The 57,671-nt window shown below is 62.2% G+C and carries 49 protein-coding genes and 1 other annotated feature (2 of these 50 cut by a window edge); of the genes, 35 read left to right on the top strand and 14 right to left on the bottom strand.

Annotated elements, in window-relative coordinates:
• The 7 genes from A7W11_RS18615 to A7W11_RS18585 form a co-directional block, all read left to right on the top strand.
• Positions 1–796: the 3' portion of a DegT/DnrJ/EryC1/StrS family aminotransferase gene (locus tag A7W11_RS18615; protein WP_066416941.1), read on the top strand. 347 nt of this gene lie to the left of the window's left edge; the window shows 796 of its 1,143 coding nt (coding positions 348–1,143); the start codon falls outside the window, past its left edge; its stop codon occupies positions 794–796.
• Between the two features lie 2 nt (positions 797–798).
• Positions 799–1,647 (top strand): hypothetical protein, encoded by an 849-nt coding sequence (locus A7W11_RS18610; protein WP_156523156.1) that lies wholly within the window; start codon positions 799–801, stop codon positions 1,645–1,647.
• Positions 1,644–3,020, top strand: coding sequence for a P-loop NTPase family protein (locus A7W11_RS18605; protein ID WP_066416925.1), 1,377 nt, complete (start codon positions 1,644–1,646; stop codon positions 3,018–3,020). The genes A7W11_RS18610 and A7W11_RS18605 overlap by 4 nt, the downstream gene beginning before the upstream one ends.
• Positions 3,017–3,817: a hypothetical protein gene (locus A7W11_RS18600; protein WP_156523155.1), complete on the top strand. Its 801-nt coding sequence runs from the start codon at positions 3,017–3,019 to the stop codon at positions 3,815–3,817. The genes A7W11_RS18605 and A7W11_RS18600 overlap by 4 nt, the downstream gene beginning before the upstream one ends.
• A 136-nt stretch (positions 3,818–3,953) precedes the next feature.
• The gene (locus A7W11_RS18595; protein WP_162270290.1) at positions 3,954–4,898 is read left to right on the top strand and encodes a GNAT family N-acetyltransferase; all 945 of its coding nucleotides are present in this window, start codon (positions 3,954–3,956) and stop codon (positions 4,896–4,898) included.
• Between the two features lie 9 nt (positions 4,899–4,907).
• Entirely contained in the window at positions 4,908–6,086 is a 1,179-nt protein-coding gene (locus tag A7W11_RS18590) for a hypothetical protein (protein ID WP_066416898.1), read from the top strand.
• A gap of 14 nt (positions 6,087–6,100) precedes the next feature.
• Entirely contained in the window at positions 6,101–6,613 is a 513-nt protein-coding gene (locus A7W11_RS18585; RefSeq protein ID WP_156523154.1) for a nucleoside 2-deoxyribosyltransferase, read from the top strand.
• Position 6,614: 1 nt separating this feature from the next.
• Here the strand turns inward: A7W11_RS18585 and A7W11_RS18580 are convergent, their stop codons facing one another.
• The 5 genes from A7W11_RS18580 to A7W11_RS27570 form a co-directional block, all read right to left on the bottom strand.
• On the bottom strand, positions 6,615–7,181 hold the full coding sequence (locus A7W11_RS18580; RefSeq protein WP_066416896.1) for a GNAT family N-acetyltransferase: 567 nt from the start codon (positions 7,179–7,181) through the stop codon (positions 6,615–6,617).
• 97 nt (positions 7,182–7,278) lie between these two features.
• Positions 7,279–7,593 carry a hypothetical protein gene (locus A7W11_RS18575; RefSeq protein WP_066416894.1) on the bottom strand — a complete coding sequence of 105 codons (315 nt, stop codon included), beginning with the start codon at positions 7,591–7,593 and terminating at the stop codon, positions 7,279–7,281.
• Between the two features lie 82 nt (positions 7,594–7,675).
• Positions 7,676–7,999 carry a hypothetical protein gene (locus A7W11_RS28080; RefSeq protein WP_156523153.1) on the bottom strand — a complete coding sequence of 108 codons (324 nt, stop codon included), beginning with the start codon at positions 7,997–7,999 and terminating at the stop codon, positions 7,676–7,678.
• Positions 8,000–8,110: 111 nt separating this feature from the next.
• A complete protein-coding gene (locus A7W11_RS18570; RefSeq protein ID WP_156523152.1) occupies positions 8,111–8,773 on the bottom strand; it encodes a hypothetical protein in 663 nt (220 codons plus the stop codon).
• A gap of 727 nt (positions 8,774–9,500) precedes the next feature.
• Positions 9,501–9,866 (bottom strand): H-NS histone family protein, encoded by a 366-nt coding sequence (locus A7W11_RS27570; protein WP_082887356.1) that lies wholly within the window; start codon positions 9,864–9,866, stop codon positions 9,501–9,503.
• 851 nt (positions 9,867–10,717) lie between these two features.
• Between A7W11_RS27570 and A7W11_RS18565 the strand changes: the two genes are divergently transcribed.
• The 4 genes from A7W11_RS18565 (at position 10,718) to A7W11_RS18550 (ending at position 13,988) form a co-directional block, all read left to right on the top strand.
• Entirely contained in the window at positions 10,718–11,551 is an 834-nt protein-coding gene (locus tag A7W11_RS18565) for a DUF932 domain-containing protein (RefSeq protein ID WP_066416878.1), read from the top strand.
• A 63-nt stretch (positions 11,552–11,614) separates the two neighbouring features.
• A complete protein-coding gene (locus A7W11_RS18560; RefSeq protein WP_066416875.1) occupies positions 11,615–12,016 on the top strand; it encodes a hypothetical protein in 402 nt (133 codons plus the stop codon).
• Positions 12,017–12,121: 105 nt separating this feature from the next.
• Entirely contained in the window at positions 12,122–12,574 is a 453-nt protein-coding gene (locus A7W11_RS18555) for a hypothetical protein (protein ID WP_066416864.1), read from the top strand.
• Between the two features lie 385 nt (positions 12,575–12,959).
• Positions 12,960–13,988 (top strand): hypothetical protein, encoded by a 1,029-nt coding sequence (locus A7W11_RS18550; RefSeq protein ID WP_066416849.1) that lies wholly within the window; start codon positions 12,960–12,962, stop codon positions 13,986–13,988.
• Between the two features lie 19 nt (positions 13,989–14,007).
• Here the strand turns inward: A7W11_RS18550 and A7W11_RS18545 are convergent, their stop codons facing one another.
• The gene (locus A7W11_RS18545; RefSeq protein ID WP_066416844.1) at positions 14,008–14,370 is read right to left on the bottom strand and encodes a hypothetical protein; all 363 of its coding nucleotides are present in this window, start codon (positions 14,368–14,370) and stop codon (positions 14,008–14,010) included.
• Between the two features lie 219 nt (positions 14,371–14,589).
• Here A7W11_RS18545 and A7W11_RS18540 point away from each other — a divergent pair, with 219 nt between their 5' ends.
• The 3 genes from A7W11_RS18540 (at position 14,590) to A7W11_RS18530 (ending at position 16,415) form a co-directional block, all read left to right on the top strand.
• Complete coding sequence (locus A7W11_RS18540) at positions 14,590–15,081, top strand: tlde1 domain-containing protein (RefSeq protein WP_066416831.1); 492 nt, start codon at positions 14,590–14,592, stop codon at positions 15,079–15,081.
• Complete coding sequence (locus A7W11_RS18535; RefSeq protein ID WP_066416827.1) at positions 15,078–15,320, top strand: hypothetical protein; 243 nt, start codon at positions 15,078–15,080, stop codon at positions 15,318–15,320. Before A7W11_RS18540 ends, A7W11_RS18535 begins: the two co-directional genes overlap by 4 nt.
• 72 nt (positions 15,321–15,392) lie before the next feature.
• Entirely contained in the window at positions 15,393–16,415 is a 1,023-nt protein-coding gene (locus A7W11_RS18530) for an endonuclease/exonuclease/phosphatase family protein (protein ID WP_066416822.1), read from the top strand.
• Here the strand turns inward: A7W11_RS18530 and A7W11_RS27565 are convergent.
• Both A7W11_RS27565 and A7W11_RS18525 read right to left on the bottom strand, forming a co-directional pair.
• Positions 16,372–16,911: a ProQ/FinO family protein gene (locus tag A7W11_RS27565; protein WP_162270289.1), complete on the bottom strand. Its 540-nt coding sequence runs from the start codon at positions 16,909–16,911 to the stop codon at positions 16,372–16,374. The two genes, A7W11_RS18530 and A7W11_RS27565, sit on opposite strands and share 44 nt — an antisense overlap.
• Positions 16,912–17,020: 109 nt before the next feature.
• Positions 17,021–18,487 (bottom strand): MFS transporter, encoded by a 1,467-nt coding sequence (locus A7W11_RS18525; protein WP_066416811.1) that lies wholly within the window; start codon positions 18,485–18,487, stop codon positions 17,021–17,023.
• 97 nt (positions 18,488–18,584) lie between these two features.
• Here A7W11_RS18525 and A7W11_RS18520 point away from each other — a divergent pair, with 97 nt between their 5' ends.
• A complete protein-coding gene (locus A7W11_RS18520; protein ID WP_066419203.1) occupies positions 18,585–19,367 on the top strand; it encodes a helix-turn-helix transcriptional regulator in 783 nt (260 codons plus the stop codon).
• 116 nt (positions 19,368–19,483) lie between these two features.
• Here the strand turns inward: A7W11_RS18520 and A7W11_RS18515 are convergent, their stop codons facing one another.
• Complete coding sequence (locus A7W11_RS18515; protein WP_156523151.1) at positions 19,484–23,353, bottom strand: PIN domain-containing protein; 3,870 nt, start codon at positions 23,351–23,353, stop codon at positions 19,484–19,486.
• 361 nt (positions 23,354–23,714) lie between these two features.
• Between A7W11_RS18515 and A7W11_RS18505 the strand changes: the two genes are divergently transcribed.
• Together A7W11_RS18505 and A7W11_RS18500 are read left to right on the top strand one after the other, a co-directional pair.
• Positions 23,715–24,062 (top strand): DUF2958 domain-containing protein, encoded by a 348-nt coding sequence (locus A7W11_RS18505; protein WP_066416802.1) that lies wholly within the window; start codon positions 23,715–23,717, stop codon positions 24,060–24,062.
• Between the two features lie 314 nt (positions 24,063–24,376).
• Positions 24,377–24,916 carry a JAB domain-containing protein gene (locus tag A7W11_RS18500; protein WP_066416793.1) on the top strand — a complete coding sequence of 180 codons (540 nt, stop codon included), beginning with the start codon at positions 24,377–24,379 and terminating at the stop codon, positions 24,914–24,916.
• A 217-nt stretch (positions 24,917–25,133) separates the two neighbouring features.
• On the opposite strand, the gene A7W11_RS18495 is transcribed toward A7W11_RS18500, so the two are convergent.
• Positions 25,134–26,359 (bottom strand): IS3 family transposase gene (locus A7W11_RS18495; protein ID WP_109842673.1). Its coding sequence is split into 2 segments (ribosomal slippage): positions 25,134–26,074 and positions 26,074–26,359, totalling 1,227 coding nucleotides; the frame shifts between segments, so codons are not numbered across the junction.
• Positions 25,965–26,081, bottom strand: a sequence feature (AL1L pseudoknot). Its footprint overlaps the gene before it by 117 nt.
• 470 nt (positions 26,360–26,829) lie before the next feature.
• On the opposite strand from A7W11_RS18495, the gene A7W11_RS18485 reads away from it, so the two are divergent.
• The gene (locus A7W11_RS18485) at positions 26,830–27,657 is read left to right on the top strand and encodes a restriction endonuclease (RefSeq protein ID WP_066416788.1); all 828 of its coding nucleotides are present in this window, start codon (positions 26,830–26,832) and stop codon (positions 27,655–27,657) included.
• Between the two features lie 447 nt (positions 27,658–28,104).
• Here the strand turns inward: A7W11_RS18485 and A7W11_RS18480 are convergent, their stop codons facing one another.
• The 3 genes from A7W11_RS18480 to A7W11_RS18475 all read right to left on the bottom strand — a co-directional run bounded on the left by A7W11_RS18480 (position 28,105) and on the right by A7W11_RS18475 (position 31,002).
• Positions 28,105–29,406, bottom strand: coding sequence for a hypothetical protein (locus A7W11_RS18480; protein WP_066416783.1), 1,302 nt, complete (start codon positions 29,404–29,406; stop codon positions 28,105–28,107).
• Entirely contained in the window at positions 29,403–29,945 is a 543-nt protein-coding gene (locus tag A7W11_RS28075) for a hypothetical protein (RefSeq protein ID WP_156523150.1), read from the bottom strand. Before A7W11_RS28075 ends, A7W11_RS18480 begins: the two co-directional genes overlap by 4 nt.
• Positions 29,946–30,231: 286 nt before the next feature.
• Positions 30,232–31,002 (bottom strand): maleate cis-trans isomerase family protein, encoded by a 771-nt coding sequence (locus A7W11_RS18475; protein ID WP_066416779.1) that lies wholly within the window; start codon positions 31,000–31,002, stop codon positions 30,232–30,234.
• A gap of 784 nt (positions 31,003–31,786) precedes the next feature.
• On the opposite strand from A7W11_RS18475, the gene ssb reads away from it, so the two are divergent.
• The 16 genes from ssb to A7W11_RS18400 all read left to right on the top strand — a co-directional run bounded on the left by ssb (position 31,787) and on the right by A7W11_RS18400 (position 55,803).
• On the top strand, positions 31,787–32,326 hold the full coding sequence (gene ssb, locus A7W11_RS18470) for a single-stranded DNA-binding protein (protein ID WP_066416772.1): 540 nt from the start codon (positions 31,787–31,789) through the stop codon (positions 32,324–32,326).
• Positions 32,327–32,384: 58 nt separating this feature from the next.
• A complete protein-coding gene (locus A7W11_RS18465; RefSeq protein ID WP_066416769.1) occupies positions 32,385–32,798 on the top strand; it encodes a thioredoxin domain-containing protein in 414 nt (137 codons plus the stop codon).
• A gap of 22 nt (positions 32,799–32,820) precedes the next feature.
• Positions 32,821–34,917, top strand: coding sequence for a ParB/RepB/Spo0J family partition protein (locus tag A7W11_RS18460; protein ID WP_066416766.1), 2,097 nt, complete (start codon positions 32,821–32,823; stop codon positions 34,915–34,917).
• Positions 34,918–35,001: 84 nt separating this feature from the next.
• Complete coding sequence (locus A7W11_RS18455; RefSeq protein ID WP_066416762.1) at positions 35,002–36,306, top strand: DUF3560 domain-containing protein; 1,305 nt, start codon at positions 35,002–35,004, stop codon at positions 36,304–36,306.
• A 118-nt stretch (positions 36,307–36,424) separates the two neighbouring features.
• A complete protein-coding gene (locus A7W11_RS18450; RefSeq protein ID WP_066416759.1) occupies positions 36,425–37,291 on the top strand; it encodes a hypothetical protein in 867 nt (288 codons plus the stop codon).
• Positions 37,292–37,313: 22 nt separating this feature from the next.
• Entirely contained in the window at positions 37,314–37,508 is a 195-nt protein-coding gene (locus tag A7W11_RS18445; protein WP_066416756.1) for an antitoxin VbhA family protein, read from the top strand.
• Complete coding sequence (locus A7W11_RS18440) at positions 37,489–38,406, top strand: Fic/DOC family protein (RefSeq protein ID WP_066416752.1); 918 nt, start codon at positions 37,489–37,491, stop codon at positions 38,404–38,406. Before A7W11_RS18445 ends, A7W11_RS18440 begins: the two co-directional genes overlap by 20 nt.
• A 197-nt stretch (positions 38,407–38,603) precedes the next feature.
• Complete coding sequence (locus A7W11_RS18435; RefSeq protein WP_066416751.1) at positions 38,604–38,831, top strand: hypothetical protein; 228 nt, start codon at positions 38,604–38,606, stop codon at positions 38,829–38,831.
• A 380-nt stretch (positions 38,832–39,211) separates the two neighbouring features.
• Positions 39,212–39,850 (top strand): DNA methyltransferase, encoded by a 639-nt coding sequence (locus A7W11_RS18430; RefSeq protein ID WP_066416747.1) that lies wholly within the window; start codon positions 39,212–39,214, stop codon positions 39,848–39,850.
• A gap of 2 nt (positions 39,851–39,852) precedes the next feature.
• Positions 39,853–40,290 carry a hypothetical protein gene (locus A7W11_RS28460; protein WP_082887354.1) on the top strand — a complete coding sequence of 146 codons (438 nt, stop codon included), beginning with the start codon at positions 39,853–39,855 and terminating at the stop codon, positions 40,288–40,290.
• Between the two features lie 354 nt (positions 40,291–40,644).
• On the top strand, positions 40,645–40,962 hold the full coding sequence (locus A7W11_RS18420) for a hypothetical protein (RefSeq protein ID WP_066416738.1): 318 nt from the start codon (positions 40,645–40,647) through the stop codon (positions 40,960–40,962).
• Between the two features lie 838 nt (positions 40,963–41,800).
• The gene (locus A7W11_RS28065; RefSeq protein WP_156523149.1) at positions 41,801–42,277 is read left to right on the top strand and encodes a hypothetical protein; all 477 of its coding nucleotides are present in this window, start codon (positions 41,801–41,803) and stop codon (positions 42,275–42,277) included.
• 1,020 nt (positions 42,278–43,297) lie between these two features.
• Entirely contained in the window at positions 43,298–50,707 is a 7,410-nt protein-coding gene (locus tag A7W11_RS18415; protein WP_162270288.1) for a S8 family serine peptidase, read from the top strand.
• A 21-nt stretch (positions 50,708–50,728) separates the two neighbouring features.
• Complete coding sequence (locus A7W11_RS18410) at positions 50,729–52,918, top strand: type I secretion system permease/ATPase (protein ID WP_082887352.1); 2,190 nt, start codon at positions 50,729–50,731, stop codon at positions 52,916–52,918.
• A 39-nt stretch (positions 52,919–52,957) separates the two neighbouring features.
• Complete coding sequence (locus tag A7W11_RS18405) at positions 52,958–54,346, top strand: HlyD family type I secretion periplasmic adaptor subunit (RefSeq protein ID WP_235816915.1); 1,389 nt, start codon at positions 52,958–52,960, stop codon at positions 54,344–54,346.
• Positions 54,347–54,402: 56 nt separating this feature from the next.
• Complete coding sequence (locus A7W11_RS18400; RefSeq protein WP_066416721.1) at positions 54,403–55,803, top strand: TolC family outer membrane protein; 1,401 nt, start codon at positions 54,403–54,405, stop codon at positions 55,801–55,803.
• 379 nt (positions 55,804–56,182) lie between these two features.
• On the opposite strand, the gene A7W11_RS27550 is transcribed toward A7W11_RS18400, so the two are convergent.
• Positions 56,183–57,061: a LysR substrate-binding domain-containing protein gene (locus A7W11_RS27550; RefSeq protein WP_082887351.1), complete on the bottom strand. Its 879-nt coding sequence runs from the start codon at positions 57,059–57,061 to the stop codon at positions 56,183–56,185.
• Positions 57,062–57,188: 127 nt separating this feature from the next.
• On the opposite strand from A7W11_RS27550, the gene A7W11_RS18390 reads away from it, so the two are divergent.
• Positions 57,189–57,671, top strand: the 5' portion of a protein-coding gene (locus A7W11_RS18390) for a 2OG-Fe dioxygenase family protein (RefSeq protein ID WP_066416713.1). Its footprint extends 303 nt past the window's final position; 483 of the gene's 786 nt are visible here — the first part of the coding sequence; the start codon lies at positions 57,189–57,191; the stop codon falls past the right edge of the window.

Genomic DNA, 57,671 nt, shown 5'->3' with positions numbered 1-57,671 from the left:
GGCCCTTGCGAAGGCGATTGATCTGACACCGGGCAGGCCGCTGGCGGCCATCGCGGTGCATCTGGAGGGTGCGAGCGCACAATTGCCCGCGATACTGGAGGTTTGCCAACGCGCAGGGCTCCATCTGGTAGAAGACTGCGCTCAAGGAATGGGCACCACCTACGAGGGCAGGTCAGTCGGCAGCTTCGGCGCGTTCGGGTGTTTCAGCTTCCAGGCCAACAAGCTGCTGAGCAGCGGGGAAGGCGGACTGCTGGTGTCGACCGATTCGACGCTGTTCCGTCGTGCCAGCATGCTGGTCGATCACGGGGCCGAGCGCACCGCCCAGGGCTATCCTGACTGGAGCCAAAGCATCGGCTTCGGCGATAACGGCAAGTTCAACGAAATCCAGGCTGCGCTGCTGATCGCGCAGTTTCAGGGTTTGACACAACTGTGTGCCGACTTGGGAGCACACTACACCGAGTTGCGCGACCTTTTTCCCGACGACGCGATCGTACAACGCCCCGCAGGATCCGTGCCCGTGTCGGTTTGGCTCAAGCGTAGTCAGCTTGCCCCGAGCCTGCGCGATCTGCCGTGGCTCTACGACTGGCGCGCTTGGGACATGCCGGCTCATCCCATCTTGGGCTCGCGGCTGTCTCCCTATGCGGATGGCTTTCCGTGGCGGTTGCTAGAACAGCCGTTGCCGGACGCTCAACTGAACCGCCACAGACCATTTTTGGACGAGCGCGTTTGCCTGCCCGTCCCCGCCGACGACGCGCTTTTCTGTGTGGTGCGTGCAGAAGTGGCAAAGCGGGTGTGAGCATGATCCTCTCTCCCACGTTCTTCGAGCCCATTGGTTCGCTACCGGATCCCGTTCGAGCGGTTCTTGGTGGACCTTGTATCTGCTACGCGAAAGGCAATCCGGCCCGCCTCTCGATCCAGGATCTGATCGACTCGCTGGTGCCGGCGGTGATCGCGGCTCGGCATGGTTGCCCAGTCTGCCTGTACTTCCAATCAGCAGAAGCCGTTTTGATGGCCAGCACACTGCATTTCGATCCGTCGAAGGCCGACCACGAAACGATGCTGCGTTGGCTCGAGGACGGCCTGTGCCTGGCGCTGGAGGCGCTCGGCGTGGACACGCCGCCAATCTACTGGATCGACACGGCTGCGCCTGCCTTCGAACGTTTGGTGGACGATCTGGTACTCGGCATCAAGGCGGTACTGGCGCCCACCGACCTGTGGGGGCTCTATGCCAAAGTACCAGGTGTGACTTATCCCTGCGGCCAGCCTGAAGAAGCGGTCATGGTAGAGGTCTACTACCGCAACATCGCGCTGTACAGCCCTTCATTCCTGACCCGTGCATTTAACCTGGCTCCCGATCGTGTCTTGTTTGTCGAGAACACGACGCAACGCAAGGCCATCGATATTCTCCACAGGAAAGCCGGATTGGCGCGGCCCGCCATGCTGCTTTACCCGCCTGCGCCGAACACGCAGGGCAAGGAGATGTGTCAGGGCAACCGCAACCACACTATCGAACTTCGGCATACCGACCAGCAGCTTGCGCATCGTGCTACGCAGCTCGGCCACGAAAGCTATTACCGCCAGGTTCTTGGTCAACTCGATGTGGCCGATGTGATGCAGCGCTGGAAAGCGCATGTGAGCGTGTCATGACGCAGACCATCGTTCTCGTCGTGCGCGGCGCGCCAGGCAGCGGGAAGTCCACGATCAGCCAGCTCGTCAGAGACGAGATGATCAGGCGCGGCCGTCTCGTCAGCTGGCTGCCTTGGGATACCTTCCACCACTTTATCGAGCCTCGTGCGACGCTGACCAAGCAGACGATCCTGAACGACACCCAGCGCCTGCTTCGGGCGGCCGTGGACTGCATGCATGCCGCCACGCAGATCATCATCATCGACGGCGTCTTTCTCTACCCCGAGGAGAACGACGCGATAAGAGGATGCTTTCCTGTCGGCGCAGCCACGCTGTTGCGTTACCGCCTCGTCGTATCGACGGACAACCTGCTACGCCGCAATGTGATGCGTTGCGCGCAAGACCACCTGCCCAGCGCGCGCATCCGCGAGGTGGATCAGGACCCGCTATGGAACAAGGGGCTGGCTGGCGAGCACGTGCTCGCCAATGATGGTAACGATCCACACCCGGTCGCTGCCGTTTTGTGCGAACACATCGAGCAGCATTTGGGTCGCGCCAGCGGGTCGTTCAATCCCACACGGCTTGACGCATGGCGCATGGGCAGTCGTCTGCGCTGCCCGGCTCTGCATCGCTTTCGGGATTTTGATCTCCTGGCCTCGCCTGCAAGTAACACCTGGGTGGCAAATGCCTGTTTTGACTTTGGCTTGGATCCCGCCGAGGAGCAGCGCCTGACTGCGTTGATCACGCAACAGCCCGCTGCGTTCAATTATCTGAATGCGGACTCGCGCATCATAGGGGATCTACGAGCACTGGCTCAGCGTCACGGCTTGCAGTGCGAACAGGCTGATCAATGGCAAGCGCCAGCCCTGCGTATTGCTGTAAACGCCGAGGTCAGACAGAGCTTGGGCAAGGACTCGGCTCGGTTTCGCCGCACGTTGGCAAAGATGGATTCGGCGCTGTGTGTGCGCTTCGGGCCAACCACCGACCGCCTTCAGCTTTGGCAGGATGCGCTGTGGGTAGACAGGCACAGTTGGAAGGCGGATGCGGGAAGCGATATGCACAGCCTTGACCGCGAGGACCTGCAGTATCTGCCTGGTGTGCTCGAGGACCCCTGGCGCTTTCATCTGGCCGTCGCCTACCACGTGGACGGCACGCCGGGTGCCTGGTCGTTGATGCTGAGCGCGGGGGAAGAGCGCTGGTATGCCGCGAAGTGGGGGGCTACGCCTGCGGGCAGGCAGTTGCAGATGGGTCTCGAGTGTTTCGTCTGCCACTTGGAACAGTTGTACGTGCCGGAGCGTGGCATGTACGTAGACCTCTGGGGACGACGCAGCGAGTTCTACGAGCAGATCGCGACCACGCACGTCCCTCGTGTCCACCTGAGGGTCCACACATGAACACGCCATTGCCTGTTTACGGCCCCTCGGTGCGAGGGTTCTTCGAGCAGGATCTCAAGCGGATTTCCAGGCACGGCGTCTGCCTGCTGCCCGAATGGATCTGCGAGAGCATGGTGCAAGCCGCGCGCGCAGCGCACTGGCAGCCGGCCTTCTACGCGGTCCTCCCTCCAGGCCGGGCCGAGGTTGCGCTGCAAATGGATCTCGACGATCTGCAGCAGCGCTACGCAGCGGTAGCGGGGCCCAAAGCCGTGCTGCTTGCCCACCCCATGGGGTACGTCGACCCACACTGCGCTGCCTTCGCGAACGGCGGCGCGCCAAGTTGCCCGTGCTTTATCGATTGGTCGCAAAGCTATGGCTCGATTCCACTGCAACCGTCCCTGTCACGGTGTTGCGCAGCCTACGTCTCGTTCAACGGCAACAAGCTGATCGGCGACGGTGGCGCCGTGCGCCTGACCGTCGCACACCCTGGCGTGGACCTCGGGCTGCATTTCGCACGGGTTGCGCGGCTGAAACGGGACTGGCTGCAAGCGTACCTGCAGGACAACGAACTCACCGGTGCGATTCAAGACGCAAGCTGGGGTGCCCAGCACCATTCGAGCCCTATGCGCACAGTCCTGCAGTGGCATCGATTGCCCGCGGCTGTTCAGGGGCGTCTTCGCCGCCTCGGCATGGTTCAGCCGCTGCTGGAGAATCCCCGCGCCGATCACGTCTCGCCGAGCCACGCCTACCAACGGTGGCATGCACAGATCATGCTGATGTTTTCCTCGCCGCGTGCGGGTTGGATCGAACATGCTTGACGTCGCTTCCATAACGCCGCAATGCGGACTTTGGTCGGACTTCGTTGCGCTATACCGCGACTCCGTCCAACGCCGTTTGTCAGCCACGCGCGTTCGTGCGAGGTTGGATGCGTGTGATCGCGACCAGGAGCGCATCTTGGTCGAACGTCTGGAGCACGGCCAACGCGGCTTGTTCCTGCTGCGCGACGGCGGTGCGGCCCTGGGCCTCGCGGAGGCGTGGCTGGAGTCCGGCCCAGTTCGCACCTTGCATGTCTGCGACTTCTACATCGCCGCGGCACATCAGCGCAAGGGTCTGGGGCAGGCGCTTTGGTACGCCGTGGTCCAGTGGGGCCGCTGCGCGGGCGCACGCCGCATCCGTGTTCAGATCGAAGTCGATGAGCCCGCGAGCGTGTTCTGGCAGAAGCTGGGCTTGCAGGCTCTGTCCATCGCAGACCGTCGCATTGAGTACGGCATGGGCATGCCGGATCTGCGCCTGAGCTGGATACGGCACGGAGAGATTGCGCCGCTCGACCATTTGGAAGTCTGCCCGACGGATGAGGAAATATCGCTCGCGCAGTCGGCTGCGGACCTTGCTACCAGCCTTGGTACGCGGCTGCTGGGTCCGCCGGAGGGGCAACAGATCTTCTCTTCTCCCCAACGGCGCGCCAGAGAGACGGCCCAGGCGCTTTCAAGCCACAGCGCGCGCTACGTCATCGCTCACGATTCTGCTCTGTGCGAGTTCTTCCCGGTAGAGCTTATTGGCATGCGGCTAGACGACATCGAAGCGCGGTATGGCGCCGACTATGAGCACCGCCTGATCCACACTCCACTCGACATGCCGTTCGCGGCCTCCGAAAGCGCGCATGCGGCCGTTCGACGTGTTTCGCAGTTCATGGAACACGTGGGAAGCGCGTCCATTACCTGTGCGCTCCCGGTGATCGTGTCGCATCAGAACCTGCACAACCTGTTCGTTGCGCACGTGCTGGGCGCCAACCTGAATCAGTCGGGCCGCCTGCATTTGCAGAATCTGCACGCCACCACTTTCATCTATGACCCGTACACGAAAAGGTTCGAGATCGAGAGCTTGAATGTGCCGCTATGAGGAAGAGCCATGTCCGCGCCAACCATTGTCTTTGATGCCGACCCATTTTGCTTCGGTCCAATTTCGACCACCCTGAACATCGTCGAGGACCTGCGGTTACGAGGCAATCTGCCGGATAGAACCCGTTTCGTGCTGCTCGGGACGCTAACCAGTAGCCAGTTGGGCCGCAGATCGGGTTTGTTCGACAGCATCTACGAATGCAACACGACCGACCCGAAGGATCTGGATGCGCGCGCGACGCTGCTCACCAATGCCGCGTTGTTCGTCAGTAACACAAACCCGGCCTCGATCTCGGCTGCAGCACGGCTGGGCATTCAATCGGTCTATGTCGACACCTTGTTCTGGATGTGGAACGATCTTCCTGCTGATCTGGCCTTGGCAGACAAGGTGTTCATCCAGCATTTTCATGGCATTGAGGAAAACATCGAGCGCCTGCGTGCAGTGGTCTCCGACCCGCAGGTCGTCGCTCCGATTCTGTCACCCACGCTGCCTGATCCCACCGACGATACTGATGGCCTGCTAATTACGCTGGGCGGCATCGACACGGTCTATGCCGACACCGGGCGGTTCTGGTTCGAGTTCCTGAAAGATCTGCTGGCGCTGCCGAGCGTACAGTCCGAGGCCTTTGTCACTATCGCCGGCGGCGGCCATACGATCGGACGCCTCGCCCAAGCGCTGGCCGGCTCCCATCCCAACCTCGAGATCGGGTGCTTTAACAAGCAGGATTTTCTACGCCGCTTGCGCGACGCCCGGAAAGTCCTGGCCAATCCCGGCCTGACAACCTTCTATGAGTGCCAGGCCCTGAACAAGGACGTGTTCTTCCTGCCGCCGCAGAACTATAGCCAGCAGCTCCAACTGCAGACCTACCTGCACGATTACTACAGTCCAGAGCAGGGCTTCCCATGGAATGTTCACCACGGGTATCCGCCGATTCCGCGCTACTTGCCCGAGCAAGAAGGGATCGCGCTGATAGCCGCCTGCGCGGAACGGTTCCTGTCGTTGTCTACCGAACGTGCGCGCGCAATGGCAATGATCGAGACCTTCCTTGGCAAGTCCCCATCTGGCGCGCCGTCGGCAGGCGATTCGAGTCTGCAGCGACGCGACACTTCAATCGTCAGCCATATCGAAGCGGTCCTTGCCGAATTTATCCCCCGAAGTGCTCCCCTCAACTCTTCTGAAGTAGCATAAAAATGGAAAACACGATGTCCTTGCGTCTTAAAGGGCTGACGATTTTCGTCGGCGGACCCATTCAACATGCGCTCAAAGCACGGGCGCTAGACGAAGGCCTGAAAGGCCATTTGGCGACTGCCATCTCCCTGCTGGAGGCATACGGTGCTCAGGTGCTCTCCGCGCATCGCGCGGAGAAGTTCGGTGCCGATACGCATTTGTTCACGCCGGACGAAGTATCGCGCCGCGACCGTGCTTGGATGGAGCAGTGCGATATCTTCGTTGCCGTGCTGCCGATGCATCCCTTGGACGGGACACTGCTGCGCACCGACGGCACGCATATCGAGCTGGGTTGGGCGTCCGCGTTACGCCGGCCGATTGTGCTGGTGACCGCCATGCCGATTGATGCTTCGGCTAGCCACCTGCTCAAGGGGTTGGCGACGGTGGCGCAAGTCGAGCACGTTGCCATAGACGCCTTTGAGCGCGAGCCGGCTGTCCTCGCGCAGGTTCTGGCGCTTATTGCCGAGCGTGACGCCCAGGCTGCATAGATCAGAAGCCGATTTCCGGCTCTGGATGGTCCTTGGCACGATGCGCTTCTGGCTCGGCCCGTCCGCGTGTAAGCGCGCCGCCGTAGACGATGCGCTGCCCATCGTTTGCCAACGGCGTGAGTCCCCGGGCTCGCCAGAACGCGTTCGCTTCGGGCTTGTCGGCGTCGGCTTCCAGGGCGATACCTGTTGCACCGTGGGCTTTACCCCAGCGCTCGACGGCCTGGAGCAGCAAGCTTCCCCAGCCTCGGCGTTGGTCATCAGAACGGATGTATAGCTCCGCGATCTGAAGCGTGATCATCGGGCCTTGCTTGTCCAGCCATGCGTTGGCCAAGCCTGCGGGCTTGGTCTCGTTATGCAAAAGAAACAGGCCGCGGCCGCCCTCAGCCCAGCGTGCGCGCAGTAAATCGTCGTTGTCTTGAGCAAGGCGTTCAGGCGGGATCTGTCCGAATTCCTGCGGCCAATGGCCGCGTAGATATTCAGCGTACAAGGCGAGATAGGTCGCCCAGTGCTGCGAGTCGGGTGAAACGGAATCGATAGCAATAGCGGGTCGAGCTGGGTCGGGCGTCATGATGGCTCCTGAAGTAGGCCGTGTCAGATTCCCGCCGCGCCGGGCGGTGGCGAAATGCCGGCTTGACCGCGTCGTGACGGCGCTTGCCGCCCGGGCCTCAGCTTGCCGGTTGGGTTTCTCGCTTTATGCACTCATAGCTGGCGCTGATGTGGTAGAGCTGGTACTTGCCGGTCGGCCCAGTGCTGCCGGCGTCCGAACGCGAGTCGATGCCGCGCAGGCGGGCCGTGCCGTCGCATAACTGGCTCGCGCGTGCTTGGCACGGCCCAAGATCGCTGGTGCTGGACGTCATGCATTGCACTTTGACCAAGGAGGCGGGCGCCACGCTTTCTGCGTCAGAAGACGCCGCACAACCGGCGAGCAGTAGGGAGGTGATTGCGGCCACGCCGTACCAACGGGGGTGTTCCATCTGCATTTGTTTTCTCATGGCGCCTAACTGTGGCCGCACGGTGACGCTTCGCGTGGCTAGGCAGAAGGTTCGTGTGACGACGAGAAGGCTATTTGTCCCGCTTGACGCCAGAAATCAGCATCTGGTGCAGGCTGGTGAAAAGACCTGTTTGCGTCGGCGGCAGGCGCGTGACACGCTCAGAAGCCAGGGCAGGGTTCGGCATGTCCGGGTGACCTGGTTTTTTCTCGGGCGGAGACATCCGTTGCGCCAAACAGTCATAAGAGACGCTGCGAGCGCTGCCGACCTGAACCTCAATACAAGCAGCGGGTTCCTGTGTAGCCGAGCGCGCCGCAGTCGGAGTTTGCGCCACCGTCAGCGGCGCGAGGACGACTCCCAACACCAGGACAGTGAGTCGAGCAAGCTTGGTGGACATGGCGGATTCCTCGTAGAAGACGGCTCGCAGAGGGCGCAACCGGGGTTTGTAAAATGAGTATAGGCCGGTTGCGCCCACGCCTGATGACGTGTCTGTGTCAGGCGACTGCCCTTATTGCAGCACGATGGTCAGGCTGCTCGTCTGTTGGCCGTCTGCGCGCACAGCGCCATACGTGGCGTCTTGATACGAGAAGTCTGCGACGGTGCCGCGCGAACCCGGGCCCGCCACAAGGCAGTCGAAACTGACGGACACATTGGTGCGCACGCCAACCGGGAACGACGAAGGCCCGGACCAGTTCACATTGCACCCCACCGCGCTGCCGCCCGGCGTATAGGCCCGGCAGTTGAGGGTCGAGGTGCCTGTACTGGTGCCGCCACCCGGGCGCGAGCGCACGTTCACGTCGGCCGAGCATGACGTCGTGAACGTCGGGTTGCTGCTCGTGATGGTGTACGTGCCCGAGGGCGGGTACAGCGATGCGCAGACCGAGCTGAACTGCCCGCACAGTGCGAGCGGTTGAACGTCGGCGGTGGGCGTTACCGCAGTCCCGGCCGCTGCCGGATTGGCGGCGCCCGCGCACACCACTGCCGAAGAGACATCGCTCCCCAGGGTCAGGGTGCCCTGGTCCGTGATGTCGACGCCGCCTTTGGCGGCGCAGACCATCTGGCGCAAGCCCGCGACTTCGGGGTCGTCGCTATAACCCGGCGCGGCGGCCGCGGTTCCTACATGCAATGCAAAGGCGGCCGTCAAGGCAACCAAAAGACGAGGCAGGTTCATGCTGATCTCCGATTTCTAGTGCGTTTGGATTGGCTTCGTTCGGCACGGCTCCGGAGGCCTAGACCCGGTCGATATCACCTGACTGCGAGACTGGATCGGGTAAGTGATTCCGATGCTGGTTGCAGGCGGCTTCTTGCCGACCAGCGATGGCAAGATGAAACCACCCGATCGCTAGCCAAACTAGAAAATAGGGGAAAGGCGTGACCTGGGAATGAACAGAATTACGTATATTTTGTCCTTCCTGCAGGTGCCGGCCGAAGTATCGGCACTATCGTTATCGCCCGCGTTGGCCCGGGAAAGATAGATCATTATCTATCGCCGAACTCGGCGAACTGGCACCTCAATGCCGAATTCGCGATTTCGTGTTCTGACGTAATCGTTCAACGCGAGGTGTGTTGGTTCAGAAAAGGAAAGCAGTCCTGCAATGGAGCAGGATGTAGAAGGGAATGATCCAGACGAGAAGGGGCGCTTGCCGGCTGTGCCTACGCAACAGTGGCATAGATACCGTCGCACCGTATGGGTAATGCGCCGCCCAACTGGGCGCTCTTTCCCTGAGCCTGCGCAGGGAGCCCCTGCCGAACGGTCCGACCAGACTATCCCTGACAGCCGGGGCGAACGCACCAGACGCAAGACCTCGCGCACTACGAACGTAGTGCCACTGGCCGCCCTGCGGCTTATCTCCCCCAACTGGGCGACGTTTTGCGCCCGCGGTGGGGGTGCCTCGGGCTTATGGGGTGATCAGAAACTCCTCCCGGCGCTGGCCTTGGGTTTCCGCCTCAACCAACCAGCGTGGCGCCTTGCCACGGCCGGACCAAGATGCACCGCTGTCGGGATGGCGATACTTCGCGGCCACCGCTGCGCGCGGCTTGGTGCCGGGCGTGGCGCCACTTTTGCGCAGTTGTGCGCGGCTGCCACGTTTGTTTGCTGTGCGGGCAAGCGCTTCCTGCAGCTCTTGCGGTGTGACGCCGTACTCTTGCATCGATTTGACAATCGATGCGATCACAGGCTTTCGGCGGCGTAGCCGCAGCTTCTCTTTCTCCCTTTCGAGTTTGCGAATCTGGGCTTCAATGGTCTTTAAATTTTCTTGTCGCATCACATACTCCAAATCCAACTGTTCATCAGAACGACGGAATATCGGGTTGTCCGGGGGGGGGCTGCAATAGCGTGTCGTATATGGTCGCATGGCTCGTGCCGATCAACAAGGCGAGCATACGCAGAATACCCGATTCGCGATGGGGCCGCTTCTATCATGCATCCAGTGTGCGCCCAAAAGGTATTGGGCTGAACGGGGGGCGGCAGAATTGCGGACTTGATTATTCGGATTTCCAGCGGCTCGGCCGCTTGTTTCTAATGTCCGCAACTATTCTCGATCTCTTGTCATATTGAATGGCTGGGAAGAGGCCCGAGCTGGCCCCAGGCAGACGGATCATTATCCGTCGCCGGTCTCGACATCTTGGCGACCTTGTGTCGATGCAAGTTAAAGGATTTTCTGACCACTTTCCCCTGGTCAGACCCGAGCCAAGTCCAGGATCATGATGGGGTGCAAAGGCACCTATCGGTGCCACATTCAGATTAACTGGACCAAGTGTCGATAATGTGAAAGAAAATATCGATTCTCATGCGCTGCCGGGATATTTATTGAGCGATGAACGTTCGGTGCGCTTGCTCACGCGATCCGGTTCTTTGAATTGTTCGAATAACCTAAATCAATGATCTTGGGTCAAGGAAGATCTGGATAGTTTGCTGGGTAAGCCAAACTGCTGGCATGTTTGGCGCGCCTCTTCCGTCAAGGGCCGCGCCGCAACCCCGTGTCCTCGCTACGCTGCGGGCCGCGCCAGGTTGCGGCGCTCTTTCCCTTGACGGCACGCGCCGTCCATGCCGCGTCGCCTGCATGGGCACGACGGGCCACCCCGGCCCGCCGTGCCCATGTCCCAGGAGACTGTTATGCAACCCGCACTCGCTTCCCGTTTTGGCCGCAACCGCCGCGAATTCACCAGCACCAACGGCCAACCGTTGACCGAAGACCAACTGCGCAATGTCGCGCCGTCCATCTTTGCTGATGGCGCGCACGAAAGCCGCTCTGCCCGCTACACCTACATTCCCACCATCGACATCCTGCGTGGCCTGCGCGCCGAGGGCTTCGAGCCCTACACCGCCGTCCAGGCCCACACCCGCAAGGCCGGCCACCACGACTACACCAAACACCTGATCCGTCTGCGCCACCGCTCCCATAACGACCAGGACACCGCCCACGAAATCGTCCTGCTCAATTCCCACAACGGCAGCAGCGCCTACCAGATGCTGGCCGGCGCATTCCGCTTTGTCTGCGCGAACGGCTTGATCTGCGGCGAAGCCTTCCAGGACATCCGTGTGCCGCACAAAGGAGACGTGCGCGACCAAGTGCTCGAGGGCGCCAACGTGATCTTGGAAGACTTCGGCCTGGTCACAGAATCGCGCGAACGCATGCGCAGCATTACCGTCACGCCCGATGAGGCGCGCGCCTTCGCCACCGCCGCGCTGCAACTGCGCTACGACAGTCCAGCCGCACCCATCAGCCCCGAGCAAGCCATTGCGCCGCGCCGTGCCGAGGACGCACGCGCGGACCTGTGGACGGTCTTTAACCGGGCTCAGGAAAACTTAGTGCGCGGTGGACTTTCCGGCCGCTCGGCAAACAGCCGGCGCATCACCACCCGTGCCATCAACGGCATCGACCAGGGCACCGCGCTCAACCGTGCCCTGTGGACCCTGGCCGACGAGATGGCCAAGCTCAAGAGCTGATGCCCAGAATGCCGCGCCGCCAACGGCGGCGCGGCCCGCTCATCAATACGCACGGAGGATGTCATGCCGACGCAACCCAATGCGATGCCGCTCTATATGTACCGCTGTCCGCACTGCGGCAGCGACGACGTGGGGTATGAGGCCACGAGCCGATTCAACCCGATTACTCAGGCCTGGGAACTGAACAGCGAATACGACGATGCCTGGTGCAACGAATGCGGTGACGTGTCCCTACACGTCTATGAGATGCAGGGGCAGGCCTTGATCGATCTGCGCGAACAGGTCTGCGCGCACCAGGCGGCCGAGCGCATGCGCGATGCCGCAGGCGATTTGTTCGACGCCTTGAAGCGGGCCGTCTGGTTCATTGAGTACGCCAGTGCGCTGACCGACGCTGAACGCATGGTCCGCCATGCTGAGGTCCGGCAGGCTTGGGAAAGCGCCCTGGCCAAAGCCGTCCAGTCGTAGTCCGTCGCGCCCCGGCCCGTAGCGACCGGGACGCGACTGAACCCTGCGAAATCACCACCCATATTTCAGCGGGGAGCCTTCGGCAGCCCCGCTGGGAGAATCACCATGCACACCCCTTCAACGACACCCGAGCAAACCGTCGGCCTGGACATTGCCATCAACGCCTTGGACAGTATCTTGCGCCAGTCCACCATCCCTTTCATTCACGACATCGCTCGCGCGGCATTGGATCGGCTCCAGGCCGGCCCCGCTGGCGATAACTTGGTCCGTGTGATCGTCGCCTTCGACCGCTTCAATGCCCGCCGCTACGGGCAGCCCTGGATTGCTCGCGTGGTGCGCTGGCCGCCCGGCAAACGCTGCGATCTGACGTTCGGCATCTTTCTGGGCAGCGCCTCGGGCGGAGATGGGGAGGTCCTGGCGCGCGCGGGCGATATCATCCGCTGGGGCCAACGCGATCATCGCGGTCGCCACACCTGGGCGCGATGGGGCATTGCGCAGGACGATGGCAGCGTTCAGCCATGCGCTGAACGTGATGCGCGGCGCGCCTATCGCATCTAGACAAAAATTTCGCCGCACTGCGCTCGCGTTCAATGCATCAAACCGAAAGCGGCGCTGGCTGCGCCGCCACATCCGCACCAGCGTCGTACTTGGTATCACGCTTGTTGCCAGTTGCCGACATTGTGCTGAGGGTCCAAGCCGACGTCCTTCGCATCGCCGCTGTCGCGCAGCGTCTGCCATCGATCACTCGCCCGGTCCGCGCCATGATTTCTTGCATTTTTTCTGCCGCTTCGGTAGCCTACTTATAGGCCACTCGCCTGGGCTTCATCGCCTGAGCTACCGTCAGCTCTCACTCGCCGCCTTGTAGGCGGTCTGTTACCAGACTTCTCCCAAATGAAGTCCTGGGTAATCGACGGTCAGGACATACACTCATTTTGGAAAAGTCATGGATCCTTCTTTGAAGACTCTCGTGCGCCATCGCGCACACGCTATCAGTGCCGCTACCGCGGACCTGTTCCCCCTCAAGCTTGGGCACCTCGTTGAGGCTGTTGCTTTCGCATACGGCTTTGGCTCGCACGCAGCCTTTCTCGCCAGCAAGCCACCGATCCACGAGGCCAAGTTTGATCAGGCCCGATTTGTCGCGAAGCTTGCAACCCTCACCAATTACCTGACCGCAGCTGCCGTAGGTGCGGTGCTCGACGGGTATGCGCTGAAGGTCAAGGTGGCAAAGCGCAAAGTGCAATTTGTCAGCCATCTGGAATACGACGTGGCGGTCGATCTGTCGGGAGCGGGGTTGGCAAACCAGCCACACGTCAACTTCATCCTGCCTGAGCATGGCAAGGCCGTCCCCGAGGCGTTTCGCGTGGACTCGGCTGCGTCGCACCGCTCTTTGGACGAGCCCGTGATTCGTTCCAAGCGCGATGAGCGACTGCTCTCGGCGCGCTTGATTGAGGGCCACTGGGAGGGCGGCATGTACGTGTACGCCGCCGAGCATCAGCAAGATGATCGAAACTGCATAGGCTGGGTCAAAGCATCTCTTGCGCGGGCTGTCCTGTCGGCCCTTGCGCCGGTGCGCTGCGACGTGTTCCGTCCGAGTTCATACGACGAGGGTTGCTGGCGCGTGCGATTGGCTGTCAGCCCTGCGGTGCGCGAGTTTTGGAGTGGCGACTCGGCTGCTTTTGACGTCCCGGCACTCACGCATCATCGATTCCAGCCAGAGCAGGGCTATTGGTCCGACATCAAGGCGAACGGTACCTGGGTGGGGCGCTTGGTCGAGGGGGTGTGGCTTGCCGATTTGTACCCCAACGGTCAGGCGGGTTTGGCTAACTTGCTGACGGCCACGCAGGTGCAAAGCGCGCTATTCGAGAGCATGTATGCCTTGCTGGAGAAGCAAGGGTTCTATCGCGAGCGAATGCTGGCAAGCGAGGGCCGCGGTGCTGCCGCCGTGGCTATCGCGGGTGATACGCATCCCTGATAGTCGGTCAGGCGCGGTCTCACGACCGCGCCACGATTCCGCTGGCTGTGGCAGTTGCCGAGCCGCGTGCGGACGGTGAGCCGACATGCCCGGCACCAGTGGCGGGCAGCACTTCAAAATAGGTCGCATCAGTGCATTCGATGTCGGCCAGCGCTGCGCGGCGGGCCGCTTCCGCAGCGATCAGCCAACGCCGAGCCACACGCCAGGTCTCCTCGGGTAGCTCGCCCAGCAAGTGCTCGGCTGTTTGCCAGGCATGCCAGCCCATGAGCACGCCGTGCGTGCCACCCAAGGCCGCGTCCAGGGCCCGACGATAGCGGGCTTCGGCTTCCTGACGCAGCGCGGCGCTCGCGTCGGAATGATGCAAAGTGACGGTGTAGAACATCTGGTGATTCCAAAAATATAGCTGTATATTTATACAGCATAATTGATCAGCCCAGCCCGAAACGCCTATCAGTCTGGCCTCCGATGGTCTTGCGAAGAGCCGGCCGAACCTGGCCGTGCAGTGAAGCGCAACAACGTGAAAGTGATCGTTTCCTGTCATCTTCACCGCGAATGGGCTTGGTAGCGTCTGGGGGGTTTCCTTCTGGACGACTGAGCAAGCATGACGGATCGATACGCGGCAGAACGCGGCACCCCGGCCATCCCGGCCTGCATGCGCGCACCGTTTTCCTTGCATTTCGATGGGCAGGTGTTGACGATCCCGGAACGCGGCTTGCGCTACCCTGCCGTCTCGGGCCGACCTGCCTCGTCGGGACGCTTCGACTATTCCGCGGCGCGTCAGCGCCTGGCCAACGTGGGGCCCATCCCTGCCGGCCAATACTGGATTGATCTATCGCAGATGTGGGACAACGCTTGGTATCGTTTCACCGCATCGCGCGCGGCCTGGGGCAACCACCGCATCACGATACGCCCCTATCCCGATACGCCCGTCTTCGGGCGCGGCGGCTTCTTCATCCACGGCGGCGATACGCCGGGCAGCGCCGGCTGCATCGATCTGACCCACAGCATGGATACCTTCGTGAAGGATCTCAAGCGTCTACTGAATGGCTTGCCACGCTGCTATATCCCTTTGATCGTCGAGTACCCGCAATGAAGCGATTTCACCTACCTCGGTCCTTGGTCGTCGTGATCGCCCTGGTCGTTGCCGTCGCGGTGCTCTATGTGAACGTGATCAACCTCTGGGAAGCCTATGGCAGTGGTCCGCCGCACTATGGCCGAACCACCAACATGGATAAATGGACCAATCCCTGGCCAGCGCTGCTGATACTCGACGGCGTGGCACTGGCCGTCTGTCTGCTGCTGCATCGGTTGCGTTTGCGTCCGAGGCGATAAGGCCGTTTTCTCTCAGGGCTATGCCGTGGCGAGCAGGCGCCGCGCCGTTTGAAAACTCTCAACAGTATCCCTATGACCGCCCGCTACCACATTGCGTTCTGGAATCTCGAAAACCTGTTCGCACCGGAGTCCTACCCGGACCGCGAGCCCTGGATTGCCAGCGCGGTCGGTGCGGACCTGAAGGGTTGGACCCAGGCCCTGTTCGAGCGCAAGCTCGCACAACTGGCGTCGGTCATCGCCCGCATGAACGAGGGCAGGGGGCCAGACCTGCTGGGCGTGTGCGAGATCGAGAACAGGTACGTGCTGGACGCGCTGATCGCCGCGGTTGCGTCCTTGTTGCCCGAGCGCCGCTACAAGGCGATCCATGCCGATGCCAGCCGGGACCGGCGCGGCATCGATACTGCCTTTCTGTACGACAGCAAGGCATTCAAGGCCCGCGATCTGTTTCACCACGCGGTGCTGCGCCGCACCGGCACACGCGACATCACGCAGGCGACCTTCGTCACCAAGACGGGTGCCGAGCTGGTGGCAATGGCCAATCACTGGCCCTCACGCACCGGCGGGGCGGAATTGAGCCGGGGCTTTCGGATGACGGCGGGCGAGACCGTGGGCTACTGGCACGAACGCATCCGCGAGGAAAAAGGCGAGGATGTGGCGCTGATCATCATGGGCGACTTCAATGACGACCCCTTCGATCCGTCCTTGACGATCCATGCCGGCGGCACCCGCGAACTGTCGGACGTGCAGCGCGCCAGAAGCGCCAGGCTCTATAACCTGAGCTGGCAGTATCTGGCGCAGGAGCTGGTGGACGTGGCAGGCAAGACGCGCGCGGTCAACGGCACGATCTACTACCAAGGCGATGCCAACCTGTTCGACCAGATCCTGGTGTCACGCGGGCTGCTATTAAATCAGGCACCGCTTGTCGTGGAACTGCCCAGCGCACGCATCGAGGCCTTTCCCGAGCAGGTGTCCAAGAGCATCGCCACGCCCGAGCCGATCCGCTTTGGCTTGCCACGGGGTAATGCTGAGAAGAACGTGAACCGCGACGGGTTCAGCGACCACTATCCCGTGTCGGTGGTGGTGGTGGAACGCTGACGACCGGGGTCGCATCCTCGGGTGTTGCTGATGTGTGTCGGCTGCTTCGCAGTGTTCGAACGTGGCGACCGATGAACTGCCGAGCACGCTGCGCCTCCGCCGCAGTCACTTGGCCGCAAGGGGCCCCGGTCAGATCCACGCGCTCGGCCCCATCCTTCAAGCACTTCCAGTAGCGCATTCCTTGGCACCACACGGATAGAGCCAGCTTGAGCGCATCCGGCGCCAACCCATGCGCCGTTTGCACCTTGAGGTCTTCAAAAACACCCTTCTTGAGCGGTAGCTTGGCTCCAGGCTTTTTGGGAAATGCGGCGGGGTAGCTCTGCTGCAGTCGAGCGATTGCCAACAAAGCAGGGTCGGCCTTTGCACGGGTCGCTTTCTTGGACTGTTCCGGCGCCTTGCGGCGTGCTGGATCTTGCTGTTTGCCTGCCAGTTGCTGTTTTGCATTGGCTTGCAATTGCTTCTTGAGGGCGATAAGCGCTTCGAATCCCATCTCCATCTTGCTCCTGCAAAACACCGGTCGCAGTGTAGACGGTTGGCGCGGTCTGGTTTGCAAGCGGCTGTACTGCACCAGACGGTCTAGCCGCAGGGCTGCAAGCATTCGCTTGTCACGGATGCCGAGAGCGCCTGGCTGCAGGCCGCTGCGTCCTGACCAGCATCGTCAAGAGCAGGCAGACCATCAGGGCCGCGCCCAAGTTGTAGCGCATCCCCGCAACAAAGGCCGAGACATACTGGTCTGTGTGTGCCGCTGCACCTTTATCGGCGAGCGTCGAACCGAACAGGATGCCGACCACCGCCACGCCCAGCGCCGCGCCGACCTGCTGCACGGTCGAGATCACGCCCGAGGCCATCCCGGCCTGGTTTTCATCGACGAAACCCAGTACCAGGTTCAACAGTGGCGTCATGATAAAGCCCTGACCGGCGCCGACCACGATCAGCACGGGGATCAGTCGAGTGGGCGCCAGTTCAACGCCCGCCATCCCCACCTGCGCGATCAGCAGCCCGATGGACACCGCATAGGCCAGTGCGCCCGCCACGATGGCCCGTGTTCCCCAGCGCGCCACCAACCGCGGCGCGGCCAGGGATGCCAGCACGAAGCCCACGCTGCACGGCGCGAAGACGCTGCCCGCCGCGAAAGGGTCAAGCCCCAGCCCGGTCTGTACCAGCAGGGCGAAGCACAGGAAGAAGGAACTGGACGTGGAATAGACCAGCAGCACCAGCACCGCGCCCAACGCGAAGCGGTGCTGGGACAGCAGGCGCATGTCCACCAGTGGCAAGCCGCCAGCCATACGCCGTTGCTCTTGCTGCCGATGGAACAGTGCCAACAGCAGCACAGCCACACCCAGCGACAACAGGCTCCACGCCGGCCAGCCCAGTCCAGGCCCCTCGATCAGCGGCACCAGCAGCAGCGCCAGCCCGGCGCTGACCAGCGCCACGCCCATCCAGTCCAGTGCCGGGCGCTGCGGCGCGCGGGACTCTGGAATGTGGCGTGCCGCCGCGATCGCGAAAAGGCCGATGGGCACGTTGATGAGAAAGATACTGCGCCAGCCGAAGCCGAACAGATCGGCATGCACCAGCCATCCGCCCAACACCTGGCCGGCGATGGCGGCCAGGCCCAGGGTCATGCCCAGCATGCCGAACGCACGGCGGCTGCCGTCGCCGTCGAAGTTGACGCGGATCGAGGCATAGACCTGGGGAAACAGCAAGGCGGCCGCCAGTCCCTGCAGCACCCGTGCGCCGATCAGGAAGCCGGCGTCGGGCGCGAGCCCGCACAAGGCCGAGGCCGCCGTGAAACCCGCCATGCCGGCGACGAACAGCCGCCGGCGGCCGAACAGGTCGCCCAGCCGCCCGCCGGTGATCAGCAGCACGCCGAAGGCCAGCTCGTAGCCGGCCACGATGAAGCCGATCTGCGCAAAACTCGCGCCCAGCCCGGCCTGCATGCTGGGGATGGCGACGTTGACCACGAACAGGTCGAAGATCGTCACGAAGCCGGCCAAGAGCAGCACGGACAGCCCCAGCCAGGGCGGGCGGGCGGCGGCGCGCGGCGGCGGGAGAATGCGGGAATTCGAGGGCATGTTGCGTATCCAGGGTAAAGACGCGATCATTCTCGGACCCCTTTTAAGCAATTACAATTTAGCCATTTATGCTATTGCTCAAAGCAATCGGATGACGATGCGCAGCCTCGAGAGAACCCGCCACGACCTGGCGGCCTTCCTGCGCGCGCACCGCGAGCGCCTGTCGCCTGCCGACCTGGGCCTGCCCAGCGGTGGCCGTCGCCGCACGCCAGGGCTGCGGCGCGAGGAAGTTGCCGCGCTCGCCGGGGTCGGTCTGACCTGGTACACATGGCTGGAACAGGGGCGCGACATTGGCGTGTCGGCCACCTTTCTGGACAACCTGGCGCGGGTGCTGAAACTGGATGCCGCTGAACGCCGCCACCTGTTCCTGCTGGCCCACGAACGCCCGCCCGCCGAACCGGGCAAGACTTGGTGCGTGCTGCCGCCGCTGGTGCGGCGCCTGATGCACGACCTGCCGCATCCGGCCTTCGCGCTCAACCTGCGCTGGGACGTGCTGGGCTTCAACGCGCCAGCCGATGGGCTTTTCGGCTTTGGCGCGCACGCACCCGAGCGGCGCAACCTGCTCTGGCTGCTGTTCAGCGACCCCGTCCTGCGTGAGCGCGTGGACGCTTGGGAAGAACAAGCCCCGCTGATGCTCTCGAGCTTTCGCCGCGACTTCGCCCGTGCCACACAGGAGGCCGACATTCACCAACTGGTGGACAGCCTGGAACGGGTGTCGCCGGATTTCAAGGGGTGGTGGCGAAGGCATGACGTTCATGCGCCCTGTAATGGCGTGCGCACGCTGATGATCGACGGCAGGCCCGAACGGTTCGAGCATACCTCGCTGACCGTCGATGAAGACCGGCACCTGCGGCTGGTGGTCTATGCACGGCAGTTGTAGCGTGCGGTTTGCGTCCTGACGACATCGATCCTCGCAGCCTTGAATTCAGTGCCTGACGAGGCCTCTAGATTGGCTGAAAGAAAAATCGTGTGTAGAAGGAAGCGCCAGCGTGCAAATCACTGGCCGCCGCGGCGCGCGGATCCATCCTCTCCCAGGGTTGATGAAGAATACGCGGGAGGCGAAGGAAGAAAGTGTGCGCTACACCACTGCGATAACGCGGCATGGATAACCGCGCCGTATTTGCCTCCAATGATGTCGCGCGCGAACGTGTCCAGCGCGTCGATGATTTCCGGACTGCAGCGCGTTGCGTGGCGCGTTAACGCGCTAAGCGCAATGCTGACTGTCGCTTCCACCAAATGAGTGGACATTTGGGAATCCGTCGCAATCTGCCAGTAGTTCGCCAATACTTGCAGCGCGCTTCGAAGATCCAGCGACGGTACCGACATGTAGCGCAGCAAGGCAACGAGGGCAGGCGTGGGCGTGACGCCGTGAAGCGTTGAGGCACCGATCAGGTCGGTATGCGAGAACGAAATGAATTCGTAGTTGGCCTCAGCGAGCTTGGCCAGAATAGACGTATATTGAACGACGTCGATATGCGCGTTGCGATGCGCGCCCAAAAAGAGCAAGCGCGTCGACGCTTGTGTGAGCTTGAGCAGAACGCAAAGGCGTTCAATAAACAAGTCGTCCGCGACGAGAATCCCTTGTTGGTGGGCGGCCAACTGCATCTGGTCGGCCAGGTAGGGGGGCCAGTTGTATCGCATGGTCGAGTAGACGTCTTCTGGCAAGCCGGTCAACGGTGTGGGGCATACCGATACCGCTTCCCGAATGAATTGCGAAGCCTTTTCTAGCCAGTCTCTCTCGGCCTGCATCATCGCGGGCGTGACCTCAATGCGTGTGTACTGGCCTGGCTGATCGCCGGCAGCCAATTGCATTTGAGGGCCATCACCCATCGACGCGACCTCGGCAATTTTCTGGTTGAGAATGTCGACCGCCGATGCCGTCATACTGATCCTGGGGAACAGTCGTTTGGCCAACGGGAGCAAGCCCCAATGTGTCCAACTGACCAACGTGATCGGGTCCAGGATGATCGTGGGCGCTGGACTGCCAAGGGCAGAAACAACAGGGGCGAGCAAAGCGTTGCCGGCCGATTCCGAGCGAACGTGATGCTCTGTGCCCCCATATAGGCCGCGCCAAATGTCGAGGGGGTTGCGCCGCATGAGTCCGGCCAAGTGACCCAATGAAATCGGCGTTTCGGCATAGATCGCCAAAGCGTGCTGCGTCGCGTTGCGCGAGGCGTCCAACTGCTCGAAGACGTTTGTCAGGTCAGGGCGCCCGTCTATGGTCTGTATGGACATCTGCCGTAGCGATGCGCTCATGGGCGTCGAGTCGCCATAGTGGCTCATCAGCAGCTTGAACGCGCCGCCATGAATGGGCAGGATGTTCTTTATCAGGAAGGGGCCGCCGGGAAAAACGGGCAGGTCTACGACATCTCCGCATCGTCTCCCAAGCAACGCTTGCATGCCATGCGAGTTCGGCGTGAACCAGCCCGTGGCCGCCGCTTCGGGAAAGCGTGAGTCAATGACCAGCCATCGCTCTTTCGGCTCGCCTCGTGTCGCCTGCAGGCTCAGGCCACATTGAGTAGTCACCGTGTCCAACGTGTCAACGTCAGACGATGCTCTCGCCATCAGGAATTGAGCCAGAAACCACGCGACGTTTTCGGGATCTTCGCCGTTCTCGCGTATCCATCGATACACGAACTCGTCAGCCTGTTCACAGGCGCCCAAAAGCCGGGCTTCACGAGCGAATAACGCGATACTGTTTAAAGGCGCCTGTGTGCGGTACTCAATGGTGCTCAGTCGATCTTTAGCCTGGTCAACAAGCCCAGCTTCCCGAAGCAGTAAGGCCTCCAAGGTTCGAAGTTTTATTTCAGAGGGATTCCTCTGTAGCGCCGCCTGTACCGCCGTCAGTGCCTGGGGGCGATCGCCACGCTGCAGTGCGGCGTCGATCCGATAGCCATCGAACCGAGCCGATTCTGCCGAATCGGCCGGAAGACCCGAGAGTAATTTGTCCAACGATTCCAAACGGTGTAAACGCAGCAGGCAGAAGGCATACAGCTCCTCGAGCGGTCCCCCCTGAGGACGATCTAACTCGATGGCGGGCGACAGTATCTCCACCGCCCCTTCAGGGTCATCGATGATCAATTTTGCGTTGGCGATAAAAAGACGCCGATCGGGATCCGGTGCTTGTTCGTATAGCGCGATAGCGCGCTTGGCGTACTGCTCGGACAGAGCCGGAAAGCCAAGGTGCGACGCGTTCTGAACAATCCGTTGACACGCCGACAGCTTGTCCTCCGCTTTGTCGTAGAAGTCCTCGGTCAAGCGTTCGAGATCGGGAGTCGCTTGGACTTTCCATTGCGCGTAAAGCAGCATCCAGCGTGCGTTGTCTGCGTCCAAACCATTGAGTTGGTCCGCACAGGCCTTCAGCACAGTCAGCGCTTTGGTGAACTGGTTCAAGTGCAAAAGCGCGCTGGCCTGCGCGATACGCAACGCTGGTGCCGGCGAGGCGATACTTTCGATATGCCGCAATGCTTCGCTGGCTCGACCGCCTTCGGCCAGGGCAATGGCAAGGGAAGGGAAATCTTCGATGTCGGTGCCGTAGTGCCCCACGGCTGAACTCGCGACATCTGCGGCCTCTCGGTACTGCCCGAGGATTTTGAGGACAGAGACCAGATTCAGCGCCGCTGGCAGCCAGACCGAACGTTCCCATTTCGGGTCATAGCGCTGTAGCGCCTGTTGATAGAGGGCTTTGGCGTCGATGAGGTCACCGCGGTTTCGCTGCTGAATTGCCTCAGGACGTCTTTTTTCCAACCCGCCAAGCGCTCGCTGAAATAGACTATTTGCGTGGATCAGCCGCGTGTCGCATTCGTCCGGGTGCAGTAGCTCCAGATCGCGTCGTATCTGGTCTGCCTCCTCAAAACGCCCATCTTCTAACGCGTCGTAGGCACGCACCAACGCGATATCGCGCTCTTGCTTGAGCCGTGGCGTGAGTAACGCCTCGGCCTCTCTGCGTTTGCCCAATTGTCCTGCGCTCACAATGAGCACCACCGCAGCAAGCGCGGGCGGGCTGGGCATGGCCATCACAGCTACAGCTTGTGCGTAAGCCTCGGCGTAGCGGTCCTCGCACAAGAACGCTTGTGCCCGGCGCGCTTGCTGCAAGGCCACCTGCGGCTCAATGTCCGCCGACGCTCGCCACAGTCGTGCGGCGGCGGCAGGGTCACCGTTGCGCGAGGCGAGGATGGCCTGCGTCGCGTAGACGCGGGCCAGTTCGCTGTCGCTCAGATCGTGACGTGTGCTGAGAAGAACCTTGACCAGCCCATCGGCGGCTGCCATGTTGCCTTGCTGAACCAACAGTCTGACGCTCTCCAGCATCTGGCCATAAACCATCGACGTGGGGCCGCGGACAGTGGCGTCGGACTTTGCGACAAGCCGCGCGTCTGCGGCAGGATTGGTTGATGTCTCGCTCGCCATGACGCTAAAGCTGACATCCAACCCGAGCAGCCGAGGCAGTAGGCCGTACTGCCGCACCTCACTTTCGAAGTCGCGCCGCATGAAATAGCGAAAAGTCGGCCCTGTACCTGCTACCTCTTGTGCATAGGTGGCAAGTAAATCAATGGTGTGAGTGTCGCTCTCTGCGGACGTGTAGAGATGGAACTCGGCCAGCGGTGGGCTGACCTGGAGTGCGGCTGCGTAGTCTTCCTTGACCTGTTTAAGGTCCAGTTTGCTGCCAGACTTGACGAATTTGCACTGAACACCTATTCGTCCAGGTGTCGCGCCGATGACAAAGTCAATGCCATGTTGTTTTTGTCCGGATCGGCCATAGGCGACGGCTGTATCGCCGTGCTTTTTGGAGAGTAAGTCTTGCACCCAACTTTCCCAGACCTTGTCGTTGCCAGGCTCGGGAACGGCTACACCGTCAGTATTTGTCATTGCTCACCGTTGCTATACGTGAGGTGGCTGTATGCACTATTCGTCGAAGATTATACGAATGACAAACCGATGTGGACGTCACCGCTATGGCATCTATGCATAGGATCGGATCGCTATTTCATTGCCATTGTTGTAGGCACACCTTCAATATGGCGGCGCTCCGCTGTGCCTGGCAAATGCATCTGTGGCGGGACTGGGGCGGTCTTGCTCTCGGACTACCCTACCACGGCGGTCGCAACCGTCAAGGGCGGCGCGCGCCTGGCGCGCTGGCGGCCTGTCGGCCGGCGTAGCCCCCGGACGCCTTGCGCTGCGCCGTGCTGTTCCCGGCCGGGCAATACCGCCCATGCAACCGGAGACCGACATGCACCCGCTTTTCACTGACGCCGAACATACCGCGCTGCAGGCCAACGGCCAACAATCACGCCAATGCCACAACTTTGATCCCATGCCTGTGGTCAAGCTCTTTACGCCCGACGCCAATGGCACGTGGCTGTTGAGCGAGATCGACCCAGATGACCCGGACCGTGCCTACGGCCTGTGCGACGTTGGCATCGGGATGCCGGAGCTGGGCTGGGTCAGCCTGCAGGAACTGGCCGAGGTGCGCGGCCCGATGCGCATGCCCATCGCGCGCGACATGCACTTTCGCGCACGCAAGACACTGAATGCCTACGCTCGAGACGCCCGCTTGGCCGGTGGGATCGTCATGTGATCGCTACAGCACGTCGCTGCCAGCGGCAGCGCCGTGCCCGCGATGGCACCTGCCCGACGGCGCCACCCAGCGGGGCCGGGCCAGTCGATGCTGCCCTGGCGCCGCCGCCCAAACACCGTCAAAACGCGCTGCAAGGCAGGGGAGAGAGGGGCTTGCCTGTAGATCGCCCAGCGTACCGGACCGGTCTCGCCGTCCAGGGCTGCGTGCCTGTCGGCACTTGCGGCTCCCGCCGGTTTCCCCTTGACGGCTGCGCTGCGGCCCGGTGCGGGGCGAGGGCCAGGCAATCCCGCCTGGCACCTTGCCAGGAGCGCATCATGACGCAGTTCGCCCTTTTCGATTCACAGGACCTTTACACGCCAACCAGTGCGGCCGAATCCCATCTGCTCGTGCGGGACGATGCTGGTCAGTATCGACCAGCCGTGCCTGACGAAATCTACAACGCTGCCCGTTATCTCGCCCAGTCGGCAATCGCTGATCGACCCAACATGCAACGTCCTGAGCATGCCCAGGCTTTGTGCGCAGCGATGCTCATGGGCCGGGAGGTCGAGGTTTTCGGCGTCTTGGCATTGGACGCGCAGAATCGGTTGATTGCCTATGATGAGCCGTTCCGTGGCACCTTGGCCCAATGCTCGGTCTACCCCCGTGAGGTCTTGCAACTGCTGCTGCGGCGCGGCGCTGCGGCTGCCATCATCACGCATTGCCACCCCAGCGGCAATTTGCAACCAAGCACAGCCGACAAGGCACTGACCCGCCGCTTGCGCGAAGCCTTGCAACTGGTCGACATCGCGCTGCTTGACCACATTCTGGTCGCCGGCGGCGCGACGCTGTCGTTTGCCCAGGATGGCCTGCTGTAGGGGGCTGAGAGGCGGGTGTCACATGGCGCCCGCTTTGCCACCCTGCGCCGTTCCCGCTGTGTCGGGGCAACGCATAGTCGCTGCAATGCCTGCCTGCTATGCCTTAGTGAATCAGTTCTGCCATTGCTGGACGGGCCGCTATTGGCCACGATGCTCGGTCAGCGGATTTGTGTTCCAGTGAACCGCCCCGGGTTTCCCGGAGACTCCTTGGGTTGAGTCACGCCGACATGACGGACTCGTTGGGTTGCGAATAGTAGTTGGCTTCGGCTTCGGCCGGCGGGATATTACCGATCGGTTCAAGCAATCGGCGGTTGTTGAACCAGTCGACCCAATGGAGCGTGGCCCACTCGACTTCGTCGCGCGTGCGCCAGGATGACTTCCGATGGATCACCTCGGCCTTGTAGAGGCCGTTGATGGTCTCGGCCAGTGCGTTGTCGAACGAGTCGCCCACGCTGCCCACAGAGGGCTCCAGGCCCGCCTCGGCCAGCCGCTCGGTGTATCGGATCGACACGTACTGGACGCCTCGGTCGCTGTGGTGGATCAGGCGATCCGGGCCGACCGGCTTCCTCGCGTACAACGCCTGCTCGAGCGCGTCGAGCACGAAGTCCGTCTGCATCGAGCAGGAGGCCTTCCAGCCCACGATGCGACGGGCGAACACGTCGATGACGAAAGCGACGTAGACCCATCCTTGCCAAGTCGAGACGTACGTGAAGTCGCTGACCCACAGCGCGTTCGGCCGATCGGCCTTGAATTGCCGCTTCACGTGATCGAGCGGGCACGGCGCCTTCGGATCGCTCACCGTCGTGCGCACGGCCTTGCCTCGAACAACGCCCCTCAGCCCAAGCCGCTTCATCAGCCGCTGCACGGTACAGCGCGCAACGTCGACTCGCTCGCGCCGCAGCTGCCGCCAGACCTTGCGTACCCCGTAGACCTGGTAGTTGTCGTCCCACACGCGCTGCACCTCGGGTATCAGTATCTCGTCGGTCTTCACCCGCTGCGATCGCAGCTCCGGATCGGCCTGCCTGGCCGCATGCGCGTAGTACGTCGACGGGGCGATCTGCAGCACCTTGCAGATCGGCTCGACCCCGTGAACGTCTCGCTGCTCATCGACGAATCGCTTCATCGTTTGAAGGGGCGGTCGAGCTCCGCCTGGGCAAAATACGCCGACGCCTTGCGTAGGATCTCGTTGGCCTGGCGCAGCTCGCGCACCTCGCGTTCGAGCGCCCTGATGCGCTCCTTCTCGGCCGTCGTTACGCCGTCACGCTTGCCCGTGTCGCGCTCGTGCTGGCGAAGCCAGCCTCGCAGCGTCTCGGCCGTGCAGCCAACCTTGGCCGCCACCGACACGATCGCCGCCCACTGCGACTCGTACTCGTCTTGGTGCTCCAGCACCATCTTCACCGACCGTTCCCGGACTTCCGGGGAGAACTTGCTTGCTCTGCTCATAGCTCCATCTTCTCAAGGAATGGAGCCTCCAGATTTTCCGGGGCGGTTCACAGCCTCAGGCCTGTGTCGGTTGGGCCAACGCGGTACTGCCCTATAAGACTGCGCGACGAAGGTCCCGCACAGGGAACTCACGGAAAACAAACGGGTGCCGGGCGGCACCTTCATCACGCCTTGACCGCAACGTGAAGTGTGTCGCCGCAATGGCCGGCATGCCTAGTCTGGACGTGGCCATCATCGCTGCTGCTCAATTGTAGCTGTATGTTTGAACAGTGACTTTGCGCATACAAGGCTCAGACAAAAGGCGCTGTCAGACGTACGGCCTGCTGTTGCCGCAGGCCTTCGCAAAGCACGGAAGTTTGGCCTGTCTACCGTTTTTCTCGACTCGTTGTGCTTGGTATGGGGGCGCTATCGTGTGCACCATAGATTGAGAGGCCCGAGAGATTCGGCGTTGGGATGCTCTGTGGAGATCGATGATGAAGCCAGGTTCATCACTGGAAAAGGATGTGCAGGAAGTCTATTCCTTCCTGTTGAATATGAAGGATGAAGGCGTTGTCGTCGGCAATACCGTATTCATGACGGGAAAGTCCGGCGTGCAGCACGAGGTGGACGTCTACTACGAGTTTTCAAGAGCAGGCATCCGGCATCGGGTGGCGATCGAATGCAAGGATTGGGCGACGCCCGTGTCCAAAGGGCAGATTCAGGAGTTCGAATCTAAGCTGCGCGATATTGGCAATATCACGGGAGTCGTAGTCTCGCGGCGCGGCTACCAGAGCGGCGCGCAAGCTTTCGCCAAGCACGTCGATATTCTTGCGCTACGCTTTGATGATCTTCCCACCCTCAACGTCCTGATGGCGCAACGTCTCACCGCGGTAGCCTTGCCTGATGAGACTTACATGGGTGAGCCGTTTTGGATCATCATGGAAGTGCGCGGCGGGAAGGTGACCGGGTCGCACTACGGTTTCAAGGATCCAGGCTCCGACAAAAGACTCATCCCGCTTATGTTTTCTAAATACCATGCCGAGCGGGTGTGTCGAGAGGCAGGCTTGGACGCTGAACGGTGGGTCGTTCGTGGGCTTCCAAGATTTGCATTGCGCGCCTTTCTCCTCACGCTGGAACTGTACGAGAAGCGGATGAACGCCGCCGCGATAGTGCTGTACCTGCCGCCGGGCGCCAGACCCGATGCCCAGTTCGTTGCCGTGCAAGCTTCAAGAGAGGACCTTATCCGGGAGTACTACGGCCAAGACCTTCCCTCCATCGAAGAGGCTGTCAACCGAGGCATGGCTGCCGCGGAAGAATAGCCTCAGCAGTCAAAGAGTGCGGACCCGAGGGGGATGCTCGAGCAGTCGAATCCCACAGTCACCTTGTGCTGCTTGATCACGGCCTTGGGGCCGCGCTGTCGGCGTATTGTGATGCACATACGCACGCTCGGCCAACTCCTGGACCTGGAAGCCAAAGCGTGCCCCGCTCCGGGCCGGCGACACATACAGCGTGTCGGGCTCGCGGAAGCGTTTCGCGAAGGGGGCGGATAGGGCGACGCTCAGGGCAGTTATCAGTGCGCAACGGTACGCACTAATTTTGCACTCAAGATGCACCTTATGCAGCCGCAACGGTTCTTCCTGGCTGTATAGATGCTTGCGTGCGGGCGGAGGACGCACGACCGGCGACTCGCGTGATCTTGCTCTGTTTGCAGCCATGCGGCCACGATGGCCAATACGGGGGCGGCCTTGCCGGTAGGGGCGGCGGACTTAAGCCGCCTCGGCTTCCTCGTTGGTGTTCTCGAACGGCAGATAGCCTTTATAGACCAATTGATTACGGATGACGGACGGATGTACACCGAATCGTCGAGCGGCTTTCTGCATGACATCGGGTGTCGGGTCGTTCACGTCAATCACGTGCTGGAGGTCGTCGAACGGACACAACAAGCTGTGGGCGAAAGCGCGTTGGAACTTCTGGCGATCACTCTTTGCGCGGCTGATGATGCCGAAGTTGGCATCTTGCTGCCACACGACGTCACCAAGCTGCCGGGCAAGTTCAAAGCGGCGATCGTATGGTCTCAGCGTCTGCAAGGCAATCCGAGACCGCCTCTCTGCGCCAAGGCGGGCACCATAGGGCAACTGTTTCGCAGTCGGCGCAGCGGACTTCAAATCGTCCCACCGTGCCTGGAAAATATCTTCGAAGGCTGCGTGCTTCAACACGCCTCGCGGGGCACTAATCATCTTCCTAAGGTCTTTTGCCGCGGCCTCAGCCATTTGCCAGGGGCTCGCGTAACTCGGCAAGTCCCAGTCGCGCGCTAGGCGATCGACCACACTGAAATCGACCTCTACGCTCGATTCTCGCGTGGCCTTAATCGCCAGGCTCAAGGATTGCGCTGCATGTGCGTCAGGCTGCGCATGCGCAGCTTCCTCGACGCCATCCTCACCCGCGATGTCTTCCAGCTTGATCAGCGCGTCCATCACCGCGTCGGGCGCGGCGTCGGGATCGAACCCTAAACATGCCTCCAGCCGCCGCCAGGCGGCCACCTCCGGATCTTTACGCTCGGCATCGATTTGGGCGAGCAGCGCCTTTAGCGCGTTGCCATCCACGGTCTTGGCGCAGTGTTCAAGCACAGCCTCGAAAAAGCTGTCCACCCCTTGCTCATACTCGTTGGCCGTGACCATTCCTATACTGAAATCAAAATAGGTTTGGGGGCCTGCGACCATGTTTTTGCCGATGCTCGGCGCGAACGCAATACGGTCGCCCGCGCTGAAAATCATCACGGGAGGCCATAGCGCACCGCCGTTGGCGGAATTCAGCTCATGGCGCAGGCGCCATTCTACGGACGGGAACTTAAAGTCCTTGATCGTTTCCCAACGAAGACGCCACCAATTGTCGGCCAGCCAAAGCGCCAAGGCGGTAGACGACGCACGGAAGAAATCCCTGACTGTGTGCTTTTCCGTATCGGCAATGCGTGAAATGACTCTGTCTCCCACACGCAAGGAAATCTCAGCCACATCGTCGCTGCCCTTGGGCCAAGCGGCGGAAAATTTAAAGTAATTCGAAACGGTCATTTGTAGAAGATCTCCGCTGCTGCGATAGCGGTTCGTGCTTCAGCAACTTGATCAGCGGGAAGCTCACCTTCAGTGAACGCTACTTCCCGCGCCCTGGCTAACACATGCCTTGCAAAGGCGTCTGCCGGCAAGACTGGGTAGCCATGATATTGCGCTTGACCGGAGTTAGTAATCCGGAGTTCAAAGATCCAACCCGTAGTATCGAGCGTCCAAAGTAGGCTCGGGACATCTCCGTCGTTTTGATCCGACCACAGGCCGAGCATCACCCCTCGTGTAAGGAGAGTACGAATCCGGCCGAAGTCGTCCCTTCCGAAGCCGGCATGGGCATCGCAGTATGTTCGCTCTTCATCCTGACCGGCATATGGCCTGAGCTTGTAGGCTGTCGGATGGAACTTGTGTTTGGCGTATGGGCCATACATCACGCGTCCTGACAACTCTGCCCTCGATGCCTGCGTAGGCAGAGCGGCAATCAGTCGCCGATTCACATTGTTCCGTGATCGCTGCACCACAATGCGGGATGCCGGCTTCTTTCTGGGCATCAGAAATTCTCGTGTGTTCGGTACAAACCATTCAACACCTGCCTGACAACACCGAGCATGGAAAGCAGCGACTACACCCCGAATGGCCAAGTGGTCCCTGTAACTGCGTCATGCTACTCCAAAAAAGAAGACAACCGCAGGCTTCTGCTCGCAATTTACCTTGAACCCAAGCAGGCGCCGTCGGCGCACCACCGGCTGGCCACGTCGCCACTCCGATCTCAGAAGGCGCAGTTGGCCTTGTATCTGTGGCTTGGCGACCGACCTCGGCTTTTTCGCTGCCAGGCTTTCATCCCGCCTTCGCGGCAGCGGTGCCATGCGCTGACGCTTCGTTACGGTGTGCGGGGCCCGCCAGGAAACCAGGTAAGGGCAGGTGCGCAGCGCGCATGAGGGACAAGATGGTGGCCTGGTTCGCCGTGATCACGGGCACCGCCAACTCTGCCAGCAGGTACGGCACTGCCTCCCGTGCCCGCCATGCGGTGCAGGGCAATAGCACGGCGTCGGCACGCCGATCGGCATGGCGCATGACGTGCTCGAAGATTTCGCGCGGGGTCTGGGTCCACAGCGGGGGCGATTGCGGCGCCGGACGGGTGTCGCCCACCAGGTTCATGACCTTGGTACCGGCATCTTCGAGAAAAGCGTGCAGCACCTCGTTGTTCCAGCTCGGGTACGGGGTGATGACCGACACCCGCCAGGCGCTCAGCTCGGTCAACCGATCGAGGATCGCCAAGGACGGCAGCACCACCGGGCATCCAGCCTCTTCTTGCAGTCGGCCGCGCAGTTGCATCGCACCGGCACGCTGCTCAAAAAAAGAGGCCGTCGTAAAGCCGTAGGCCAGCGCATCGGGACGAATGCGGGCGAGTAGCGCCGCACCCGTCACCGCGGCCACATTGGCCTCGATCATCGATTCGGCGCACTCCGTGGGATAGGCGCGGCGCGTCGCGACCCGATGGCTATGGACGGTGGCGTGCCCGCCGAGGTCTCGCCACAAGTCGGGCTCGAACGTGACATTGCCGGCGGGCACCAGCGCGCCGATCCTGGGCAGAGTGGTGTCGCTCAACGGCATCTCAAGTCCTCCGTGGTATGCGGGCGGGTATCGCCAGGCGAAGCAACCCAGACCCTGTTCCGATCATAGACAAAACCCGCGCGCTCGTGTCGGCCCGTGCCGTCGCCTAACGGGGCGAGGCCTGCAGTGCAGTGAACCGCTCGCCAGTGGGAATAGAGCAAAAGGAGCGGCGATTTCGGTATCAGCCTCTGCCGCAATCCTTTGGCACAACGTGTTGACACGGCGGGCGTGGCCGCATGGCCTGGTGGCCATGCGGCCGGGCTGGCGCGCTGGCGCGTCGAGCCCGCAAGCGGTCTCGCCCCAGGCCCCGGGTCTGCGCCCGTGGGCCGGGCTTTCATCCCTCACGCGAATTGCACCCCCCACAGGCGCCAGCGGCGCTACGCGCTGACGCCTGTCTTTGCGGCCTGGGGGCCGCGGGTTAGGGGCCGCAAGCGGCCCTGCGGCGCTCGCCGCGCGGCCAGCTTCACAGGCGACAGGCAAGGGCCAAGGTGCGCCAAGCCTGCGGTTCGGGCCCGTAAGCACCGACCGTACCACGCTGGTCCGTCGGTCAAGGGGGTGTTCATAAAAGTCGGCGCGAACCGCGCCCGCCGACTTTTACAAACCTTCCCCCATTGCCCGCCCGCCCTTGCGTGGTGACGGCACGGCACGGGCGCGAACTCACAGGACTGGCGGCATACACCGACGGCCCCGTAGTCGCAGCTGAAGCTGAAACCCCCACGTGGGGCGGAATCTTCAGGCCCGGTCAGCCCAACCCCCAAACCCCGCAAGGAGATTCATCATGGCATCCGTCAACAAGGCAACCATCCTCGGCAACCTCGGCCAAGACCCCACCATCCGCTACGCCTCCAACGGCGCGGCAATGGGCAACCTGTCCATTGCAACGACCACCCGCTGGAAAGACAAGGAGACCGGCGAGGTCCGCGAAGAAACCGAATGGCACCGCATCGCCATCTTCAACCGTCTGGCCGAAATCGCAGGCGAATACCTGCGCAAGGGCAGCGCGGTCTACATCGAAGGCCGGCTGCGCACCCGCAAATGGCAAGACCCCGAAAGCGGCGCGGATCGCTACACCACCGAAATCGTGGCCGAAAGCCTGCAAATGCTCGGCAGCCGCGAGCGTAGCAACACCGAGCCTGATAGCGCCCCGGCCCCCGACGCACAGGCCGAAACCGCGCAGCCGACCGACACGAAGCCGCGCTCCCCGCGCAACACGCGCCGCCCGGCCCGCAACAAGGCTGCAAGCGCCGCCGATGCCGCCGCGACCGCAGAACCGGCTGCCGCCCTGGCAGCCCTGGACGATTCGGACATCCCGTTCTGACGCCCGCACCCGGCCACCGTCACGGTGGCCGGGCGGCACCCCGCACAGGAGTTTTGCAATGCAAGTGAGCCTCTACACCGATGCGCAGATCACCAGCCGCCTGACCACGGCTGCGCTGACCCGCCACGGCATCGCCTTCAACACGATATCGGCCAAAGCGCAGCGCGAGTCCCTGCGCGCCGCAGGCATCGGCGAACTGCCCGCCCTGTACGCCAACGGACCCTCTGCCCGCGTGTCCTGGTCGGGCTATCGCCCGGACCTCATCACGCTCTTGGCCGAACTCGTCGCGCACGGCCCGCTGGCCTCGGCAGACCTGACGGATAGGGACAAGGTCGCCCGCGCCGTGCTGACCCGAGAGCAGGCCGTGGCCTGCATCCGCGCCCATCAATTCAACCCCGCCGACTTCTTCGCCAGCCACGGCAATAGCCCTCTGTACCGGGGCAGCGTGGTTTCCCACTGGCTCGGCTACTGACTTGAATACAAGGAGCATCACCATGAAAGTGACCAATACCGAACTGGCAGCCGTGCAAGCGGCCAGCCCGCGCCAGGACATCGCCCACAGCGCCTTGCGCCTGACCGACAAGTACCAAGCCCGGCCCCGCGAATCGCTCAAGACCGACCCCGAGGTCCGCGAACTGCGCGCCACCATCGCCGCAATGGGCGGCATGATCCTGCAAAACCTGATCGTCGTGGACAACGGCGACGGCACGTATGACGTGTGCGCCGGGGGCCGACGCTGGACGGCCCTTTCCATGCTGATCGAGGCGGGCGAACTGCCCGCCGACCATCCGGTGCCGTGCCTGATCATCCCGGCACGCCATGCGCTCAATGCCTCGCTGATCGAGAACATCGCCCGCAAGGCGATGCACCCGGCAGACGTCTTCACCACCTACGCCCGGCTGCGCGCCGAGAACTGGTCGGTCCCGGAAATCGCCATCGCGCACGGGGTGAGCGAAGTGGCCGTGCGCAAGCTGCTGGCCCTGGGAGAAGTCGCCCCGGCCTTGCTCGCGCAGTTTCGCAAGGGCAGCATCGAGCTGGCCGACATGCAGGCGCTGGCATCGGTGCCTGACCATGCGCGCCAGCAGGCCGCGTGGCAAGCGGCCCGCCACAACCATCCCTATCGCCGCGCCGCGTACATCCGCCAACTGCTGGCCGACGCGGAGATACGCGGCGATTCGGTCTTGGCCCGCTATATCACCGTCGCGGCCTACGAGCGCGACGGCGGCAACGTGCGCCGCGACCTTTTCGCCAAGCGTGGCGAAGACGTATACCTGACCGACGTCGACAAGGTCCGCGTGATGGTCGTGGACAAGCTCAAGCGCAGCAAGCTCGCCCGCACCGTGGGCAAGGAAAGCTGGGCTTGGGTCGAGTTCGCACCGTCCTTTGGCCATGAGCAGCGCAGCGAGTACGGACAGGTGCAGCCCGTCAAGCGCGAGCCTACCGTCCAGGAGGCCGCCCGCTTGCAAGAGCTGGACGCGCAGTTGGACGACCTGGACCAGCGCATCGATGCCATGCGCCCGGCCTGGGAGGACGACAGTGACGAGGACGAGGCTGGCGACGAAGACGACGACCAGGACGACGACCAGGACGGAGAAGACGCAGGCCAAGACGCGCAACTGGCCGCGTTGCAGCGCGAACGGCTGGTGCTCGGGCAGCAACGCCATGATCTGCTGCGCGCCTTGCGCGACTATCCGACAGAGTTCAAGGCCCTGGCCGGGACCATCGTGTATCTGGACGCCTCAGGTGAGCCTGCGGCCAGCCGGGGACTGGTGCGTGAACAGGCGCGCGAGGCCGTCGCCGCCCTGGTCCGCGCACACGGCGGCACCGAGGACGCGACCGATGTGCAACTGCCGCGCACCAAGCAGCGCGCCGAATTCAGCGCGCCGCTGGTCAGGCGCTTGCAGGCACAACGCACCATCGCCCTGCAAGCCGAGGTCATGATCCGGCCGCAATTGGTCCAGGCGCTGCTCATCGAACAGTTGCTGGGCAGGAACCCGGGTACGGATGTGTTCGACCTGCGCGCCGACAGCGCCCATGATGATCTGTGCGCGGTCGATGATGCGATGCGAGACAGCCCCGCATGGCGCGCCGTGCAAGAACGCTATCGGACCGTCATGGCCGATCTGCCCGAGGACGAACACGCCGTGCTGCCCTGGCTGCTCGCGCAAAGCCAAGACCGCCTCAATGCCATGCTCGCCTTGTTGCTGGCACGCATCGTCTATCGCCGCGAGGCCCGCAGCCAAGCCGCGCCTACCGAGCACCTGGACCGGCTGGCCGAACTGGTCGACCTGGACATGACGACATGGTGGACCGCGACAGAACGCAGCTACCTGGGCCACGTGTCCAAGGCGCAGATCGCCCAGGCCGTCACCGAAGGGCGCGACCCGAGCAGCGGGGCGAGCATCACGGGCATGAAGAAGGCCAACGCGGTCCAGACAGCCCAGGCACTGCTGGCTGGCACCGGCTGGCTACCCGGCCCGCTGCGGCGTGTGCCGGTTGCGACTGATCCGGCCACCACCGACCCGGGCACCACGCAAGCGTCCCCCGACGTGGCCCCGGCCGAGCCGGACCCAGCCCTGGCCACGGTCTGAGCGCCCGCTGCGCGGCGCGGTCCCGATCAGGACCGCGCCGCGCAGGCTGCTCGCCCACGCCATCCCACTGCAAAGGACACCGTCATGCAAGACTTTACCGCCACCTATTCGCCCGAAGACAACAAGCTGCGCCTGTACAGCACGCAGCGTCTGGATGCGGACAGCTACGCCCGGGTCATCCAGGCAGGCTTTCGCTGGGCCGCCAAACAGCAGGTTTTCGTCGCGCCCATGTGGACGCCCGAGCGCGAAGACCTGCTGCTCGAACTGTGCGAGCACATCGAGCCCGAAACCACCACGGTGGCCGAGCGCGCCGCCGAGCGCCGCGAGAGGTTCGAAGACTATGGCGAACACCGGCGCCGGGACGCCGAGTCCGCACGCGCCCGGGTCGATGCGATCACCGCGCACATTCCGCTGGGCCAACCGATCCTCGTCGGCCACCACAGCGAAGGCCGCGCCCGGCGTGACGCCCAGCGCATCGAGCAAGGCATGCGCCGCGCCATCCAAGCCAGCGACACCGCCCGCTATTGGGACTGGCGCGCCCTGGGCGCAGAACGGTACGTCCGCCTGAAGACGGATTCGGCGGTGCGCCATCGCCGCATCCGTACCCTGCAGGCCGAGCAGCGCAAGCACCAACGCACCATCGCGCAAGCGAAAGCGGATCAGCAACGGTGGTCGGCTCCGGCCCTCTCGACAAAGGACGCACTACAGGTCGCCATCGTCGCCAGCGTATCGCAGTCCTTCCCGCTGGCCGACTATCCGCGCCAGCCCCCAGCCTCGCAGTACGAAGGCCCGATGTCCCTGTATGCCGCGCTCAAGGACGAGATCCTCGACGTCGCGCAGGCCCAGCGCATCGCGCTCGCACAACTGCAAAAGCTGCTCACCCGTGCCCAGCGCTGGCTCGCCCACGTGACCGGTAGGCTCGAGTACGAACACGCTCAACAGGAACCCGAGCCACCCGGCCCAGCCCAGCAGTACGAACTCCAGGCGGGCGGCAGCGTGCTGGTGCGCGGCAGTTGGCACACCGTCCACCGCGTCAATCGCAGCGCCGGGCGCGTGGTTTCCCTGGCCATCAATGCGCCCGCTGCCATGCATCGGACCCGAACGATGAAGGTCGGGATTGAGGACATCAGCGACTATCGGGCACCGACGGCCAGCGAGCAGCGGCAGGCCAAGGCCCCGCCTATCGTCAACTACCCAGGCGAAGGCGTACTGTCCGTGACCGCTGCCCAATGGCGTGACACCCACCGTGACTACAAGGGGGTTCACACGGCCCAGGCGTCTGCCGAGCATGGCGCTTATCGATGCCGAATGCTGATGCAGCACGGCGCATCGCATCAGGTGTATCTGAGCGACAAGCCCCGGGTGGCGCGACCTGCCCCCCCAACGTGAGGGCGGGCAGATCAAATGTTGCAGAACACGGTTCATCGGGATGTCGTGTGCTTGCGGTAGAAAATGACGGACTACCCGCCCCTCGAATCCGCACCTAGCGCGTTTTAGGAGTTGATCCATGAAAGCCGGTCTTGTCCTCGTGGTCCTACTGGGCAGCTTGGCGTTGACGGCTTACACCTATGGGCCATTCCTGAACGCGCAAGGCAACCACGATGGGGCGCGCACCGTGCCGCGCGGCCAGCAGACCCCGCAGTCCAACGCCCTGCGCCAGCAGTTCTGCCAGGCGCGGGGCGGGGTGGACGTGACCGACGAAGGCGATGTCACGGTATCGGCCGGGGCGGCGCACGTTATCGTGTGCCAGTTCCCGCAAGGGTCCCCGCCCGATACCGGCGGCTATGTGCCCATCGATCCGCTGCCCGAAGGCAAAGCGCTCTCGCCGGACGTGCCGCTGCGCCCCGCACCGCCCTCGATGCCCGGCACGCACGGCGCACGGGACGATGGCGCGCGGCCGTATTTCGGTTTTATCTCCGAATCGTCGCTTGACGATCCCGCGATCGCGATCTATCCCGTCAATCAATTCTCAGTCGCGACCGGGCAAAGTTTCTATGCTGCCGGCACCTTCGTCTTCGCCAACGTGACGCGCCCCACGCCGGTCAGCATCCGTGCGGCCATCCCAGCGCTGAACTGCAGTTGGCTGTGGGACAGCGACATTCCCAAGGACGATACGACGATCACCGGCTACATGGCATGCCACGCGTGGCGTCGCGGTGGACACATCACGCACATTACGGCGTGTGTGGTCGATGCTGCATGCACGCTGGATCAGGGGGCAATCGTCATCGCCCCAGGGAGCGGATTGCCCGACAGGCGCGCCAGCGAGACTTTCGCCGTGCGAAAGTGGTCGGATACTTCGGGCCTCGTCGGCCCTGACGGGCGCGACGCTACGCCGCGCCACCGCATCGCGCAGCATCCCGAAATCTCGTAAAATAAAGGCTCCAGGAGCCGCCATGCTGACCCCCCAAGAAATCGCACAACGCCAGCGCGCCGTCGAAGATGCGCTTGCCAGCCAACGGCTCGAAGGGCTGGAACCTGATGCGCAAGCGCTGCACCAGATGCAGCAGTATGTCCAGGGCCATGTGGAACTGGCCGACATTGTCGCGATGTTCTCGCGTCGAGTCGGCAATGGCGAAGTACACGTCTGACGACACTTATACGGACCCCGATTCCGGCGTTCTCGTCAACCGGCTGGGGATCCATGACGACGCCCTGCTCGCCAAGATCGAAGCGACCTACGCGATGCTGCGCGCCACAGAACTGGCGCGCCAGCCGCTCGCGGGCAACTTCGATCTGACCCACCTCCAGGCCATCCACAAGAAGCTCTTTGGGGATGTGTACGACTGGGCCGGCCAGATCCGTACCGTCGATATCGCCAAGGGCGGGACGCAGTTCGCAAGCGTCCACCACATCGAGCGCTACGCGCCCCAGATCACCGGCCCGCTGGCGCGCGAGAACTACCTGCGCGGGCTGGACGCCGATACCTTCAGTCAGCGCGCCGCCCACTACTTGGGCGAACTGAACGTCTTGCACCCGTTTCGGGAAGGCAACGGCCGCACCTTGCGGGCTTACATCGGACAGTTGGCGCAGCAGGCCGGCTATCACATCGCGTGGTCCGGTATGACGCGTGCGCAGATGACGCAAGCCTCGATCCAGGCCTATCACGCCGGACCGGACCTGCTCGCCGATCTGATCCGTGCGAACCTGCGCGACGTGGCATTCGAACAGGCCGTGGATCTGGCCCGCGCCAGCGGCCATGAGGCGGCGGTCTCGCTCGCGCAGCCAGGACATACCTACCTGGGCTCTGTCGTCGGCCATACCGACAGGTATTTGGTGCAGACGGTGTCCGATGCCCCGCAGGCCGTCGTGCTGCATCGGCGGCAGGCCTTGCTCGGCGGCAAATCGCTCACGCCAGGTGCCGCCGCCGAAATCCGCTATCCCCACGGCGATGTGGGCCTGGTCCGGCTTGCGCCGGACGGGCTCGAGCGCCGGGGCGACGCGCCGCATGAACGTCAGCGTCAGGCCGATCGCGACCTGGAGCGTTGATCTGGCCACGGGCAGGGTAGGGCGGTCCTGCATCCCGGTACCCTGACACGGCGATCCGGCGCGCTCAAGGGCGGCGCGACAACGGCGGTGCCGTTGCCGCTTGCGGCCGTCGGCCGGTGCTTCGCACCCCTTGACCGCGGCGGCTGCGCCGCGTTCCCCGGTTCCGGGCATGCCCGCCCGATAACCGGAGATCCACGATGAGCCTGTTCAACGTTTGGCGCTATGGCGCTGCCATGAAAACCACCGTCATCGCACGGGACTGCCAGCAGGCTGTCGATCGGTTCTGCCAACATCACGGCTACGCCGATCACGCCGACTACTGCCGCCAGCACCGCCTGGCGCAGACCAACATCCACGTTCAAGCCGTGCATGCGCCATGCCAGGCACGCGGCGGTTGCTTTGCAGGTGATTGCTGCCTGCGCTGATCCGGCATGTAGCGCCCCGCGCGGGCGCTACTTCAACGCGGCGGCCGCCAGGCCGCATTTCACGGCCGCATCTCACGCCCACCCCGCAGCCCCGCAGTTGCTGACCGGCTCATCCCGAACAGACCTTCACGTACTTTGCACTGCCCGGTGCCCACCGTCGCCGAGGGGGCCTGGCGCACAGGCACCGATCAGCTCGCTGGCGCTTGTAGCTGATCGGTGCCTTGCAAGGGCTTTCGCGGCATAAACGGTCCCCCCGGCTGCGCCGGGACCTACCATTTATTCCACGTCCCTTGCGCGCGTGTGGCCCGCCTCGGCGCGGTCTGCCCCGTGCAGTGCAAAGGGGCGGACAAGCCGCCCCGGCTGCGCGAGGGAGCCTACTCATGGGCCGATTCATCCTGGGCGACTGCCTGAAAGTCCTGCCCGAGTTTCCAGATCAGTGTGTGAATTTCATCCTGACCGACCCGCCGTACCTGGTCAATTTCCGCGACCGTAGCGGGCGCAGCATTGCCAATGACCAGAATGGGGATTGGTTGCTGCCAGCGTTTGCGCAGTGCCATCGCGTGCTGCGTCAGAACGCCCTGTGCGTCTCGTTCTACGCATGGAACCGCGTAGATCAGTTTTTTGCGGCTTGGCGGAAAGCCGGATTCCGGGCGGTCGGGCATTTCGTCTTCACCAAGTCGTATGCCTCCAAAACCCGCTTTGTGCGCTACCAACACGAGGCCGCGTATCTGCTGGCCAAAGGCCAGCCGGATATCCCCGCCAGTCCGCCGCCGGATGTGCTGGCCTGGAAATACACCGGCAACGCGCTTCATCCTACGCAAAAACCGGTGTCGTGCCTGGCGGCGCTGGTTCAGGCATTCACGCAGCCCGGCGACATTGTGCTCGACCCATTTGCGGGCTCGGGATCGACATGTGTTGCTGCGCATCAATGCGGGCGGCGCTATGTGGGTATCGAGCTGCAAAGCGAGTATCACGCCGCCGCCGTGTCGCGCCTGCAAGCGGCCCACAAGGAGAAATAATCATGGCGAAAGTCAAATTGTCGCAGGCCGCACAAAATCAAATCAACGAGGTAGCGAACACGCTGCTTAGCCTTAATCTGACAACCACGCGCGGCTATCACGAACACTCTGTCAGGTCGATCAAGGCTGCGCTCGAAGCGGCGTATCTCGCCGGCATGGTGGATCACTACCGAGGCGATGAGCCAGGCACTACCGATCAAGGAACCAGCATGGATAACACCAGCGAGCAGCAATTGATGGACTATCTGCGAGGCTACGCGCGCAGCAACCCAGCCAACTTGCACCAGTTGCGCGAGTACATGCACTGGCCGGCGATGGCGCGCGCGGAACGGGACAAGCGGGCAAGTCGCCTGCTGGACGTATTGCCCGATGACCTTCTGCACGCGATTGCCGAAGGTGAGCTTGACGTCAATGCCGTAGCGCGGCGGCTGGACGGATAGCCGTTGTGGCCCTGCGCCTGGCGTGGGGCCATTGCCAATTCAGGGGCCGCCGCTGGTGGTCCGATGGCGCTCGCCGAGCAGGCCGAGCCAGTCCCGCAACTGCGGTTGCGGGCCGCTGCCACGCCCGCCGTTCATCACCCAACTTCACCGACCTTACCACGTCGCGCCAGCCTGCAAGGGGGCATTCATAAAGGCCGGCGTCGCTGCGCGCGCCGGCCTTTACAAACCTTCCCCCTATTCCGGCTGGCTTGCCGTGGTCACGGACGGCAGGGTGACGAACTAACAGGACGGGCGGCATAGCCCTCGATGCCGTCAGACAGTCGCGCACGGCGCGTATGCTCTTGGAGCAACATCATGCAGCAGGACACCGCAACAACTCCTTCCACTGACCTGCCGTTCATGCACATGGACGGCTTCAAACTCCGCTGGCTGTATCTATCGGGTGCCGAGTGGGCGCAGGTATACGCATGCCAGGAAGCCTACGCCATGGGGCGATACGACTTCCAAAGTGGCGAGACTGCACCGCCTCCCCTGTTGGCCGACATATACGCATTGGCGAGCCATTGGCGCGAGGGCTATCGCGATCAGGAGCAAGCGTATGAGATATCGCAGTGCGCCTGTTGCCAGAACAACCTCGACGATGCCAATCCTTGCTCGGTGCATGGCCGATAGCCAGCCACCAGCGAAGCCACCTTGCCGGCGGGAAGCCGCGAGATTGTTTTAGGCGTGCGATGGTGGCCTGCAGCATCCCCACCAGCCGATGGCTGGCGGGGCCGTCTGGGTGACGCTGCGAGGCGCGCTGCGCGAGCCCCGCCAGGCTCCCCGACCCTTAAGGATCGGCCACCGCAGGGCGGCGGCACGGCCCTTAAGGCTTTCGGAAAGCCTCACACATGACGCACCCGGCGGGTGCCGCAAGTGCTTGATTTTTCGGGGATGCACGTCTCGTCCAAAAAAACGACGTGACACACGATGGGCGCAGACTTCGTGATGAGCCAAGCCTGGCGCGGCTTTGCTGTGGCACAACTGTCGCCAGTCGGCGTTGCGGCGCTTGTGTGCAGGCCGGAATGGGTCGAAAAGGCGCCGTGTCGGCGTTGAACCTGCTGCGTGGCGATTCGTTCAGGCACCGGACCGATTCGTCGGGGCGTCGCGGTGGCTGCAATTAGGAGCCAGACAGATGGCGCTTTGGCGCAGCGGGCCGGGTAACGTGCAGGCCCAGCCACCGAAACACTCCGGCATGAGTGTCATTAAGTCAAGCACCAAGAATACTAGAGGGGTGCGCTCCGACAATGTAAAAGAAATCCGCATGATTCTACTAATTTCTGTAATAAATGAAGTGGTAGGTATGTAAGAGGCAGAGTGCCGTCACGAAATATTCATTGGATGGTTCGCCGAAACGCGGGTAGCGTTACCCAAAAATCGCAGTAGCCGTCATGGTGCCGAGCACAACGCTGGGAAAGTATTTGATGAAAGGATAATCGTGAATAGGTTATTTCTAGGAAGCCTTTTCGCTATGTTGCTTGTCGCTCTTGGAGCATGCAATGGTTTTCCTTCGATAAGTGGTCCGCCTACCCGTTACTACGACAAAGAAGAAGAGGGCCTCTTGTTTCAAGCAGTAATTCCTGCTCTGGACGAAATGGCCATGGGCAGGCAAAAAACAGTTGGCTTGAACTTTGGCATGGTCTCTAGGAATATCGAAAGAATATTTTCCGGAAAATCTATTGCGGAAATACTAGATTATTGGAAATTGCAGGGTGTCGAATGTAGTCAAGTTTCAGGCGCTGGCGGCGCAGTAATTATTTGCCGCGTCGAGCATCGGTGGCGAGAGGCTTATCCTGGTGGCGGGGCTAGGTGCCTTGATCCAAATGGCGATTCCAGTAAAACGTATGGGCCCCCATGCAAGGCAAGCTTACGTTTGTTCCATAAGTTTTATACGATCGAGGGCTCCGTGAAAGTCCTCACAAGTACACGCTTCAAGGATATATCGTGAGAGATCAGTGCAACGTTGAGGTAAATGCTTCAATCCGAGTGCTCCTGAATCTTGGTGCGGTAGTGCTCCTAGCCGGGTGCAATGCGTGGCCACGGGTTGTTAGGCCTATAGATGATTTCTCCAGTGTACATAAGAATATTTTTTCACAAGCCACAATACGTTTTCTGAGCGCGGTGCCTGTTGAAGGAAAAACTTCGTTTTCAGAAGAGGATGTGTCAAAGGAAATAACTGCCGCTATGGCTGGGTGGAGCTTGGAAAGAGTAAAGGCGTATGTGGAGAATAATGGCGGAAGGTGTTTCATACAGGGGCCACTAAATTATTCACGTCTATCCTGCGTTATTTACTACTCCTGGAAAACAACCTATCTTGATGCTAGCGATTGGTGTCGAAAATACGGCACAGAGGAAAAGTATCGTGCTCCTTGCCATAATGGAGTAACAATACGTTATGGCATTGAATTTCGGGAAAACAAGATACATTCCGTTTCGCACAGGAAAATTCTAGCAGACACGGATCCACCCATTTATTGATTTTCATTAATCCTCGGAGTATGTCATGGCATTTCGTATCGAAGCGCGTTCTTACCGAGTGGCAGGGGCAGGCAGTCACGATTATTGGGTGCTGATTGGAGACGATGGCAAAGTGATTGCTGAGTTGCATGGAAAAGCCTACGCTGCAGGCATTCCAAGCCGACCCATTGCAATTGGAACCAAAGAGAGCGATCGGCTTGGAATGTACCAATACATATCCGATATTAGTTATGTGGATAGATTTGAGCAGGCGGCCGGATCAGGGCAAGGCGCGTACACATTTTTAACGAAATCCCAAGAGCTTGATGACTCTCCAACTTTCCAAACTATAATAACTGGCCCTAAGGAAGAGGTTCTCGCCCGGTGGGAGAGTGCTCTGGCAGTTCAATCTTTGATTAATGGGAAGAATCTAGGCTATACTCCTTGGGGTTTCAGCATTTGGGGGGCTACGACGAATAGCAACTCAATTTTTGCGACTACCGGCGATGTGATGGGCCTCACATTCTCGGATTTCCCGGGTGTGCTAGAGCCGGGATTCGACACCCGAGTGCTGAGCAGCGGGCAGATTGAGGAGCGCAAATACGATCCATTGAGAGCAATAGGAGTTTTTCCTATCGATGTGGATGGCATTGACAAAGCCCCCAACGGCTCCGAAGATCCGCTCCTTGATCTAATCAACACCATCAATCAAGGCGCGTCGCAACAGCCGGTGTCCGATGCCACTTATGCTCCCAACTCAGTCGGGATCGTTGCCTCCGGCAGTAGCTGGATCGGCTCGATGAACACGAGCTGGGCCAACTCCCTGACCGGATATTTCTACACGAATGCCGGCAGTCAGCTGGGTAATGGCAACAGAATCGGCAACCATAACCTCAGTAGTACGCGGCAACTGTCGCTGGATGTCACTTCAGCCAACGAGTACCTCATCAGCTACCAAGGAAGCGGCAATCGCGCCGCGGTAGACAATCAAGCCGCGATTCTCACCAACTATGGTTCCAACGGGCGATTTATTCCCGTCGATCCACTCGTTCTGGATCTGAACGGTGATGGCGTCACGCTGTCGAGCTATGCCGACAGTAACGCGCTGTTCGACGTTGACAATGACGGCGGCAGCCGTGAACACACGGGTTGGATCAAGGCCGCAGGGACGAATACCGACGGTATCGTCGTTCATGACTTGAATAACGACGGCTTGGTCAACGGCATCCAAGAAACGTTGAGTGAGTACTACAAAGGGGTTGCTGGCACGGGTGGTAATGCTGGCACCCGGCCTTATGCCGATGGCTTCGCTGCATTGAAATCGCTCGACAGCAATAATGACAATGTCTTCAACAACCAAGATGCGGCGTGGGGCCTGCTTCGGGTCTGGGTGGATGCAAACGGTGACGGCCTATCTTTTATCGACGCCAATGGCAATGGCATCAAAGATGCCAGCGAGACGTCCGAACTGAAGACCTTTGCCGATCTGGGCATCACCAGCATTAACCTTGCGCGTACCAATCAAAGCGGCTTGGTGAATACGGGTAATGAAGTGCTCGCCACCGGCACCTATGTACGCAATGGAGTGAGCCGCGCCGCGCAGGCGGTAAGGTTTATCGCCAATCCGAACGGTACGCAATTTACCCGTACCGTCAACGGCAGCACACTGGTGACGCAGGGCGATGAAAGTGCCGCCGAGGTCCGCAGCCATGTCAGTGCCGTCAATACGAACCAAACGCTGTCGGCGGCCACGCTGGGCGTGCAGAATATCTACGCGGGTGGCGGCAACGACACCTTGACCGGAGATGCCGGGGCGAACTGGCTCTCCGGCGGCCTCGGAAGCGATACGTTCAATGCAGGCGCGGGCGATGACGTTCTGCTGATTGACGCTGATGATCTTCAGCAAAATATCAAAGCAGGCGCCGGGTATGACGTCTTGCAAGTTGTCGGTTCCAAAGGCGTCGTCATCGACATGGCCCTGGCCGAGGCTGAATTGATGATAGGTGGGAGCGGCCACGATGTGATTACCAGCAGCGGCCGTCAATCCATCTTTGTCAATGCCGGTGCGGGCGACGACATCATTATCGGCAGTACGACCAACGATTCACTGTCCGGTGAGGATGGCGCCGATTTGATCATGGGCGGCGCAGGCAACGATTTGATCCGTGGCCACCGAGGCCAGGACGAATTGCATGGAGGTAGCGGCGACGACGTTCTGGACGGGGGACTGGAAGACGATCAACTGCGCGGCGATGCCGGCAACGACGTCCTGATCGGCGGCGGCGGCGATGACACGCTCGACGGAGGCGATGGCATCGACGCCGCAGAATACTCCGGCTCCTACGCCGACTACCGCATCACCAAACTGAACGACAGCACCTGGCGAGTCGTCGACACCCGCAGCGGCCGCGACGGCGCCGACACGCTCACCAATATCGAAAAACTCAGCTTCTCCGACATCAGCAACGTCGATCTGACCATCGGTAGCCCGCTACCCGTCAAAGACCTCCTCACCGTCAACAGCAGCGGCCAGACCCTGAGCCGCACCGCCGCCCACCTCATCAGCAAGACCCAACTGCTGGGCAACGACCGCGACTGGGACAGCGCCTCCGGCCAACTGAGCATCGTCGAAGTGCTGGACGCGCAAGGCGGCACGGTCAGCCTGACCGCCCAGGGCGACGTGTTGTTCACGCCGGACGCCAGCTACACCGGCGTCATGAGCTTCAAATACCGCATCCAGGACGAGAACGGCCTATACACCCAGGTCACCAACACGGCGACCGGCGAAGCTGAGGCCATGAAAGCCGCCGTCTATCTGCAGACCCCCGATCTGCCCGCCGATCCGCTGGTGGCCGAGCAGTGGTATCTGACCGACATCAACGTGCTGCCCGTCTGGCAGGACTACACCGGCAAGGGCGTGCGCATCGGCCAGTTCGAGCCGGGCGGCCCCTATGCGACGACGCAGGAAGTCTTCGACTACCGCCATCCTGACCTGCAGCCCAACGTCGACAAAGCCTGGCTCAATACGCTGGATGCGCAGGGCGCGAACCACGCGCCGCAGACCTTCAGCAATCATGCCACGATGGTGGCGGGCGTCATGGTCGCGGCGCGCAACGGCGAAGGCGGCGTGGGCGTGGCCTATGACGCGACGCTGGCGGGCCACTACATACAGGGCGAAGGCCTGGCGCTCACGCAACTGAGCGCCGAAATCACTCAGGCGCTCGCCCAGTTCCGCAACTACGACGTCGTCAACAATTCCTGGGGCGCGTCGAGCAATTTCCTCATCAACGTGGTGCCGGCCGGCACGGTGCAAAGCGGCATCTTGGATGCAGTGTGCTACGGACGGGACCAACTGGGAACGGTAATTGTCATGGCCGGCGGCAACGACCGGCAAGGCGGCGCCAATACCAACACCAACGCCTTGACGGCCAACCGGGCCGTCATCACCACCGGCTCCATCAATGCGCAGGGCGACCTGGGTACGCTGCTGTTGGGCCAGAAGCCGTTCAGCAACCCGGGCGCGTCTATTCTGGTCTCAGCGCCAGGCAGCAACATCGACAGCACCAGCCGTGAGCTGATCACCGACAATGGTTCGACTTTTGGCACAGACTACGCCGTCAGCGAAGGCACGAGTTTTGCCGCGCCGATCGTCTCGGGCATCGTGGCCTTGATGCTCGAGGCCAATCCGAATCTTGGCTATCGGGATGTCCAGACCATCCTCGCCATGACCGCCACCCGGGTCGAAGATCCCAACGGCACGGATTGGACCATCAATAAGGCGACGAACTGGAACGGCGGCGGCATGCACGTCAGCCACGACTACGGCTACGGCAAGGTCGATGCTCGTGCCGCGGTGCGCCTGGCGGAAACCTGGCAAGGCCAGAACACGCAGTGGAACGAAACCAGCCAGTCCCTGGCCAGCGGCGCCCTGAACGCGGCCATTTCCGATACCGGCGCGGTGCTGGCGCGCACGCTGGCGATGGCGGCGGGCCTGACGGTGGAAAGCGCCCAGGTCACGGTAAACCTGACGCATGCCAACTGGGGCGACCTGATCATCAAGCTGATTTCGCCCTCGGGCACCGAGAGCATCCTCGTGAACCGTCCCGGCAAGGCGCCGGGCAGCGGCGCCGAAGACCGCGGCGACAGCTATGCGGGCTCGACCACGATGAACTTCAGCTTCAACACCACGCACCTGCGCGGCGAGGACAGCGGCGGGACCTGGACGCTGCAGGTCATCGACGCGGCGACGGGCCAGACCGGGACGCTGAAGGACTGGAAGCTGGACCTGTACGGCTCGTTGCCCGACGCCAACGATCTGTACGTCTACACCAACGAGTTCGCCAGCGCCGCGGGCGCTGCGCGCGCAACCCTCGCCGATACCGATGGCGGCACGGATACCCTGAATGCCAGCGCGGTCACGGGTAACAGCGTGATCAATCTGAACAGCGGTGCGGCCAGCACCATCGCCGGCCGCGCCTTGCAGATATCGGGCCTGATCGAAAAGGCGTTTGGCGGCGACGGCAACGATACGATCACCGGCAATGCGCAAAACAACGTGCTGTCGGGCGGCCGGGGCAACGATACGCTGTCGGGCGGCGCGGGCAGCGATCGCCTGGAAGGCGGCCGGGGCAACAACACCCTGACTGGCGGCGCGGGCAACGACCTGTTCATCGTCCGGCGCAATCCGGGCGGCACCGATACGATCACCGATTTTGCGATGACCTCCGGCATCGAAAAGATCGTGCTGGTAGGCTTCGATGCGATTCCCGACTTTGCCGGCCTGACGCTGACGCAATCGGGCAGCCATGTGCGTGTCGCGCTGGGCGACGGCCAGGTCTTGGTCCTGAATAATACGACCGTGGCCGCGGTGTCGGAGCAGAACTTCGCGTTCGTTTCCGTGCCGCATCTGCTGGAAGAGTACGTCGCACGCTGGCAGAACCCCGCGATCGTGACCGGCACGTCGGGCGCCGACGAGCTGCTCTTGCCCGACGGCGCAGACCTAAGCATCTTCGGCTTGGGCGGCGACGACTATATCTCCTCCATCTCGCCGAATGATCTGATCGACGGCGGCAACGGCAACGACACCATCCTCGGCGACGAGTATGGCTACACGCCGTATCCGGGCAGCGACTGGATCGAAGGCGGCGCCGGTGACGACGTGCTGGACGGCGGCGAAGGCGACGACATGGTGGTCGGCGGCAGTGGCAACGACGCGTTGAGCGGTGGCGATGGCGCCGACTACCTGATTGGCGGATCGGGCGACGATTACCTGGGCGGCTTCGCGGGCAACGATATCCTGACGCTGGAAGGCGACATCGGTACGCTGGCGCCGGGCCAGTACCAGATGTACGGCACGCGCGAAGGCGGCACGGGCGCGGATCTCTTCAAGGTGCTCAAGCATGGCGGCGGCGTGGCGGGGCGCGTGGTGTCGGGCAGCGAGATCAGCGCGTCCAACCTGATCGCCGATTTCGAGGTGAATGTCATCGGCGAGCAGATCGACCTGACGGCGCTGACCTGGTTGAGCACCTTCAGCGAGTTGACGTTCGAGGATTGGCAGGCCGGCGGCGTGCCGGTCGTGACGGTATCGGCGCTCAAGGGCGCCGACAGCTTGTACTTGACGCTGTACGGCGTGAGCGCCGCGCAGTTGCAGGCCCGCCATTTTGTGTTTGCGGGCGGCGTGCCGGGCGGACTGATCGGCACGGCTGGCGCCGACACGTTGGTGGGCAACGCTGGCGCCAATACCCTGGATGGCCGGGGTGGCGCCGACACGATGACCGGGCGCACGGGCGACGATACCTATATCGTCGACCATGCCGGCGACAAGGCGATCGAGCTGCCTGGCGGCGGCTACGATACGGTCCAGTCCGCCGTCACGTATACGCTGCCCGAGAATGTCGAGGCCCTGTCCCTGACGGGCACGGCGAACATCAACGCGACAGGCAACGCCGAGCGCAACCGCCTGCGGGGCAACGCGGGCAACAACCGCCTGGATGGCGGCGCCGAGGCCGATGACATGGCCGGGGGCAAGGGCAACGATGTCTACGTCGTCGACAACCAGCTCGACACGGTGACGGAACAGGCCGGCGAGGGCACGGATACGGTGCAAGCGTCGGTGTCGTGGACGCTGGGCGACCACTTGGAGAACCTGACGCTGACGGGCTCGGGCCACATCAACGGCACGGGCAACGCGGCGGCCAACACGCTGACGGGCAACACGGGCGACAACGTCCTCGATGGCGGACTAGGGGCCGACCGTATGGTTGGCGGCGCTGGCAACGACACGTATTACGTGGACAGCACGGCCGACGTCGTTACCGAAGCCGTCGACATGGGCATCGATACGGTCTACACCAGCGTGAATCTCACCCTGGCTGCGAACGTGGAGAACGGCATGCTGGTCGGGCAGGCTGCCACCCTGACCGGCAATGCGCTGGACAACACGCTGGTGGGCAATGAGCTGGCCAACACGCTCAATGGCGACGCCGGCAATGATCTGCTCGATGGCGGGGCGGGCGCCGACACGATGGCGGGCGGCGCGGGCGACGATACCTACTTTGTGGATCATGCCGGCGACGTGGTGACGGAAGCGGCCGGCGCGGGCAGCGACCATGTCTACGCATCGGTCAACTGGACGCTTGCGGCCAACGTCGAGAACGCCACGCTGGCGGGCAATGCAACGGCGTTGAACGGCAACGCGCTCGATAACCTGCTGATCGGCAACGCGCTGGCAAATACGCTCAACGGCGGGGCAGGCAACGATACGCTCGATGGCGGGGCGGGAGCGGATGCCATGAACGGCGGCGCCGGCGACGACATCTACTACGTCGATCATGCCGGCGACACCATTGTCGAGGCGGCCGCGGGCGGCATCGACACCGTTCACAGCGATCTGGCCATCAATCTGGCCGTCCTGGGCGGCGGGCAGGTCGAGAACGCGGTGCTGGGCGGCTCGGCCGCCGTCAACCTCACGGGCAGTGCGCTGGCCAACCGGCTGGAGGGCAATGCGGCCAACAACGTCATCAACGGCGGCGCTGGCGCCGACGTCATGATAGGTGGCGCAGGCAATGACACCTATTACGTCGACAATGCGGCGGATGTGGTGACCGAACTAGCTGGCGGAGGCACGGACACGGTCTACAGCTACCTGTCCGCGTACATACTGGGCGCTAACGTCGAGCGCGGCCGCATCCTTGCCTCTGGCGCTGCCGATCTCACGGGCAATGCCGCAGCCAACCTGATCTATGCCGGCGCGGGCAACAACCGCATCGACGGTGCGGCTGGCAACGACACGGTGAACTACCAATACGCTACATCGGGCGTCACGGTGAGTTTGGAGGTCACAACTGCGCAGGCGACGGGAGGGTCTGGCAGCGATACGCTGGTCTCAATCGAACACCTGACCGGCAGCACCTATGCTGACACACTGACTGGCAACGCCGGTGCCAATACGATCCAAGGTGGCGGCGGTAACGACACCATCGCAGGCGCGGCGGGCAATGATTCCTTACGTGGCGGCTTGGGCAACGACCACCTGAGCGGCGGGACTGGCAACGACACCTATCTGTTCGCGCGCGGCGATGGCCAGGACGTGATCGCCGAGAGTGACGCAACCGTAGGCAACCGCGACGTCGCAACGTTCGAGAGTATTCAGGCAAACCAGCTATGGTTCCGCCATGTCGACGATGATCTGGAGATCAGCATCATCGGCACGTCGGACAAGGTGCTGGTCGATGGCTGGTATTCGGGCGCCGCGCAGCGTGTGGAGGAGATCCGGGCGGGCAGCGCGTTGCTGGTCGACACACGGGTTCAGAACCTGGTCGATGCGATGGCCGCGTTCTCGCCACCGGCCAGCGGCCAGACGACGTTGCCCGCCGCATACCAGACCGCCCTCGCCCCGGTCATCGCAGCCAACTGGCAGTAAAGCCCTCGAGCAGGAAGCATCATGAAGTTGATAGAAGGCGGCCCCGGCGGGCCGTCTTCGCCCGGGCCTGTCCCGAGCGAAGACGCGTCTGCCGATGCCTCGCCGCCTGCCCTGGATACGGGTCTAATTTGCCTGGCCATGCTTGCCCGCTACCATCAGGTCGCGGTAGACGTGGATCAGTTGGCGCATGAGTTCCGTGCGCCTGGTCAGCCTTTCGGATACGAAGAAATCCTGCTGGCAGCCGCCAAGCTGGGCTTGCGCGCCCGCAGAGCCCGGTCGAGCATCGCTCGACTGGCTACCACCGCTTTGCCCGCCATCGCAAGCGACCGCGACGGCAGTTTCTTCGTGCTTGCCCGCCAGGATGGTGCAAAGGTGCTGATCCAGGATCCGCGCCGGCCCAGTGCCACGGAAGTAGCGCTCGACGTTTTCGAGCGCATGTGGTCCGGCGAACTGATTCAATTGACATCCCGCGCCTCGTTGGCCGGCGATCTGGCCAAGTTCGACTTCAGCTGGTTCATCCCCGCAGTCGTCAAGTATCGCAGGCTGTTAGGAGAGGTTTTTGCCGTTTCCTTCGTGCTGCAGCTCTTTGCGCTGGTGACGCCCCTTTTCTTTCAGGTCGTTATGGACAAGGTGCTGGTGCATCGCAGCTACACGACGCTGGACGTGATCGCGGTCGGGCTGCTTGCAGTGGTCACCTTCGAGGTCGTGCTCACGGCGTTGAGGTCCTACGTGTTCGCACATACTTCCAGCCGCATTGACGTGGAGCTGGGCGCGCGGCTGTTTCGCCACCTGCTCAATCTGCCCCTGGCCTATTTCCGGGCGCGTCAGGTGGGCGATTCTGTAGCACGGGTGCGCGAGCTGGAGAACATCCGGTCCTTCCTGACCGGCAACGCCATCACCGTGGTGCTGGACCTTTTTTTCTCCGTCGTATTTCTGGCTGTGATGGCCTATTACAGCGTGTGGCTGACCCTGGTCGTCGTCGTGTCGCTGCCTTGCTATGCCTTGCTGTCGATAGGCTTCACGCCATCGTTGCGCGCACGGCTGAACGAGAAGTTCAACCGCGGGGCGGAGAACCAGTCCTTCCTGGTCGAGACCATCAGCGGCGTGGAAACGCTCAAAGCCAGCGCGGTCGAGCCGCAATGGATACGCAGGTGGGACAACCAGCTTGCCGCCTATGTGAAGGCGGGTTTTCGGGCGGCGACGATAGGAACGCTAGCCAACGGCGGCGTCACCTACATCAGCAAGATCGTGACGGTCGTCACGATGTGGCTGGGCGCGCATCTGGTTATTCAAGGCGATCTGACGGTCGGGCAGTTGATCGCCTTCAATATGCTGGCGGGCAATGTCGCCGGGCCGGTCATGCGTCTGGCGCAGCTATGGTCCGACTTCCAGCAAGTCGGTATTTCGATGCAGCGCCTGGGTGACATCCTCAACACCCGCACTGAAGTGCATACGGCCAGGCCTGCCTTGCCGCCCTTGCGCGGCGCGATAGGGTTCGACGCGGTGGAGTTTCGGTATCGGCCTGGCGCGCAATTGGCGCTGCGCGGTGTCTCGCTGCAAGTGCGCGCCGGCGAAGTGCTGGGCATCGTCGGGCGCTCGGGTTCGGGCAAGAGCACACTGACCAAGCTTGTGCAACGGCTTTATCAGCCGGAGCAGGGGCGCGTACTGATCGACGGCGTGGACATCTCGACCATCGATGCCAGCTCGCTGCGGCGCCAGATCGGCGTGGTGCTGCAGGAGAACGTGCTCTTTAATCGCAGCATTCGCGACAACATCGCGTTGAACGATCCAGGCGTGCCCTTGCAGCAGGTAATCCGCGCCGCGCAACTGGCCGGCGCGCACGAGTTCATCGCGGAACTGCCCGAGGGCTACGACACGATGGTGGGGGAGCAGGGCGCGACGCTGTCGGGTGGGCAGCGCCAGCGTATCGCCATCGCCCGGGCGCTACTGGCCAATCCGCGCATCCTAATCTTCGATGAGGCGACCAGCGCGCTTGATTACGAGTCTGAGCGGGCAGTGCATCGCAACATGCAAGAAATTGCCAAGGGCCGCACGGTGTTGGTCATCGCACACCGGCTATCGGCGGTGCGCAATGCGAACCGCATCATCGTGATGGAGAGAGGCGTCATTGTCGAAGAAGGTACGCACACGGAGCTGCTCCAAAAGCAGCCGGGCCACTATGCGGCCCTGTACCAGATGCAGCAAGGGTAGGCCATGGGAGTCTCTCACGCATTGAGCGCCAGGAAGGATTTGATCAAGCGCTATGGCGCGGTGTTCGCTACTTCGTGGAAGGAGCGCAAGCAATGGGATACGAATCGCTATCGCGCCGACGAGGCCGAGTTCCTGCCTGCCGCGCTCGCCCTGCAGCAGCAGGCCGTGTCGCCGGCTCCCCGCGTGGCCATGTGGCTGCTGATTGCATTCGCCGCACTGGCCGTGCTGTGGTCCGTGTTCGGGCGCGTGGATATCGTGGCGACGGCCCAGGGCAAGATCATTCCCAGCGAGGGCACGCAAGTGGTCCAACCCATTGGCACGGCTAGTGTCAGGGCCATCCATGTGCGCGAGGGCCAGCAGGTGCGTGCGGGACAGTTGCTGGTGGAACTGGACGGGACGACGACCCAGGCCGATCGTCAGCGCATCGCCAATGATCTTTTGGCGTGGACGTTGCAAGCCGCGCACGCCGAAGCCATGCTGCGGGCTATCGACACGGGTGTCGAACCCGAAATGGCGCTGATCGAGGTGCCTGCGCAAACCAATGCCGACGCGCAGCGCTTCGTGCTGGGCGAGTATGCCGCCTTGCGCGCCAAGTTGGCGGGCATTGATGCGGAACTGGCCAGCAGACAGGCCGAACGGGAGTCGGTGCGAGCGATGGTGCATAAACTGGAACTGACTGCACCCATCGCCAAGCAACGGGCGCTGGCGCTCAAGGACTTGGCCAGCCAGGAGTATGTGGCGCGTAACAGTTACCTGGAGCGCGAGCGCGAACGGATCGAGCAGGAGTCGGATCTGCGTGTGCAGCGTAGCAGGCTCAAGGAAATCGATGCGGCGATCGCTCAGGTGCGTCAACAGCGCGAGACGGCGCTTGCCGACAGCCGGCACGCGAACCTGGAACGGCTGACCGATGCCCGTGAACGCATGGCCCTGCTCGAGCAAGATCTGATCAAGGCACGGCAGTCCGAGAGCCTGACACGTCTGGCCGCGCCCGTGTCGGGCACGGTGCAGCAACTGGCGATACGGACGGTGGGCGGCGTCGTGACCGAAGCGCAGCCGTTGATGCTGGTCGTGCCCGAAGAGCACGTCATGGAGGTCGAGGCGTTTCTGGAGAACAAGGATGTTGGGTTCGTGCAGCCGGGGCAGGATGCCGAGGTCAAGATCGAGGCGTTTCCGTACACGCGCTACGGCATCGTGCCCGGCAAGGTAACGTCCGTATCCGATGATGCCATCCAGGACGAAAAAAGGGGGCTCGTCTACGCGGTGCGCGTTGCGCTCTCGCACACGTCGATCCCGGTTCAGGACAGCGAGATACGCCTGTCACCCGGCATGGCGGTGACAGCCGAGATCAAGACCGGACGGCGGCGGGTCATCCAGTACTTCCTAGGGCCGCTGATCGAGTATGGCAGCGAGAGCTTGCGGGAACGATGATGCGCGGTGGTGGATTCATTTGGTTCAAGTTGGGGGCCAGGATAGGTAGCGCAGGCATGTTCTTTGCCGTGGCATGCCTGGTGTCGTGGGCGGGCAGCGCCCAGGCGCTGGACTTGATGCAGGCCTACGGCATGGCGCTCGAACATGACCCGGCCTATCGGGCCTCCATCGCCGAGCGCAACGCCGGCCGTGAGGAGCGGGCCATTGGCCGTGCCGCCCTGCTGCCCAAGCTGTCCTACCAGTACCAGGTGGGCCGCAACGACTCGCGAGTCACGCAGCCAGGATTCTTCGGCTCTACGACCTCAGACCGGCATTACAACAGCTACTCCTCGGCATTGACCTTGCAGCAGCCGTTGCTGGATTACGAGGCCTTGTCGCGTTATTACTACGGCGTGGCGCAGTCCCTGCATGCCGATTCGCGTTTCCGCAGCCGCAGCCAGGAACTGGCGGTGCGTGTGGCCAAGGCCTATACGGAAACCTTGTATGCGAGAGATCAGATCGATCTTTCACGCGCGCAAAAGCGCGCCTATGCCGAACAACTGGTCTTGAACGAGCGGATGCTGCGAGCAGGCGAAGGTACGCGCACGGACTTGCTGGAAACGCAGGCGCGCCATGACCTGGCGGTGGCACAGGAGATCGAGGCGCTGGACGCCCAGGATGCCGCCCAGCGCGCCCTGGCTGCCATGATCGGTATTCCTGTCGCTGCGGACGATCTTGCTCCTCTGAGCGGAAAATTCGAGGCGATGGTCCTTGAGCGCGAGGGGTTCAGTTCGTGGCAGCAGCTTGCGCTGCGCGAGAACCCCGAGCTGGCCGCCCTGACGTTTTCCATCGATGCCGCACAGGAGCGTATCGAGCAGGCACGCGCGGGCCATCTGCCTTCGGTCAGCCTGTATGCCAGCGCCGGACGGCAAAAGTCCAGTTCCGAATCGAGCTACGATCAGCGCTATGCGACGAACAGCATAGGGGTGCAGATCAACGTGCCGATCTTTGCTGGGGGCGGCGTGTCCGCGTCGGTGCGGCAAGCCACGGATAACCGCGAGAAGCTCAGGTATGAGCGCGATGCGCGGCGCGACGAGATACTGAACGGCCTGCGCCAGCAGTTCAACCTGCATCACAGCAGCCTGGCAAAGATGCGAGCATATGGCTATGCGGTGGAATCCGCTCGGGAGTTGACCACGGCGATGAAGCGAAGCGTCGCCGGCGGCGAGCGTGTTAATGCTGATGTCCTGCAGGCCGAACAACAGTATTTCGACGCCTTGCGCAATCTAGCGCAGGCCCGGTATGAGCACCTGATGTCATGGCTGACCCTGCAGCAATTGGCCGGTTCGCTCGAGCCGGAGGACGTGCTCCATGTGAACGGAGCATTTGCTCGCACGGCTGAACATGCGGTGAAGGAAGTCAGCATTTCTTCCGTCCCTATGTCCCATGAGGCGGGACCGCATGATTACGAGCGATGATAAATACCGTTCACTATCAGAAAAATGTTTCGTAGACTTCCCTCCCTCGGTCGAGGTCTTCGACCACCAGGGATAGGATGCGAAGTTTTAAGCTCGTGCCCGCCGATGAAGTTCATCCTTGACTTGCATCTACTCTACCAACTGCGCTAAACCGTTCGACTTTTCTGCCTCAGCCTGTTGGAGCACCTCGTTGTGCCAGGTGGAAGAAATCAGGTCGGCGGCATTGGCTGACAGGTCACGGCAGAGTGCTTTCCTGACGCGGGGCCTCTCGGCACGGGGGAGGTTTTCAATGGGGAGCATGGCGACTTTCTCGGCTTCCTTGGCGAAGTGACGGTCATACTGGCGGATGAAGGGACGGAGCTAAAAGCCAAGGCCAAGATCAAGCCGGAAGGCACGCCAACGTAGATGCGGCTTGCGCACGAATCCAATCCCGGAAACGGTTGCAGTTGTCGTTCCCCACCGACGATTTCGGGATCAATACGCAGTACGACGATCCATCACGCAAGAATCCATAAGGTGCGTGCAATTGGCCATTCTTCAGCTCGTCGCCGACCATGAGGAATGATGCCATGCTGACCCCGAGCCCGGCCAACGCCGCCTGTATGCAGAGGTAAAAGTGCTCGTAATCGGCGCGTGATGCCCCCTTGGCAGGCACCCCTGCGAGACGATGCCATCGCTTCCACGCATCGGGGCGCGAGCCCGAGTGCAGTAGATGCATGCCTTCCATGTGGGTACGCAGTTTGATGCGCGGCGCGCAGACTGGCCCGACCCATTCATCACAGATCTTCTCGGCCAGCACGGACTCGTCCCAATGGAAATCGTCGCGACGCAAGGCGAGATCGACGCCGGTACGGCGAAAGTCTATCGGCCCGCCGGCTGCGACCAGATGGACCGCAATGTCAGGATGAACCTGCTTGAATGATGGCAGGCGCGGAATCAACCACCGCATGGCGATCGTCGGTTCGCACGATACGGTCAAGACGTTGTCTCGTGCGGCTTGCTGAATGCGTGCAACCGCATCTTCCAGTTGCTCGATCACGAGCGAGGTCACTGCGTAAAGCGCCCGGCCTGCCGGCGTGAGAAAAACTGCGCGGTTGCGTCGCTCGAACAAGGCAACGCCTAAGGCTTCTTCCAGTATTCGCACTTGGCGGCTGACCGCGCCGTGCGTGACGTGAAGGCGTTCCGCCGCCTGTACGAAATTCTCCGTTTGGGCAGCGACATTGAAAAAACGGATCGCAGAAAGCGGTGGAAGTGCCATGAATGGTCGATGAAAACTCACAGATTAATAAGAAGATAAATCGCTTTTTCCTTTGCTGCAAGGCATCAACAATGGGCGCCATAACGATGCTGGCTACCTAATGCATATTGCGATATTGGAGAAAGTTATGAAGCACTCTTCGGGTGGTCACGCTGTCGCCGCCATGTCGTTGCCCAAGCCGCTGATCAAAGGGGGCGGCCCGCTGCATGATCTGTGCAAATTCATCGCAAAGAAGGACTACGGGATACTCTCTGCGCCCAAGACGGCTGCGCTGTTGGAGGCCGAACGAGAAGGTGCCCTGGAGGACTGGGCAGCGTTTCAAGCAAGTTGGAATCAGTTGGAGTTGGACGGCTATATGAAGGACGGTGGTACTTACCGTTACCGTAGGCATGCTGTCTACAGCGCCGAGCCTTTCTCGACCGCTGTGCAGCGGGCCCCGGATCAACCACACTATCAAAGCCTGGACTACAACACCCTCAATGGCGATATCGCCAGACACTACGCGCCGATCACGCCGGCAGTGGCTGGCAGCAAGGTGTTGGGTTCGGTTCTGGCCTTGTGCCAAGCGATATACAGCAATTTGGCGCCTTACTACGCATGGCACATCGAG

The sequence above is a fragment of the Bordetella ansorpii genome (genome assembly GCF_900078315.1).
In the GTDB taxonomy this organism is placed as follows: domain Bacteria; phylum Pseudomonadota; class Gammaproteobacteria; order Burkholderiales; family Burkholderiaceae_B; genus Bordetella; species Bordetella ansorpii.
Note: the sequence above shows the minus strand (reverse complement) of the source record. Positions and strands in the feature narration are given on the sequence as shown.

Bases quoted from the DNA above. Each gene is read 5' to 3' on its own strand.
- A7W11_RS18610 (WP_156523156.1), top strand. From the start codon at position 799: ATGATCCTCTCTCCCACGTTCTTCGAGCCCATTGGTTCGCTACCGGAT.
- A7W11_RS18605 (WP_066416925.1), top strand. From the start codon at position 1,644: ATGACGCAGACCATCGTTCTCGTCGTGCGCGGCGCGCCAGGCAGCGGG.
- A7W11_RS18600 (WP_156523155.1), top strand. From the start codon at position 3,017: ATGAACACGCCATTGCCTGTTTACGGCCCCTCGGTGCGAGGGTTCTTC.
- A7W11_RS18590 (WP_066416898.1), top strand. From the start codon at position 4,908: ATGTCCGCGCCAACCATTGTCTTTGATGCCGACCCATTTTGCTTCGGT.
- A7W11_RS18585 (WP_156523154.1), top strand. From the start codon at position 6,101: ATGTCCTTGCGTCTTAAAGGGCTGACGATTTTCGTCGGCGGACCCATT.
- A7W11_RS18580 (WP_066416896.1), bottom strand. From the start codon at position 7,181: ATGACGCCCGACCCAGCTCGACCCGCTATTGCTATCGATTCCGTTTCA.
- A7W11_RS18575 (WP_066416894.1), bottom strand. From the start codon at position 7,593: ATGCAGATGGAACACCCCCGTTGGTACGGCGTGGCCGCAATCACCTCC.
- A7W11_RS28080 (WP_156523153.1), bottom strand. From the start codon at position 7,999: ATGTCCACCAAGCTTGCTCGACTCACTGTCCTGGTGTTGGGAGTCGTC.
- A7W11_RS18570 (WP_156523152.1), bottom strand. From the start codon at position 8,773: ATGAACCTGCCTCGTCTTTTGGTTGCCTTGACGGCCGCCTTTGCATTG.
- A7W11_RS27570 (WP_082887356.1), bottom strand. From the start codon at position 9,866: ATGCGACAAGAAAATTTAAAGACCATTGAAGCCCAGATTCGCAAACTC.
- A7W11_RS18565 (WP_066416878.1), top strand. From the start codon at position 10,718: ATGCAACCCGCACTCGCTTCCCGTTTTGGCCGCAACCGCCGCGAATTC.
- A7W11_RS18560 (WP_066416875.1), top strand. From the start codon at position 11,615: ATGCCGACGCAACCCAATGCGATGCCGCTCTATATGTACCGCTGTCCG.
- A7W11_RS18555 (WP_066416864.1), top strand. From the start codon at position 12,122: ATGCACACCCCTTCAACGACACCCGAGCAAACCGTCGGCCTGGACATT.
- A7W11_RS18550 (WP_066416849.1), top strand. From the start codon at position 12,960: ATGGATCCTTCTTTGAAGACTCTCGTGCGCCATCGCGCACACGCTATC.
- A7W11_RS18545 (WP_066416844.1), bottom strand. From the start codon at position 14,370: ATGTTCTACACCGTCACTTTGCATCATTCCGACGCGAGCGCCGCGCTG.
- A7W11_RS18540 (WP_066416831.1), top strand. From the start codon at position 14,590: ATGACGGATCGATACGCGGCAGAACGCGGCACCCCGGCCATCCCGGCC.
- A7W11_RS18535 (WP_066416827.1), top strand. From the start codon at position 15,078: ATGAAGCGATTTCACCTACCTCGGTCCTTGGTCGTCGTGATCGCCCTG.
- A7W11_RS18530 (WP_066416822.1), top strand. From the start codon at position 15,393: ATGACCGCCCGCTACCACATTGCGTTCTGGAATCTCGAAAACCTGTTC.
- A7W11_RS27565 (WP_162270289.1), bottom strand. From the start codon at position 16,911: ATGGAGATGGGATTCGAAGCGCTTATCGCCCTCAAGAAGCAATTGCAA.
- A7W11_RS18525 (WP_066416811.1), bottom strand. From the start codon at position 18,487: ATGCCCTCGAATTCCCGCATTCTCCCGCCGCCGCGCGCCGCCGCCCGC.
- A7W11_RS18520 (WP_066419203.1), top strand. From the start codon at position 18,585: ATGCGCAGCCTCGAGAGAACCCGCCACGACCTGGCGGCCTTCCTGCGC.
- A7W11_RS18515 (WP_156523151.1), bottom strand. From the start codon at position 23,353: ATGACAAATACTGACGGTGTAGCCGTTCCCGAGCCTGGCAACGACAAG.
- A7W11_RS18505 (WP_066416802.1), top strand. From the start codon at position 23,715: ATGCACCCGCTTTTCACTGACGCCGAACATACCGCGCTGCAGGCCAAC.
- A7W11_RS18500 (WP_066416793.1), top strand. From the start codon at position 24,377: ATGACGCAGTTCGCCCTTTTCGATTCACAGGACCTTTACACGCCAACC.
- A7W11_RS18485 (WP_066416788.1), top strand. From the start codon at position 26,830: ATGATGAAGCCAGGTTCATCACTGGAAAAGGATGTGCAGGAAGTCTAT.
- A7W11_RS18480 (WP_066416783.1), bottom strand. From the start codon at position 29,406: ATGACCGTTTCGAATTACTTTAAATTTTCCGCCGCTTGGCCCAAGGGC.
- A7W11_RS28075 (WP_156523150.1), bottom strand. From the start codon at position 29,945: ATGCCCAGAAAGAAGCCGGCATCCCGCATTGTGGTGCAGCGATCACGG.
- ssb (WP_066416772.1), top strand. From the start codon at position 31,787: ATGGCATCCGTCAACAAGGCAACCATCCTCGGCAACCTCGGCCAAGAC.
- A7W11_RS18465 (WP_066416769.1), top strand. From the start codon at position 32,385: ATGCAAGTGAGCCTCTACACCGATGCGCAGATCACCAGCCGCCTGACC.
- A7W11_RS18460 (WP_066416766.1), top strand. From the start codon at position 32,821: ATGAAAGTGACCAATACCGAACTGGCAGCCGTGCAAGCGGCCAGCCCG.
- A7W11_RS18455 (WP_066416762.1), top strand. From the start codon at position 35,002: ATGCAAGACTTTACCGCCACCTATTCGCCCGAAGACAACAAGCTGCGC.
- A7W11_RS18450 (WP_066416759.1), top strand. From the start codon at position 36,425: ATGAAAGCCGGTCTTGTCCTCGTGGTCCTACTGGGCAGCTTGGCGTTG.
- A7W11_RS18445 (WP_066416756.1), top strand. From the start codon at position 37,314: ATGCTGACCCCCCAAGAAATCGCACAACGCCAGCGCGCCGTCGAAGAT.
- A7W11_RS18440 (WP_066416752.1), top strand. From the start codon at position 37,489: ATGGCGAAGTACACGTCTGACGACACTTATACGGACCCCGATTCCGGC.
- A7W11_RS18435 (WP_066416751.1), top strand. From the start codon at position 38,604: ATGAGCCTGTTCAACGTTTGGCGCTATGGCGCTGCCATGAAAACCACC.
- A7W11_RS18430 (WP_066416747.1), top strand. From the start codon at position 39,212: ATGGGCCGATTCATCCTGGGCGACTGCCTGAAAGTCCTGCCCGAGTTT.
- A7W11_RS28460 (WP_082887354.1), top strand. From the start codon at position 39,853: ATGGCGAAAGTCAAATTGTCGCAGGCCGCACAAAATCAAATCAACGAG.
- A7W11_RS18420 (WP_066416738.1), top strand. From the start codon at position 40,645: ATGCAGCAGGACACCGCAACAACTCCTTCCACTGACCTGCCGTTCATG.
- A7W11_RS28065 (WP_156523149.1), top strand. From the start codon at position 41,801: ATGTTGCTTGTCGCTCTTGGAGCATGCAATGGTTTTCCTTCGATAAGT.
- A7W11_RS18415 (WP_162270288.1), top strand. From the start codon at position 43,298: ATGGGCCTCACATTCTCGGATTTCCCGGGTGTGCTAGAGCCGGGATTC.
- A7W11_RS18410 (WP_082887352.1), top strand. From the start codon at position 50,729: ATGAAGTTGATAGAAGGCGGCCCCGGCGGGCCGTCTTCGCCCGGGCCT.
- A7W11_RS18400 (WP_066416721.1), top strand. From the start codon at position 54,403: ATGTTCTTTGCCGTGGCATGCCTGGTGTCGTGGGCGGGCAGCGCCCAG.
- A7W11_RS27550 (WP_082887351.1), bottom strand. From the start codon at position 57,061: ATGGCACTTCCACCGCTTTCTGCGATCCGTTTTTTCAATGTCGCTGCC.